General features: G+C 70.8%; 56 protein-coding genes and 2 pseudogenes (1 of these 58 only partly in view). 26 read left to right on the top strand and 32 right to left on the bottom strand.

Annotated elements, in window-relative coordinates:
- Positions 1-321 (bottom strand): hypothetical protein (locus FM051_RS29495; RefSeq protein ID WP_158849029.1); only part of this gene is annotated, 321 nt, incomplete at its 3' end.
- A gap of 346 nt (positions 322-667) precedes the next feature.
- On the opposite strand from FM051_RS29495, the gene FM051_RS29500 reads away from it, so the two are divergent.
- The 4 genes from FM051_RS29500 (at position 668) to FM051_RS29515 (ending at position 6,257) form a co-directional block, all read left to right on the top strand.
- Complete coding sequence (locus FM051_RS29500) at positions 668-1,906, top strand: DUF885 domain-containing protein (protein WP_158849031.1); 1,239 nt, start codon at positions 668-670, stop codon at positions 1,904-1,906.
- Positions 1,907-2,373: 467 nt separating this feature from the next.
- On the top strand, positions 2,374-3,663 hold the full coding sequence (locus tag FM051_RS29505) for a PhoH family protein (RefSeq protein ID WP_158849403.1): 1,290 nt from the start codon (positions 2,374-2,376) through the stop codon (positions 3,661-3,663).
- Positions 3,664-3,840: 177 nt separating this feature from the next.
- Positions 3,841-4,506: a TRADD-N-associated membrane domain-containing protein gene (locus FM051_RS29510; protein ID WP_338019507.1), complete on the top strand. Its 666-nt coding sequence runs from the start codon at positions 3,841-3,843 to the stop codon at positions 4,504-4,506.
- A gap of 5 nt (positions 4,507-4,511) precedes the next feature.
- Positions 4,512-6,257: a substrate-binding domain-containing protein gene (locus FM051_RS29515; protein WP_158849035.1), complete on the top strand. Its 1,746-nt coding sequence runs from the start codon at positions 4,512-4,514 to the stop codon at positions 6,255-6,257.
- A 16-nt stretch (positions 6,258-6,273) separates the two neighbouring features.
- Here FM051_RS29515 and FM051_RS29520 read toward each other — a convergent pair whose 3' ends face one another.
- From FM051_RS29520 to pdxR, 5 genes are all read right to left on the bottom strand, one after another.
- The gene (locus tag FM051_RS29520; RefSeq protein WP_158849037.1) at positions 6,274-7,041 is read right to left on the bottom strand and encodes an ABC transporter permease; all 768 of its coding nucleotides are present in this window, start codon (positions 7,039-7,041) and stop codon (positions 6,274-6,276) included.
- Positions 7,038-7,991, bottom strand: a complete 954-nt coding sequence (locus FM051_RS29525; protein ID WP_158849039.1) for an ABC transporter ATP-binding protein — start codon at positions 7,989-7,991, stop codon at positions 7,038-7,040. Before FM051_RS29525 ends, FM051_RS29520 begins: the two co-directional genes overlap by 4 nt.
- A gap of 51 nt (positions 7,992-8,042) precedes the next feature.
- Positions 8,043-9,482 (bottom strand): GuaB1 family IMP dehydrogenase-related protein, encoded by a 1,440-nt coding sequence (locus FM051_RS29530; protein WP_158849041.1) that lies wholly within the window; start codon positions 9,480-9,482, stop codon positions 8,043-8,045.
- A 104-nt stretch (positions 9,483-9,586) separates the two neighbouring features.
- Positions 9,587-11,128, bottom strand: a complete 1,542-nt coding sequence (locus FM051_RS29535) for an ATP-dependent DNA ligase (protein WP_158849043.1) — start codon at positions 11,126-11,128, stop codon at positions 9,587-9,589.
- Between the two features lie 54 nt (positions 11,129-11,182).
- Positions 11,183-12,553, bottom strand: a complete 1,371-nt coding sequence (pdxR, locus tag FM051_RS29540) for a MocR-like pyridoxine biosynthesis transcription factor PdxR (RefSeq protein ID WP_158849045.1) — start codon at positions 12,551-12,553, stop codon at positions 11,183-11,185.
- Positions 12,554-12,600: 47 nt separating this feature from the next.
- Here pdxR and FM051_RS29545 point away from each other — a divergent pair, with 47 nt between their 5' ends.
- Positions 12,601-13,515, top strand: a complete 915-nt coding sequence (locus FM051_RS29545; protein WP_158849047.1) for a DMT family transporter — start codon at positions 12,601-12,603, stop codon at positions 13,513-13,515.
- A 231-nt stretch (positions 13,516-13,746) separates the two neighbouring features.
- On the opposite strand, the gene FM051_RS29550 is transcribed toward FM051_RS29545, so the two are convergent.
- Positions 13,747-15,141, bottom strand: a complete 1,395-nt coding sequence (locus FM051_RS29550; RefSeq protein ID WP_158849049.1) for a class II fumarate hydratase — start codon at positions 15,139-15,141, stop codon at positions 13,747-13,749.
- 80 nt (positions 15,142-15,221) lie between these two features.
- Here FM051_RS29550 and FM051_RS29555 point away from each other — a divergent pair, with 80 nt between their 5' ends.
- Positions 15,222-16,193, top strand: a complete 972-nt coding sequence (locus FM051_RS29555) for an NAD(P)/FAD-dependent oxidoreductase (protein WP_158849051.1) — start codon at positions 15,222-15,224, stop codon at positions 16,191-16,193.
- A gap of 6 nt (positions 16,194-16,199) precedes the next feature.
- On the opposite strand, the gene FM051_RS29560 is transcribed toward FM051_RS29555, so the two are convergent.
- From FM051_RS29560 to FM051_RS29595, 8 genes are all read right to left on the bottom strand, one after another.
- Positions 16,200-16,628, bottom strand: a complete 429-nt coding sequence (locus tag FM051_RS29560; protein WP_158849053.1) for a L,D-transpeptidase — start codon at positions 16,626-16,628, stop codon at positions 16,200-16,202.
- A 58-nt stretch (positions 16,629-16,686) separates the two neighbouring features.
- A complete protein-coding gene (locus FM051_RS29565) occupies positions 16,687-17,220 on the bottom strand; it encodes a L,D-transpeptidase (RefSeq protein WP_158849055.1) in 534 nt (177 codons plus the stop codon).
- A gap of 162 nt (positions 17,221-17,382) precedes the next feature.
- On the bottom strand, positions 17,383-18,150 hold the full coding sequence (locus FM051_RS29570; RefSeq protein WP_158849056.1) for a S1 family peptidase: 768 nt from the start codon (positions 18,148-18,150) through the stop codon (positions 17,383-17,385).
- 157 nt (positions 18,151-18,307) lie between these two features.
- A complete protein-coding gene (gene glpX, locus FM051_RS29575; protein WP_158849058.1) occupies positions 18,308-19,360 on the bottom strand; it encodes a class II fructose-bisphosphatase in 1,053 nt (350 codons plus the stop codon).
- A gap of 48 nt (positions 19,361-19,408) precedes the next feature.
- The gene (locus FM051_RS29580; protein ID WP_106617365.1) at positions 19,409-19,618 is read right to left on the bottom strand and encodes an exodeoxyribonuclease VII small subunit; all 210 of its coding nucleotides are present in this window, start codon (positions 19,616-19,618) and stop codon (positions 19,409-19,411) included.
- Positions 19,615-20,022, bottom strand: coding sequence for a sugar ABC transporter substrate-binding protein (locus tag FM051_RS29585; RefSeq protein WP_202919077.1), 408 nt, complete (start codon positions 20,020-20,022; stop codon positions 19,615-19,617). The genes FM051_RS29580 and FM051_RS29585 overlap by 4 nt, the downstream gene beginning before the upstream one ends.
- Positions 20,003-21,331, bottom strand: a complete 1,329-nt coding sequence (xseA, locus tag FM051_RS29590; protein ID WP_158849060.1) for an exodeoxyribonuclease VII large subunit — start codon at positions 21,329-21,331, stop codon at positions 20,003-20,005. The genes FM051_RS29585 and xseA overlap by 20 nt, the downstream gene beginning before the upstream one ends.
- Entirely contained in the window at positions 21,328-21,813 is a 486-nt protein-coding gene (locus tag FM051_RS29595; protein WP_158849062.1) for a lipid droplet-associated protein, read from the bottom strand. Before FM051_RS29595 ends, xseA begins: the two co-directional genes overlap by 4 nt.
- A 63-nt stretch (positions 21,814-21,876) precedes the next feature.
- Between FM051_RS29595 and FM051_RS29600 the strand changes: the two genes are divergently transcribed.
- A complete protein-coding gene (locus tag FM051_RS29600; RefSeq protein ID WP_158849064.1) occupies positions 21,877-22,821 on the top strand; it encodes a 4-hydroxy-3-methylbut-2-enyl diphosphate reductase in 945 nt (314 codons plus the stop codon).
- A 73-nt stretch (positions 22,822-22,894) separates the two neighbouring features.
- On the opposite strand, the gene FM051_RS29605 is transcribed toward FM051_RS29600, so the two are convergent.
- Both FM051_RS29605 and FM051_RS29610 read right to left on the bottom strand, forming a co-directional pair.
- A complete protein-coding gene (locus FM051_RS29605; RefSeq protein WP_158849066.1) occupies positions 22,895-23,101 on the bottom strand; it encodes a DUF397 domain-containing protein in 207 nt (68 codons plus the stop codon).
- The gene (locus FM051_RS29610) at positions 23,098-23,961 is read right to left on the bottom strand and encodes a helix-turn-helix domain-containing protein (RefSeq protein WP_158849068.1); all 864 of its coding nucleotides are present in this window, start codon (positions 23,959-23,961) and stop codon (positions 23,098-23,100) included. Before FM051_RS29610 ends, FM051_RS29605 begins: the two co-directional genes overlap by 4 nt.
- Before the next feature lie 145 nt (positions 23,962-24,106).
- On the opposite strand from FM051_RS29610, the gene FM051_RS29615 reads away from it, so the two are divergent.
- The 4 genes from FM051_RS29615 (at position 24,107) to FM051_RS29630 (ending at position 28,503) form a co-directional block, all read left to right on the top strand.
- Positions 24,107-24,604: a hypothetical protein gene (locus FM051_RS29615; RefSeq protein WP_158849070.1), complete on the top strand. Its 498-nt coding sequence runs from the start codon at positions 24,107-24,109 to the stop codon at positions 24,602-24,604.
- 205 nt (positions 24,605-24,809) lie between these two features.
- Positions 24,810-26,693 (top strand): ABC transporter ATP-binding protein, encoded by a 1,884-nt coding sequence (locus FM051_RS29620; protein WP_158849072.1) that lies wholly within the window; start codon positions 24,810-24,812, stop codon positions 26,691-26,693.
- A 192-nt stretch (positions 26,694-26,885) separates the two neighbouring features.
- Positions 26,886-27,398 (top strand): ImmA/IrrE family metallo-endopeptidase, encoded by a 513-nt coding sequence (locus FM051_RS29625; protein WP_158849074.1) that lies wholly within the window; start codon positions 26,886-26,888, stop codon positions 27,396-27,398.
- Complete coding sequence (locus tag FM051_RS29630; RefSeq protein ID WP_158849076.1) at positions 27,391-28,503, top strand: MAB_1171c family putative transporter; 1,113 nt, start codon at positions 27,391-27,393, stop codon at positions 28,501-28,503. Before FM051_RS29625 ends, FM051_RS29630 begins: the two co-directional genes overlap by 8 nt.
- Here the strand turns inward: FM051_RS29630 and FM051_RS29635 are convergent.
- Positions 28,454-28,888, bottom strand: a complete 435-nt coding sequence (locus FM051_RS29635; RefSeq protein ID WP_158849078.1) for an XRE family transcriptional regulator — start codon at positions 28,886-28,888, stop codon at positions 28,454-28,456. The two genes, FM051_RS29630 and FM051_RS29635, sit on opposite strands and share 50 nt — an antisense overlap.
- Positions 28,889-29,039: 151 nt before the next feature.
- Here FM051_RS29635 and FM051_RS29640 point away from each other — a divergent pair, with 151 nt between their 5' ends.
- Positions 29,040-29,846, top strand: a complete 807-nt coding sequence (locus tag FM051_RS29640) for a chymotrypsin family serine protease (protein WP_158849080.1) — start codon at positions 29,040-29,042, stop codon at positions 29,844-29,846.
- 29 nt (positions 29,847-29,875) lie between these two features.
- Here FM051_RS29640 and FM051_RS29645 read toward each other — a convergent pair whose 3' ends face one another.
- A complete protein-coding gene (locus tag FM051_RS29645; RefSeq protein WP_158849083.1) occupies positions 29,876-32,755 on the bottom strand; it encodes an AAA family ATPase in 2,880 nt (959 codons plus the stop codon).
- 31 nt (positions 32,756-32,786) lie between these two features.
- A complete protein-coding gene (locus tag FM051_RS29650; RefSeq protein ID WP_158849085.1) occupies positions 32,787-33,929 on the bottom strand; it encodes a metallophosphoesterase family protein in 1,143 nt (380 codons plus the stop codon).
- A gap of 118 nt (positions 33,930-34,047) precedes the next feature.
- Between FM051_RS29650 and FM051_RS29655 the strand changes: the two genes are divergently transcribed.
- Both FM051_RS29655 and FM051_RS29660 read left to right on the top strand, forming a co-directional pair.
- Positions 34,048-34,986: a DNA recombination protein RmuC gene (locus tag FM051_RS29655; protein ID WP_158849087.1), complete on the top strand. Its 939-nt coding sequence runs from the start codon at positions 34,048-34,050 to the stop codon at positions 34,984-34,986.
- 36 nt (positions 34,987-35,022) lie between these two features.
- Positions 35,023-35,814 carry a DUF6542 domain-containing protein gene (locus FM051_RS29660; protein ID WP_238412738.1) on the top strand — a complete coding sequence of 264 codons (792 nt, stop codon included), beginning with the start codon at positions 35,023-35,025 and terminating at the stop codon, positions 35,812-35,814.
- Between the two features lie 93 nt (positions 35,815-35,907).
- Here the strand turns inward: FM051_RS29660 and FM051_RS29665 are convergent, their stop codons facing one another.
- A complete protein-coding gene (locus FM051_RS29665) occupies positions 35,908-36,405 on the bottom strand; it encodes a methylated-DNA--[protein]-cysteine S-methyltransferase (RefSeq protein WP_158849089.1) in 498 nt (165 codons plus the stop codon).
- Positions 36,402-37,670: an AlkA N-terminal domain-containing protein gene (locus FM051_RS29670; protein ID WP_158849091.1), complete on the bottom strand. Its 1,269-nt coding sequence runs from the start codon at positions 37,668-37,670 to the stop codon at positions 36,402-36,404. The genes FM051_RS29665 and FM051_RS29670 overlap by 4 nt, the downstream gene beginning before the upstream one ends.
- A gap of 80 nt (positions 37,671-37,750) precedes the next feature.
- On the opposite strand from FM051_RS29670, the gene ychF reads away from it, so the two are divergent.
- A complete protein-coding gene (gene ychF, locus FM051_RS29675; RefSeq protein ID WP_158849093.1) occupies positions 37,751-38,830 on the top strand; it encodes a redox-regulated ATPase YchF in 1,080 nt (359 codons plus the stop codon).
- Here the strand turns inward: ychF and FM051_RS29680 are convergent.
- Positions 38,820-39,980 (bottom strand): Shedu immune nuclease family protein, encoded by a 1,161-nt coding sequence (locus FM051_RS29680; RefSeq protein WP_238412755.1) that lies wholly within the window; start codon positions 39,978-39,980, stop codon positions 38,820-38,822. The genes ychF and FM051_RS29680 overlap by 11 nt on opposite strands.
- A 126-nt stretch (positions 39,981-40,106) precedes the next feature.
- Between FM051_RS29680 and FM051_RS29685 the strand changes: the two genes are divergently transcribed.
- Both FM051_RS29685 and FM051_RS29690 read left to right on the top strand, forming a co-directional pair.
- Positions 40,107-40,310, top strand: a complete 204-nt coding sequence (locus FM051_RS29685; RefSeq protein ID WP_158849097.1) for a CopG family transcriptional regulator — start codon at positions 40,107-40,109, stop codon at positions 40,308-40,310.
- Complete coding sequence (locus FM051_RS29690; RefSeq protein WP_158849099.1) at positions 40,307-40,723, top strand: type II toxin-antitoxin system death-on-curing family toxin; 417 nt, start codon at positions 40,307-40,309, stop codon at positions 40,721-40,723. The genes FM051_RS29685 and FM051_RS29690 overlap by 4 nt, the downstream gene beginning before the upstream one ends.
- Before the next feature lie 9 nt (positions 40,724-40,732).
- On the opposite strand, the gene FM051_RS50770 is transcribed toward FM051_RS29690, so the two are convergent.
- Positions 40,733-41,002, bottom strand: coding sequence for a hypothetical protein (locus FM051_RS50770; RefSeq protein WP_202919078.1), 270 nt, complete (start codon positions 41,000-41,002; stop codon positions 40,733-40,735).
- Positions 41,003-41,350: 348 nt separating this feature from the next.
- Here FM051_RS50770 and FM051_RS29700 point away from each other — a divergent pair.
- Positions 41,351-42,424, top strand: a pseudogene (locus FM051_RS29700) (mannosyltransferase); the annotation flags it as partial.
- On the opposite strand, the pseudogene FM051_RS54050 reads toward FM051_RS29700, so the two are convergent.
- Positions 42,382-42,504 (bottom strand): annotated as a pseudogene (locus FM051_RS54050) (hypothetical protein); the annotation flags it as partial. The pseudogenes FM051_RS29700 and FM051_RS54050 sit on opposite strands and share 43 nt — an antisense overlap.
- 13 nt (positions 42,505-42,517) lie before the next feature.
- Positions 42,518-42,811, bottom strand: a complete 294-nt coding sequence (locus FM051_RS29705; protein WP_158849103.1) for a 4a-hydroxytetrahydrobiopterin dehydratase — start codon at positions 42,809-42,811, stop codon at positions 42,518-42,520.
- 137 nt (positions 42,812-42,948) lie between these two features.
- On the opposite strand from FM051_RS29705, the gene FM051_RS29710 reads away from it, so the two are divergent.
- Genes FM051_RS29710 through FM051_RS29720 form a run of 3 tightly spaced genes read left to right on the top strand, consistent with a single transcriptional unit; the run spans position 42,949 to position 46,549 of the window.
- Positions 42,949-43,983: a thiamine ABC transporter substrate-binding protein gene (locus FM051_RS29710; protein ID WP_158849409.1), complete on the top strand. Its 1,035-nt coding sequence runs from the start codon at positions 42,949-42,951 to the stop codon at positions 43,981-43,983.
- Positions 43,959-45,578: an ABC transporter permease gene (locus tag FM051_RS29715; RefSeq protein ID WP_420803633.1), complete on the top strand. Its 1,620-nt coding sequence runs from the start codon at positions 43,959-43,961 to the stop codon at positions 45,576-45,578. The genes FM051_RS29710 and FM051_RS29715 overlap by 25 nt, the downstream gene beginning before the upstream one ends.
- Positions 45,578-46,549 (top strand): ABC transporter ATP-binding protein, encoded by a 972-nt coding sequence (locus FM051_RS29720; protein WP_158849105.1) that lies wholly within the window; start codon positions 45,578-45,580, stop codon positions 46,547-46,549. The genes FM051_RS29715 and FM051_RS29720 overlap by 1 nt, the downstream gene beginning before the upstream one ends.
- On the opposite strand, the gene FM051_RS29725 is transcribed toward FM051_RS29720, so the two are convergent.
- From FM051_RS29725 to FM051_RS29740, 4 genes are read right to left on the bottom strand one after another with little or no spacing between them, the layout of a single operon-like run.
- Positions 46,539-46,757 carry a GNAT family N-acetyltransferase gene (locus FM051_RS29725; protein ID WP_158849107.1) on the bottom strand — a complete coding sequence of 73 codons (219 nt, stop codon included), beginning with the start codon at positions 46,755-46,757 and terminating at the stop codon, positions 46,539-46,541. The two genes, FM051_RS29720 and FM051_RS29725, sit on opposite strands and share 11 nt — an antisense overlap.
- Before the next feature lie 31 nt (positions 46,758-46,788).
- Positions 46,789-47,622: an ABC transporter permease gene (locus tag FM051_RS29730; RefSeq protein ID WP_158849109.1), complete on the bottom strand. Its 834-nt coding sequence runs from the start codon at positions 47,620-47,622 to the stop codon at positions 46,789-46,791.
- On the bottom strand, positions 47,619-48,638 hold the full coding sequence (locus FM051_RS29735; RefSeq protein ID WP_158849111.1) for an ABC transporter ATP-binding protein: 1,020 nt from the start codon (positions 48,636-48,638) through the stop codon (positions 47,619-47,621). Before FM051_RS29735 ends, FM051_RS29730 begins: the two co-directional genes overlap by 4 nt.
- Positions 48,635-49,771 carry a LolA family protein gene (locus FM051_RS29740; protein WP_158849113.1) on the bottom strand — a complete coding sequence of 379 codons (1,137 nt, stop codon included), beginning with the start codon at positions 49,769-49,771 and terminating at the stop codon, positions 48,635-48,637. Before FM051_RS29740 ends, FM051_RS29735 begins: the two co-directional genes overlap by 4 nt.
- Positions 49,772-49,910: 139 nt before the next feature.
- Between FM051_RS29740 and FM051_RS29745 the strand changes: the two genes are divergently transcribed.
- The 3 genes from FM051_RS29745 to FM051_RS52110 are packed head-to-tail and all read left to right on the top strand — an operon-like array spanning position 49,911 to position 52,761.
- On the top strand, positions 49,911-50,633 hold the full coding sequence (locus tag FM051_RS29745) for a response regulator transcription factor (RefSeq protein ID WP_158849115.1): 723 nt from the start codon (positions 49,911-49,913) through the stop codon (positions 50,631-50,633).
- Entirely contained in the window at positions 50,630-51,898 is a 1,269-nt protein-coding gene (locus tag FM051_RS29750; protein WP_158849116.1) for a sensor histidine kinase, read from the top strand. Before FM051_RS29745 ends, FM051_RS29750 begins: the two co-directional genes overlap by 4 nt.
- A gap of 50 nt (positions 51,899-51,948) precedes the next feature.
- Positions 51,949-52,761, top strand: a complete 813-nt coding sequence (locus tag FM051_RS52110) for a (deoxy)nucleoside triphosphate pyrophosphohydrolase (protein WP_238412739.1) — start codon at positions 51,949-51,951, stop codon at positions 52,759-52,761.
- Positions 52,762-52,941: 180 nt separating this feature from the next.
- On the opposite strand, the gene trpS is transcribed toward FM051_RS52110, so the two are convergent.
- The gene (gene trpS / locus FM051_RS29760; protein WP_158849118.1) at positions 52,942-53,907 is read right to left on the bottom strand and encodes a tryptophan--tRNA ligase; all 966 of its coding nucleotides are present in this window, start codon (positions 53,905-53,907) and stop codon (positions 52,942-52,944) included.
- A gap of 192 nt (positions 53,908-54,099) precedes the next feature.
- Between trpS and FM051_RS29765 the strand changes: the two genes are divergently transcribed.
- Positions 54,100-54,399, top strand: coding sequence for a YciI family protein (locus tag FM051_RS29765; RefSeq protein WP_158849120.1), 300 nt, complete (start codon positions 54,100-54,102; stop codon positions 54,397-54,399).
- Between the two features lie 48 nt (positions 54,400-54,447).
- Here FM051_RS29765 and FM051_RS29770 read toward each other — a convergent pair whose 3' ends face one another.
- On the bottom strand, positions 54,448-54,672 hold the full coding sequence (locus FM051_RS29770; protein WP_162470752.1) for a hypothetical protein: 225 nt from the start codon (positions 54,670-54,672) through the stop codon (positions 54,448-54,450).
- A 165-nt stretch (positions 54,673-54,837) separates the two neighbouring features.
- Between FM051_RS29770 and typA the strand changes: the two genes are divergently transcribed.
- Positions 54,838-56,400, top strand: partial view of a translational GTPase TypA gene (gene typA, locus FM051_RS29775; protein ID WP_158849124.1) — the 5' portion only. Its footprint extends 339 nt past the window's final position; 1,563 of the gene's 1,902 nt are visible here — the first part of the coding sequence; it begins with the start codon at positions 54,838-54,840; its stop codon lies off the right edge, out of view.

Below are 56,400 nucleotides of genomic sequence, written 5' to 3' on the forward strand. Positions count from 1 at the left end.
CGGCTTGTGGCCGTCGTGGCCGTGGCCGTGCGGCTTGTGGCCGTGGTGGCCGTGGCCGTGCTCGTCATCGTCCCCGTCCACGATGACGTTCACGTCCTCCCAGACCACGCAGTCGCCGCCCCCGGTGTTCTCGGCCTCGGGGGCGCCCAAGAGCGGGATAGTGATGGCGGCGACGGAGGCGACGATGTCGTTGTGGCAGAGGTTGACGTTGCTGTCCTCGATGTCAATCGGGAGAATGTTGATGTCTTGGGCGTAGGCGGGCGACGCGGACAGCAGCATCGCCACGGTGATGGCGGAAGCTGCGCCAATCTTCTTCAACATGAAACTGACTCCTTAGTGTGTTCGATGAAGCAAGGGCTGGCTGCGTCGTCGGCGTTCCCCCGGCCGCACTGGCCGGCGACGTCGATATCGTCGGTGAACGCGGGCGAGGCCACCATCACGAGGCTCGTGGCGATGGGAGTCGTCGCTGCGCCTGCATCGGCACGAGCTTCTCTCCTTAGAATGCGCTTCGTCGCACCGAACGGGATCCTCCCGTTCGGCGCGAAACATACCCAACCCGCGCTCCGACCAATAAGCGATGACCTACGATCGTGTGATCTTTTCTTTTTCCGGTTTGGTCGCGGCGTGCGACCGGTAGCCCGGACGGGTGACGTAGGCTTTCCGTCCTGTGGACGCCGGCGGGGTGGTGCGCGAGTACCTGGTGCTCGGGCTGCGGCTCGACCGCCTGCACCCCGGTCTGGTCGACTCGTTCACCGGCGACCGGGCGCTGCGCCGCGCGGTGGACAACGAGCCGAGGCAGCACCCGGCGGCGCTGGCCGAACGGGCCGCGCTGCTACGTCGAGAGCTGCGCGGAGTCGACCTGGAGCCGGAGCGCAAACGGTTCCTGGACGCCCACCTGGTCGCCGCCGAGACCACCGCGCGCAAGCTCGCCGGGGTGCGGATCGGATTCGTGGACGAGGTCCGGTCGTACTTCCAGGTCGACATCCGCCCCGGCCACCCCGACACCTACCGCCGGGCGCACGCCCTGGTGGACGAGTTGCTGCCGGGACCAGGCACGCTGGCGCAACGGCTGGCCGACCACCGCGCCCGGGACGAGGTGCCGCCGCGTCGGCTCAAGGCCACCGTGCACGCCCTGTCCAGCGCGCTGCGCGACCGCGTCCGGCAGCGGTTCGAGCTGCCCGCGCACGAACTCGTGGAGTACGAGATCGTCACCGACAAGCCGTGGAGCGGGTTCAACTACTACCTGGGCGACTTCCGGTCGCGGGTGGCGGTCAACGCCGACCTGGGCCACCGGATGTCGAACCTGCCGCACCTGGTCGCGCACGAGTCCTACCCCGGCCACCACACCGAGCACTGCCGCAAGGAGGTGGGCCTGGTCGGCAAGCGCGGGCACGCCGAGCAGTCGCTGTTCCTGATCAACTCGCCGCAGTGCCTGATGGCGGAGGGCATGGCCGAACTCGGGCTGCACGCCGTGGTCGGTCCGGGGTGGGGCCGGTGGGCCCAGGACATCGTGGCCGACCTGGGCCTGCGGATGGACGGCGAGCTGGCCGAACGGGTCGAGAGCGCGCTGTCCGGGCTGCTCACGGTGCGCCAGGACGCGGCCCTGATGCTGCACGACCGGCGTGCCCACCCGGACGACGTGGTCGACTTCCTGTGCCGTTGGCTGCTCGTTCCCGAGCGCCGCGCCCGCCACATGCTGCGCTTCCTCGGTGACCCTCTGTGGCGGGCGTACACGACGACGTACGTGGAGGGCGTGCGGCTGGTCCGCGCCTGGCTCGACCTGCGTGAGCCCACGGACACCTTGAGTGACCGTTATGTACGACTTCTCGACGAGCCGTTGACGCCGGCGGCGTTGGCGGAGGAGGTCGAGGCGGGGGTGCCCTGGTTGCCCCGCGACGCTCTGTGACCGGCCTGGTCCACGCCCGGCGGCACCGGCTCTGATCTGCGTGGACGAGGGCTTGTTGCGCCGATGGGACGGCTCGTGGTCGCCCGTGGGCACCCGATGTGGCCATCTTTCCGACGTTTTGCGACGAAGTGACGAGTTGACGAATCACCTGTGTGGCTGCCTGCACAAGAGGGACCTGCGGAGGTAACTTCCGGTTGGCGGGACGCGTCCACTGCGGACCGCGCAGGGAGGCCCTGATCGTGGCTGTGATGAGCGCGAGGGGACCGGCACCCGGCCCTCGTGGTCGGTACGCCTGAGCTAGTGGGGCGTACCGGTCGATCGGGGTGGTGCCTGGCCCAGCGAGGAGCGGACGCGGGTGCCGCGTTCGTGAGGGAGTTGCCGTGAACGCACGACGACCCGCGAGCCGTTCCTCAGGCTCATCGCGCAGCACGTCCCGGCGCCGTGGCGCGCCGACGACCAACACGTACGTGGTGGACACGTCCGTGCTGCTCTCCGACCCCCTGGCCACCACGCGGTTCGCGGAGCACGAGGTCGTGCTGCCGCTCGTGGTGATCAGCGAGCTGGAGGGCAAGCGGCACCACCCGGAACTGGGTTGGTTCGCCAGGGAGGCGTTGCGCCTGCTCGACGACTTGCGGCTCCAGCACGGTCGGCTGGACAACCCGGTGCCGATCGGCGACCACGGTGGCACGCTGCGCGTCGAGCTCAACCACTCCGATCCGGAGGTGCTGCCCGCGGGTTTCCGCACGGACTCCAACGACGCCCGGATACTGGCCTGCGCGCTCAACCTCGCGGCCGAGGGCAACGTCGTCACGCTGGTCACCAAGGACATGCCGCTGCGCGTCAAGGCGGGCGCGGTCGGTCTCGCCGCCGAGGAGTACCGGGCCCACGACGTCACGTTGTCGGGGTATTCCGGGATGTCCGACGTGGACGTGGACCAGTCCGTGGTGGACGCGCTGTACCGCGAGAGCGTGATCGACCCGACGCTGTTCGACCTCGGTCACATCGCCGAGCTGCCGTGCCACAGCGGGTTGCGCCTGCTGGCGGGCACGTCGAGCGCGTTGGGCCGGGTGACGCCGGACAAGCAGATCCGGCTGGTGCGGGGCGACCGCGAGGCGTTCGGGCTGCACGGCCGGTCGGCCGAGCAGCGCGTGGCGCTGGACCTGCTGCTCGACACCGAGGTCGGCATCGTCTCGCTGGGCGGACGGGCCGGCACCGGCAAGTCGGCGCTCGCGCTGTGCGCGGGCCTGGAGGCGGTCATGGAACGCCGCCAGCACCGCAAGGTCGTGGTTTTTCGTCCACTGTATGCAGTAGGCGGGCAGGAGTTGGGATACCTGCCCGGTTCCGAGAGCGAGAAGATGCAGCCGTGGGCGCAGGCGGTGTTCGACACCCTCGGCGCGCTGGTCAGCCAGGACGTGGTCGAGGAGATCATGGACCGCGGCATGCTGGAGGTCATGCCGCTGACCCACATCCGGGGCCGGTCGCTGCACGACTCGTTCGTGATCGTGGACGAGGCGCAGTCGTTGGAGCGGAACGTGCTGCTCACCGTGCTGTCGCGGCTGGGCTCCAACTCGCGGGTGGTGCTGACCCACGACGTGGCGCAGCGCGACAACCTGCGCGTCGGCCGGCACGACGGGGTGGCGGCCGTCATCGAGAAGCTGAAGGGGCACCCGCTGTTCGCGCACATGACGTTGACGCGGTCGGAGCGTTCTCCGATCGCCGCACTGGTGACCGAGATGCTGGAGGACTACGCCTCCTGACGGTGAGGTCGCGACTTCCCGGGTGACCTCGCCCGCCGTCTGCGGAGCAGCGGCCGTCCAACACAGTCGAAAGGGGGGCTTTCCCGGGCGGAAAGCTCCCCTTTCCCTGGTGTTAAGCCTTTTCCATTCGTGCCGGTCGGGAGGTTCGGCGTCGGTACGCTCGCCCTTGTGTTGACGATGCCGCAGGCCGCCGTCGGGGGATTTTCGGCGCAGTACGCACTGGGTTACGGCGCCCTCGGCATCGGTATCGCCGCCGCCGTGGTCGCCGCCGGGCTCGCGGTCCGCGCGCAGGCCAGCCGGTCGAAGGACCGCCAGCAGTTGGCCGCCGAGGACGTGCAGGCCACCAAGCAGCTCCTCGACGCCGCGCCGGGCAGCACCGCGCCGCCGCAGCTCGCCAAGTGGGAGCAGCACGCCACCGAGACCGCGCGCACCCAACTCGACCTGTACCTGCGCAACTCCGAAGCCGCGTTGCGGCAGAGCGCCACCAGCTTCCGGGTCGGCATGGCCGCCGCCGCGGTCGGGTTCCTGGTCGTCATCGGGTCGTTGGTGTGGCTGCTCGCGGTGGACCGGGACGTGGCGCTCGCGGGCGTGATCAGCGGCGTGGTGTGCGAGGCGATGGCGGCGCTGTTCTTCGCCGAGACCAGGGCGACCCGCGCCCGCACCGCCGCCATGCTCGACCGGGCGCAGTCCGAGGCCGACCGGGTGGTGCGCGCCCGAGCCGCGCTCGCCGTCGCCGCCGACATCGCGGACGTGGCGACGCGGGAAGCGTTCCTGGCCGACATCGGCCGCTGGCTGCTCGGCGGCGAAGTGCCGGCGCCCACGACGACGGAGGCAGTGCAGTGAACCGGATGCCGATCGTGCTCGGCGCGGTGGCCGTGGTGTCGATCCTGCTGGGCGTCATCTTCCTGAGCGGGCCGTCCGAGAGCCCGGCCGACGACGGCTGCCTGAAGCTGGGCATGTGGTCGTCGGACGAGAAGGCGCCGGTGCTCCAGGAGATCTCCCGCCGCTACAAGGAGTCCGACCGCAAGACCGACGGCAAGTGCGTCGACGTCGCCGTGTCCGTGTACTCCTCGCAGGGCTCGGTGGACGTGCTGTCCGACGCACCCGGCGCCGACCCGAACGCGAAGCCGGACATCTGGAGCCCGTCGTCGCGGTACTGGGTCGACAGCGTGCGCACGGCGATCGCGACCAGGCCGGGCCGGGTGCGGTCGGTGCCGGAGAACCCGCCGACGCTGGCCACGTCGCCGATCGTGATCGCCATGCCGGAGCCGATGGCCCGCGAACTGGGCTGGCCGGAGGGTGCCATCGGGTGGCGGGACATGCTGGCGTTGGCGCAGGACCCGAACGGCTGGGGCTCGCGCGGCGAGCCGTGGGGCGCGTTCAAGATCGGCAAGACGAACCCGACGTTCTCCACCACCGGCCTGCTCGCCACCATCGCCACCGCGACCGCGCTGTCCGGCTCGAACGAGGCGCTGACGCTGCCCGCGCTGGACGCCCCGGAGGTCGCGAGCGGGCTGCGGGCGTTGGAGAGCAGCGCCGTGCACTACGGCAAGCACTCCTCGGTGTTCGTCCGCAACCTGTACGCCGCGGACCAGGAGGGGCGGGCGCTGGAGTACGTCAGCGCGGTGGCGTTGGAGGAGAAGGTCGTCCTCGACTACAACCAGGGCATCCTGGTCGGCGACCCGCCCGTCAAGACCACGCCGCCCAAGGTGAAGCTGGCCGCGGTGTTCCCGACCGACGGCACGACCGTGTCGGACAACCCCGCGATCGTCGTCGACGCCGAGTGGGTCACCGACGAGAAGAAGCGGGCCGCCGAGGACTTCCTGAAGTACGTGCAGGAACAGAAGGACCTGTTCACCGAGGAAGGTTTCCGGGACGGCGAGGGCAATCCCGGAAAGCGGCACGCGGTCGAGAACGGCACGCCCGCCAGCCCGTCGTTCCGGCTGGTCCGCACGCCCGCCTTCGAAGTGGCGCAGGGCGTGCGGAACCTGTGGCAGCGCAACCGCAAGCGGGCCAACGTGCTGCTCGTCGTGGACGTGTCCCGGTCGATGGAGGAGAACGTCGATGGCGTCGGCCGGTCCCGGCTGGCGCTCGCCAAGGACGCCGCCATGCTCGTGCCCGAGCAGCTCACCGAGGACGACACGCTGGCGTTGTGGGAGTTCAGCAGTCCGTTGGGCACCGATCCGCGGCCCTGGCGGGAACGGGTCGCCGCCGGGCCGGTTGGCGTGGTGCGCGACGAGTTCGGACGTGAGGTGGAAGGGCTCCAGCCGACCGGGGCGACCGAGCTGTACGAGTCGACGCGGGCCGCCGTGGCGGACGTGCGCGACCGCTACGACCCGACCCGCATCAACGCGGTGGTGCTGCTGTCGGACGGGCGACAGGAACCGCGCTCGGACGGCCTGCCGTCGCTGGAGGACAGCCTGCGTTCGGGCGACCGGGACCGTCCGGTGCGGGTGTTCTCCATCGCGTACGGCGACGAGGCCGACCGCGACGCGCTGGAGAAGATCTCCACGGCCGCGCGCGGCGGCTACTACGACTCCACCGACGCGGCCAGGATCCAACAGGTCATGGCCGACGTGCTGTCGAATTTCTAGGGCGCGGGCGCGGGTTCTAGTCCAGCGCTCGTCTCATGAAGCCGCGCATGCCCAGCGCGCCGAAGCCCAGGATCGAGGCGATCAGCACCAGGAAACACACCCACAGCGGGATGTGCTCGACGTTCGGCACGAGCACCGCCCGCATCCCCTCGCTGACGTAGGTGAGCGGGTTGAGCGCGCACAGCACCTGGAACCAGCGCAGGCTGTCCAGCGCGGGCCACGGGAACTGCGCCGAACCGGTGAACAGCAGCGGCGTCAGGATCACCGCGAACATCACGGTGATGTGCCGCGGCGAGACCGACGTGCCGATGACCATGCCCACCGCCGCACCCGCCAGCGAGCCCAGGACGACCACGAGCAACGCGACCGGCAGCCCCGACGCGGGCCAGGTGATGTCCAGCATGACGAACCCGATCGGGACCATCAGCACCGCGGCGAGCAGGCCGCGCAACGCGCCGAACACCATCTTCTCCACCGCGACCAGCGGGATCGGGATGGGCGCCAGCAGCCGGTCCTCGATCTCGCGCGTCCACGAGAAGTCCAGCACCAGCGGCAACGTGGTGTTCTGCAGCGCGCCGAGGAACCCGTTCATCGCCACGATGCCGGGCAGCAGCACGGCGGCGAAATCGTCCTGCACGAACCCGATGTCGCCGAGCACCTTGGCGAAGATGAACAGGATGAAGAACGGCTGGATGATCACCTGCGCGAGGAAGCTCGGCAGCTCCCGACCGGTGACGAAGATGTCCCGCCACAGGATGGCGTTGAACGTGCGCACCGAGGTCATCGCAGCTCCCGGCCGGTCAGGTGGATGAAGACGTCTTCCAGGCTCGGCGTGCCGATGGACAGGTCGGTGACCGGTGTGCCGAGCCGTTCGAGGGTCCGCAGCACCTCGGGCAGCGCCACGGCGGGCGCGACGTCGGTGTAGAGGCGGAACATGTCCTGCACGTTCTCCACCCGCTGCACGCCCTCGACCTCGGTCAGCACCTCGTTGACCGGTTCGGGGCCTTCGCCGTCGAGGGTGACGGTGACGCTGAGCGTGGTGCTGCCCGGCAGGGTCTTGGTCAGCTCGGCGGGGGAGTCGAGGGCGAGCAGCTTGCCGTGGTCGACGATGCCGACCCGGTCGCACAGCTTGTGCGCCTCGTCCATGTCGTGCGTGGTGAGCACGACCGTGACGCCGTCCGCGTGCAGCGCGGCCACCCGGTCGTGCACGAACAGCCGGGCCTGCGGGTCGAGACCGGTCGACGGCTCGTCCAGGAACAGCACCTTCGGCCGGTGCATCAGGGCGCGCGCGATCATGAGCCGCTGCGCCTGGCCGCCGGAGAGCGTGTCCACGAGGCTCGTCGCGTGGTCCTTGAGCCCCATCCGCTCCAGGACCTCGTCGGCCATCCGGACCCGTTCCGCGCGGCCGATGCCGTGGTAGGCGGCGTGGAACAGCAGGTTGTGCCGGACGTTCAGCGCCCGGTCGAGGTTGTTGCGCTGCGGGACGACGGCGAGCAGCTGCCGTGCCCGCTGCGAGTCCGCGACCACGTCGACGCCCTCCACCAGGGCCGTGCCGGACGTCGGCCGGACCCTGGTGGTCAGCACCCCCACGGTGGTCGTCTTGCCCGCCCCGTTCGGGCCGAGCAGGCCGAACACCTCACCTCGACGGACCGTGAAGCCCAGCCCGTCCACGGCCGGTTTCCGGCCGCTCTTGTAGACCTTCACCAAGTCCGTGACCACTACGGCTTCGTCCACCTTGGCCAGCCTAATCACGTGTGGTGGCGGTGGCTCGGCGGTCGGGCCGCTTCACCAGCCCGAGGGAAGCGGACGGCCCTCGGCGAACCCGGCGGCGCTCTGGATGCCGAGGGTGGCCTTGGCGTGGAACTCCTCCAGCGTCTGGGCGCCGGCGTAGGTGCAGGCGCTCCGGACGCCCGCGGTGATGGAGTCGAGCAGGTCCTCGACGCCGGGGCGGATCGGGTCCAGCCGCATGCGCGAGGTGGAGATGCCCTCCTCGAACAGGCCCTTCTTGGCGCGGTCGAACGCGTTGTCCGTGCGGGTGCGCGCGGAGACGGCCCGCTTGGACGCCATGCCGAAGGACTCCTTGAAGAGCCGGCCCTGCTCGTCGCGCTGGAGGTCGCCGGGCGACTCGTAGGTGCCCGCGAACCAGGAGCCGACCATGACGCTCGCGGCGCCCGCGGCCAGGGCGAGGGCCACGTCGCGCGGGTGTCGGACGCCGCCGTCGGCCCAGACGTGCTTGCCGAGCCTGCGGGCCTCCTCGGCGCACTCGGCGACGGCGGAGAACTGCGGGCGGCCGACGCCGGTCATCATCCGGGTGGTGCACATCGCGCCGGGGCCGACGCCGACCTTGACGATGTCCGCGCCGGCTTCGACCAGGTCGCGGACGCCTTCGGCGGTGACGACGTTGCCGGCGACGACCGGGACCGTCGGGCCGGCCTCGCGGACGGCCTTGAGCGCGGAGAGCATCTTCTCCTGGTGGCCGTGGGCGGTGTCCACGACGAGGGCGTCGACGCCTGCCTGGAGGAGTTCCTCGGCCTTGGCGGTGACGTCGCCGTTCACGCCGATCGCGGCGGCTACGCGGAGCTTGCCCGCGTTGTCGAGGGCGGGCTGGTACACCCCGGCCCGCAGCGCGCCCAGGCTGGTCATCACGCCCTTGAGGCGGCCTTCGGCGTCGACGCCGAGCGCGACCCGCTGGGTGCCGCCGTGCAGCCGTTCGAAGACTTCACGCGGAGCGGTGTCCAGCGGCAGTGTGACGATGCGCTCGTCGGCTACGTCGTGCAACCGGGTGAACCGGTCGACGCCCGCGCACGCCGCCTCGTCCACGACGCCGGTCGGCCGGCCGTCGTCGTCGATCACGACCACCGCGCCGTGCGCCCGCTTGTGCAGCAGGTTGACGGCGTCGGCGACCGAATCGCCGGAGTGGAGCGTCAGCGGGGTGTCCCACACGGGGTGCCGGGTCTTGACCCACTGGACGATCTCCGCAACCGCTTGCGGCGCCACGTCCTGGGGGAGCACCACCAGTCCACCGCGGCGCGCCACGGTTTCCGCCATCCGTCGTCCCGCCACCGCGGTCATGTTCGCGACCACGATCGGGATCGTCGCCCCCGTGCCGTCGGAGGTCGACAGGTCGACGCCGAACCTCGACTCGACGGCCGATCGGCCGGGCACGAGGAAGACGTCGTCGTAGGTCAGGTCGTAGCTGGGCCTATGCCCTTCGATGAACCGCACGAGACCTTGACGATACCCGCGTCAGGGCGAATTCGCCCTGGTTGTGCGCACCATAGGGGGTGGTCGCTACGGGGTCTGGGGTTGTGGGTTCCTCCAAGGCCGCACTACTGCGGCTTCGGCAGGAGCGCGCGCACGGCGTCGATCGTGTCCGCCTCGCCCGCGTCCTTGTCCGGCCGGTACCGGAGCACGCGGGCGAACCGCAGCGCCACCCCGCCGGGGTACCGGGGGCTGATCTGCACGCCGTCCAGCTCGATCTCGATCACCATTTCGGGTCTGACCACCACCGCCCAGTCGGTCTTCTCCGTCGCGATCGCCATCAGCTCCCGCGTCTGCCACGCCAGCAACTCGTCGGTCAGGCCCTTGAACGTCTTGCCGACCATGATCGGCGGCCCGCCGTCCGGATCGCGTGCGCCGAGGTGGAGGTTCGACAGCAGCCCCTTGCGCCGACCGCTGCCCCACTCGACGCCCAGCACCACCAGGTCGAGCGTGTGCACCGGCTTCACCTTCTGCCACGCCCGCCCACGCCGGCCCGCCGCGTACACCGACTCCAGCGACTTCACCATCACGCCTTCGTGACCGGCCGCCAGCGCCTCGTCCAGGACCTGGGCCGCCTGGTCCTCCGTCGGTGAGACCGCTCCTGGGATGACGTGCCGGCCCGCCACGCCGCGCAACGCGTCCAGCCGCGCCCGCAGCGGCTCGTCCAGCAGGTCCACCCCGTCCAGGTGCAGGCAGTCGAAGAAGAACGGGCTGAGGAGCAGCTCTCGGACGTCTCCCGCCGACGTGCGTTTCCCAGCGGAGGCGGCATCGAGCAGAGCGCCGAACCTGCTCATCGTTTCCTGGAACGGTCTGGGCTTGCCGTCGTCGTTCAACGCCAGCGTCTCGCCGTCCAGCACCACCGACTGGCACGGCAGGCCGCGCACCAGCTCCACCAGTTCGGGCACCGTTCCGGTGATCTCGCGCAACGTCCGGGTGAAGATCCGGACCTCGTCACCGGAGCGGTGCACCTGGATGCGCGCGCCGTCCAGCTTGTGCTCCACCACGCACGACCCCAGCTCGGCCAGCGCCTCGGGCAGCGACTCCGCCGGCGAGGCGAGCATCGGCCGCACCGGGCGGCCGACTTCGAGCCGGAACCGCGCCAGGGCCTCCTCGCCGGTCATCGCGGCCATCGCGGTCTCGGGCAGCTTCCCCGACAGCATGAACGCCCGCCGCACCACCTCACCGGGCACGTCGGCCGCACGCGCTATCGCGTCCAACATCACCCCTTCGAGAGCGCCTTGGCGCAGTTCCCCGGTCAGCAGCCGACGCAGGAAGTCCTGTTCGGCCGCCGTTGCTCTGCCGAACAGGTCGGTCAGCAACGCCGCACGCCGCGCGTTCGAACCCTTGCCGTTGATCGAGGCGAACTCGCCCAACGCCTCGTCCACGTCCGACACCGTGAGCGAAGGCGACGAGGCCGGCGGAACCGCCAGGTCGAACACGGTGCGCCAGCCCGCGCCGATCCGACCCTGGCTGGGCGCGCCGACCAGGAACGACACCACCGCGGGCGTGTTCATCCGGCGCACCAGCTCGGCCAGGGCGGCGACCTTGGCCAGGCGGGAGCGCGTCGCCGTCACCGCGGCGGACGTCTCGACGACTTCGGTGAACAACACGTCGACCATGGTGCACCCGACCACCGACAAAAATCGGCTCAGGCAAAAACTGGTTCAGACGGCCGCGCGCAGCTCCCGGACGGCCTCCCGGAGCCGGTCCGGCGTCAGCGCCGCGTACCCGATGACCAGTCCGGGGAACGTCGGCGTCCGGGCGTAGCCGGCCAGCGCCAGGGCGTTGACGCCACGCCGGGCCAGCCGGTCCTGCAACGCCACGTCGTCGGTGCCCTCGGGCAGCCGCAGGACGACGTGCAGACCCGCCGCGACCCCGATCGGCTCCCAGTCCGGCAGGACGTTGCGCAGCTCGTCCAGCAACGCGTCCCGTCGGGCCCGGTACAGCTGACGGGTGCGGCGCAGGTGCCGGTCGTACCCGCCGGTGCTGAGCAGTCGGGCGAACGCGGCCTGGTGCAACGTCCCGGTGCCGAGGTCGTCCAGACGTTTGCGGTCCACGACGACATCGCGCAACGCGGGCGGCAGCACCAGCCAACCCAGCCGCAACGCGGGCGCCAGGACCTTGCTCGTACTGCCCTGGTACGCCACGTGCGTCGGGTCGAGCGCCTGCATCGCCCCCAGAGCCGGCCGGTCGTAGCGGTGCTCGGCGTCGTAGTCGTCTTCCACGATCAACCCGTCGCACGCGCGTGCCCAGTCCAACAGGGCGCGGCGACGCGTCGGGTGCAGCACGACGCCCAACGGGAACTGGTGCGCCGCCGTGACGACGACCGCGCGACAGTCTGTTGTGGACAGTACGTCGACGCGAAGTCCTCGGTCGTCAACGGGAATCGGGCAGATGGTGAGACCGTGTGAAGTCAGCATCTCCGCACCGCCGAAGTGGCTCGGCTCCTCGACCGCCACACTCCGGTGCCCGGCCGCGTGCAACACCCGGCCCAGCAACGAAATCCCTTCCGCCGCACCGTTCGTGATGACCACTTCGGACGGTCGGGCGGCGACGGCGCGCACCCGGCCGAGGTAGTCCGCCAGCTCACGGCGCAACGGGCCGAAACCGGCCGGGTCGGGGTAGCCGAGGTCGTCGGTGGACAGGTCCGCCAACGCGGATTTCTGCGCCTGCAACCACTCCTCGCGTGGGAAGGCGCTCAACGCGGGCACGCCCGGCCGCAGGTCGTACCGGAACCTCGGGGCGGGTTCGGGGCCGGCGGTGGACGTGGCGGGCCAGGTGACGGCGGCCGTCACGGTGGTGCCCGAGCCGTGCCGTGCGGTCAGGTAGCCCTCGCCGATGAGCTGCGCGTACGCGGACGTGACGGTGCCGCGGGCGACGCCGAGCTGGGCCGCCAGGTCGCGGCTGGACGGCAGGCGGGTGCCCGGCGCGAGCCGTCCGTCCCGCACCGCGCGGCGCAGCTCGGACTCCACCGCGCGCCGGCCGTTCGGGGCGGGGAGGAGGAGTTCGCGGTAAGTGGTCCAGTTGGTGGGCATCGAAGTGGAGCTTAAACCTGGACCACTGGTCGGTGATAGTCCTCGTCATGAGATCCACCAGAACCGCGATCGCGTCGGGCGCCCTGGCCTCGGCGATCGTGGGCGCGTCCGTACCGGTGACCGGTATGCTCCAGGCGTATCCGCTGCTCACGGGGCAGGCGATGCGGTACGCGTTGGGTGGGATCGCGCTGCTCGGGTGGATCTGCCTGCGTGGCGGGCGGCTGCCGGTGCCGGGGCGGCGGGACTGGCCGGCGCTGCTCGGGCTGGTGACGACCGGGATGCTCGGGTTCAACGCGTGCGTGCTGTACGCGCAGCGGTACGCCGAGCCGGGGTTCGTCGCGGCCGTGCTCGGGGCGAGCCCGTTGGTGTTGGCGCTGGTCGCGCCGTTGGTGGCGGGGCGGAAGCCGGCCGTGTTCGCGGTGGTGGGCGCGGTGGTCGTGGTCGGCGGGGTGGTGGTGCTGTCCGGCGGCGGGTCGTGGCACGGGCCGGGGCTGCTGCTGGCGCTGTTGACGATGGCGGGCGAGGTGTCGTTCACGCTGTTCGCGGTGGGTGTGGTGCGGCGGCTGGGTGGTGCGGCGGTGGCGACGTGGTGCTGCTTCACCGCGGCCGTGGCCGGTGGGGTGCTGGGGACGGTGTTCGGCGGGTGGCAGGTGCCTTCGGTGCGTGAGGGCACGGCGCTGGTGGTGCTCGGGTTCGTGCTGACGGCGGTGGCGTTCGGGCTCTGGTACTTCGCGGTGGCGCAGTTGGGTGCGGACCGGGCCGGGGTGCTGATCGGGCTGATGCCGGTGGCGGGGTTGGTGGCTTCCGTCGCTCTGGGTGCGCAGGAGCTGACGGCGGTGGCGGTGGTGGGCGCGGTGGCGGTGGCCTTGGGGTGCGTGATCGGGTTGCGGGGCCGGACGGCCGTCACCGACCGTCCGCCCCAGGCCGACCCGAATGCCCAGCTCGCGCGTTCCGAACGTTGAATTCGGGGGTCCTGGACACACGCATCCTGAACGTAGGACTCTCGCGCTCTGAACGTAGGACACACCCGCCGCGAACGTAGGACACACGCGAGAGTCGAACGTTCGGGTGCCGAGAGTCGAACACTCAGGTAGGGCGAGTTCAACGCTCAGGTCGGGGCACGCGTGTTCTGAGCGTTGAACTCATGGGGTCTGAGTGTTCGACTCTCGGGGTCTGAGGGTTCGACTCTCGGGTCAGCGGCCGCCGTTGGCCATGCGGAGGACGTCCAGGGCCTCGTCCAGTTGGGACTCGGTCAGCTTGGTGGGGACGTGGCCGCGCTCCAGGACCACCTCGCGGATGGTTTTGCGTTCCTTCAGGGACTGCTTCGCGATCGAGGCCGCCTCTTCGTAGCCCAGGTAGCGGTTCAGGGGGGTGACGATCGACGGCGACGACTCGGCGTACTCGCGCATCCGGTCCACCTGCGGTGCGGTGCCGATCAGGACCTTGTCGGCGAGCAGGCGCGCGACGGCGGCCAGGAGCCGGGAGGATTCGAGGACGTTGCGGGCGATTACGGGCAGCATCACGTTGAGCTGGAAGTTGCCCTGGGAGCCGGCGAACGCCACCGCCGCGTCGTTGCCGATCACCTGCGCGACCACCATCATCGTGGCCTCGGAGATGACCGGGTTGACCTTGCCGGGCATGATCGACGAGCCTGGTTGGAGGTCGGGCAAGGCCAGCTCGCCCAGGCCGGTGCGGGGGCCGGAACCCAGCCAGCGCAGGTCGTTCGCGATCTTGTAGAGGCCGACGGCGGTGGCGCGGAGCTGGCCGGAGATCTCGACCACGCCGTCTTGGGTGGCCTGCGCCTCGAAGTGGTCGCGGGCTTCGGTCAGGGGTAGGCCGGTGACGGCGGCCAGCTCGGCGGAGACGGCCGCGCCGAAGCCGGCCGGCGCGTTCAGGCCGCTGCCGACGGCGGTGCCGCCGATCGGCAGCTCGGCCAGGCGCGGCAGCGACGACGTCAGGCGCTCGATGCCGTACCGGACCTGGGTGGCCCACGCGCCCACCTCCTGGCCCAGGGTGATCGGCACGGCGTCCATCAGGTGCGTGCGACCCGACTTCACCAGCGACGTCCAGTCGGCGGCACGGGCGTCCAACACCGAGACCAGGTGCTCGAGGGCCGGGATCACGTCACGCGCCACCGCCTCCGTCGCCGCGACCCGCAGCGTGGTCGGGAACGTGTCGTTGGACGACTGCGAGGCGTTGACGTGGTCGTTCGGGTGGACTTCGCGGCCCAGCGCGCGGGTGGCCAGGGTGGCGATGACCTCGTTCGCGTTCATGTTCGACGACGTGCCGGACCCGGTCTGGAACACGTCGACCGGGAAGTGCGCGTCGTGCTCGCCCGCCGCCACCGAGTCGGCGGCTTCGGCGATGGCCGACGCGACTTCGGGTTCCAGCACCCCCAGCCGCTCGTTCACCCGCGCCGCCGCGGCCTTCAGCAGGCCGAGCGCGCGGATCTGGGCACGCTCCAGACCCCGTCCGGACACCGGGAAGTTCTCCACCGCGCGCTGCGTCTGCGCACGCCACAGCGCGTCGACCGGCACCTTGACCTCGCCCATGGTGTCGTGTTCGACGCGGTACTCCTGTTCAGCCATGTACCCGAGTTTGGACCGACTTGCCCTGCTCGGCCCGAGAAGGGTGGGACAGAGTGGGCTGGAACACCTAAGGTCGAGGCATGGAGCTTGAGGTCGACCTGCTCATCGTCGGTGCGGGCCCGACGGGGCTCTTCGCGGCGTACTACGCGGGGTTCCGGGACCTGTCGGTCGCGCTGGTCGACGCGCTGCCCGAGGCGGGCGGCCAGATCACCGCGATGTACCCGGAGAAGATGATCTTCGACGTGGCCGGGTTCCCGGCGGTGCGCGGGCGCGAGCTGGTGACCGCGCTCGTGCAGCAGGCCGACCAGTGGAAGCCGACCTACCTGCTGGGCCGCCAGGCCCGCACGTTGTCCGATGTGGACGGTCGGCTGGAGGTGGGGCTGGCCGACGGCGGCGTGGTGCGCGCGGGCGCGGTGCTGATCACGGCCGGTATCGGCGAGTTCCGGCCGCGTCCGCTGCCCGCGGGCGACGGCTGGCTGGACCGCGGCATGGTGCACTTCGTGCCCAAGCTCAACGTGCACACCGGCCAGGACGTGGTGGTCGTCGGCGGCGGCGACTCGGCGTTCGACTGGGCGCTCGCGCTGCACCCGATCGCGTCCAGCGTCACCCTGGTGCACCGCCGTGCGACGTTCCGCGCACACCCGCCGACCGTGCGGCAGGTGCGCGAGCTGGGCGTCGAGATCATCACGGATGCCGAGGTGCTGGAACTGCGCGGCGACCCGGACCTGGCCGAGGTGGAACTGGGCCTCAAGGGCGGCGACCGCAAGGTGCTGCCCGCGCAGGCCGTGGTCGCGGCCCTCGGCTTCACCGCCGACCTGGGGCCGATCGAGTCGTGGGGCCTGGAACTCGACCACCGGGCGGTGCTGGTGGACACCACCATGCGCACCGCCCGGGATCGCGTCTACGCGGCGGGCGACGTCGCCCAGTACCCCGGCAAGGTGAAGTTGATCGCCACCGGGTTCGGCGAGGCCGCCACCGCGGTCAACAACATCGCCGTGCTGCTCAACCCGGAGGCCCACCTGTTCCCCGGACACTCCAGCAACGCGGGCTGAAGCAACTCAAGGCACGACCTGGACCTGCTCGCCCACGAACAGGTTGTCGAAGAACGTCACCGCGGCGTCGTGCGACAGGCGCACGCAGCCGTGTGACAACGTGTCGAGGCTGCCCTCGTGGAACGCGATGCCGCTGCTGGTGAAGTACACCGAGTACGGCATGGGCGCGTTGTACGGCACGCTCCAGTCGTCGCGGACCTTGCGCAGGACGGAGAACGTGCCCACCGGCGTCTCGTAGCCGGGCCGGCCGTGCGTCACCGGGACGGGGCCGTAACTGGCGTTGCCCTGGTAGATCAGCCACGCCTGGTTGGTGGACAACTGCAAGCACGCCCCGTCCCGGATGGAACAGGGCGTGCCCGTGGAAGCGTTGGCGGGTGCCGCTAGGCCGAACAGCAAGGCCGAAGCGGCCAGTGCGGTGCCGAGCGTCTTCATCATCGAATCACTCCCTCGACACCTGGGTTACCCCGTCGAGGGAGTGATCCAACACGCTCGGTTACGCCACCACCTGAACCTGGTCGCCCACCTGGAGGGTTTCGAAGTAACGCGCCGCCGCATCGGGTGACAGGTGGATGCAGCCGTGCGAGTTGACGGTGAGGCTGCCCTCGTGGAACGCGATGCCGCCGCTGGTGAAGTACGTCGAGAACGGCATCTCACCGCCGAAGTCCCGGCTCCAGTCGTCCCGGACCTTCCACAGCACGGGGAAGTAGCCGACGGGCGTCTCGTAGCCGGGCCGGCCGTGCGTGATCGGCACCGGGCCGTAGCTCACCTCGCCGCCGCTGATCAGCCACGTTTCCTTGGTGGACAGCCGAACGCACGCGCCTTCGGTGAGGTCGCACGGCGTGCCGGGCACCGTCATCGGCGGGGGCGGCGGCGCGGGCTGCGGGTCCGGGGTCGTGGTTTCCACGGGCGGCGCGGACGCCGAAGAAGAAGCTGGTTCGGACGACGGCGACGAAGCCGGGCCGGACGCCTCGGACGTCCCGCACGCCGTCGCCAGGAAAGCGATTACCACCAAGGCTGTTCTGCGCATCGCGCATCCCCCCCAGAGATCAAGCTGTGTACTGATCCTGGAGACGCCGTGTCGAAGACCCCGGTTGTCACCCCACGGGTAACGAATTGGGCAGGCCGGAAAACCGGAAGGGCCGCCCCACCCGAAGGCAGGACGGCCCTTCCGCCACGGGAACCGAGCGGTCTAGACCGCGCCCGCGTACTGGCCGATCCACGAGCGGAACGCCGGCACGTCCATGTAGATCGACGGGCCGGTCGCGCAGGTGGAGTTGTTGTTGCCCGCGCGGCTGGTGGCGCCGATCAGCTGCCACACACCGTTCACGGACTTGATCTGCGGGCCGCCCGAGTCGCCGTAGCAGGCGCCCGCGTTACCACCGGGGTTGCTGGTGCAGATCTCGTACGTGCCGTAGATCCCGGTGCAGCTGCCGTCCGACACGATGGACGTGTTCAGCTCCTGCAACGTGACCGGCGCGCCACCGCAGCCGCGCGGCGCGCAGGTCTGGCCCCAGCCGATGATGCGGGTGGCGGTGCCGACCGCGCCGGACGTCGACGCCACCGCGATCGGCGTCTGGCTCACCGAGGTGGCCAGGCGCACCAGCGCGATGTCGTAGGACGAGTTGGTCACGATCTGCGCGCCGGACGCGACCGTGCCGCCACTGGTGCGGCTGGTCGAGCCGATGCGGGCCCGGATGGACGACGCCGACCGGCCCTGCACGCAGTGCTTGGCCGTGACGACCCAGTTGGCCTTGATCAGCGAGCCGCCGCAGAAGTGGCTACCCGAGGTGCTCTGCAGGGACACCATGAACGAGTAGGTCTGCGTGGCGTTGCCGCCGCCCACGACGAACGGGATGACCTCGCCATCGGTCGCCGGGGCCGCCGCCGCCCCGGCCGCCGTGGCGAAAGCCGCTCCTACCGCCACCGCGAAGGCGGTGAACAGGGTACGAACCTTCATCACTGTCCTCTCCGTCCCCGGCGCAGGGTGCTCGGGGACGAATCGGAAACTAGGGATGAACGCCGAGTGATCACCACAGCCGATCGGCCGGTAACGCTGTGTTGACCGTTGACGGCGGCCCGTGGCATCCGGGCGGAGACCTGCTCCTCGGGCAGGCCTACGGCAGCGGCGGCAGCGGGTCGCCGTCGGTGGGCGGGATGTCGAAGTCGACCGAGGCGTACTCGCGGAGCTTGTTCAGCCGGTGGAAGCCGTCGATCATCCGCACCGTGCCGGACTTCGACCGCATCACGATCGACTGGGTCGTGCAGCCGCCCGCCCGGTAGTGCACGCCGCGCACCAGGTCGCCGTCCGTGACGCCGGTCGCGCAGAAGAACACGTTGTCGCCCTGCACCAGGTCGTCGGTCAGCAGCACGCGGTCCAGGTCGTGGCCCGCGTCCAGCGCCCGGCCGCGCTCCTCGTCGTCCTTCGGCCACAGCTTGGCCTGGATCGAGCCGCCCATGCACTTCAACGCCGCCGCCGCGATGATGCCCTCGGGCGTGCCGCCGATGCCGACCAGCAGGTCGATGCCGGTGTTCGGCCGGGCCGCCGAGATCGCGCCCGCCACGTCGCCGTCGGAGATGAAGTGGATCCGGGCGCCCGCCGCGCGCACGTCCTTCACGATCGACCCGTGCCGCGGCCGGTCCAGGATGCAGACCGTCACGTCCGACACGTCGAGGTGCTTGGCCTTCGCCACCCGGCGGATGTTCTCCGCGATCGGCGCGGTGATGTCCAGGACGTCGGCCGCCTCCGGCCCGGTCGCGAGCTTCTCCATGTAGAACACGGCGGACGGGTCGAACATCGCGCCGCGCTCGGCCACCGCGAGCACCGCCAGCGCGTTCGGCATGCCCTTGGCCATCAGCGTGGTGCCGTCGATCGGGTCGACCGCGACATCGCAGTCGGGGCCGTCGCCGTTGCCGACCTCCTCGCCGTTGTACAGCATGGGCGCCTCGTCCTTCTCGCCCTCGCCGATCACCACGACACCGCGCATGGAGACGGTGCCGATCAGCTTGCGCATGGCGTCCACCGCCGCGCCGTCGCCGCCGTTCTTGTCGCCGCGACCGACCCAGCGCCCGGCCGCCATCGCGGCGGCCTCGGTCACCCGGACCAGTTCCAGCGCGAGGTTCCGGTCCGGCGCCTCACGCCGACGCTCGTGGTTACTGTTTGTGACCATGACGTTCCTCCCACGATGACCGGTCGGTAGACCAATCCTCGCACGTCCTCACGCCTCGGCCACGTCCTCCTCGGTCACACTGAGTGCTTGATCGATCCGTTCCCGGGCGCCCGCGAGCTGTCGTTCGCAGGTCTTCGCCAGGGCCTCGCCGCGTTCCCACAGCGCCAGCGACTCCTCCAGCGACAGGCCGCCCGCCTCCAGCTTGCGGACCACCTCCACCAACTCGTCCCTGGCCTGCTCGTAGCCCGGCTCGCTCACGTGGACAACTTCCCCAATCGGTTCTGGACGTGCACCACGACGGTCGCGACCGCCTGGTCGTAGCCGATGAACGCCTCGGCGAACTCCGCGCCGTCACCCTCGCGCACCGCGTCGTCGATGCGGTGCTCGGCGGCCACGACACGCCTGCGGTGCACCGTGCCGTGCCCCAGCCACCACCGCATCCCGGCGTAACCGGAGGTGGCCTCGGACAGGTCGTGCAGCCGGTTGATCAACGTCTGCCGGCCCGACGTGCAGCCGGCGACCAGTGACAGCCAGCAATCGGCGGCGGCCCGGTCGGCCGACTCGGCGCGGCTGCGCACCACGCGGGCGCCCTCGTCGTCCGCTTCACCCGCGGCGGCCATCGTCAAGGGCAGGAACGTGGGCTCATTGGCCGGGTTCGGCACCACCGCCTCCTTCCACTGCCTGATCGACGCCTCCGGCGGCGGCCGTCTGATTGCCGGCTCCGCCGGCAGTGACGACCGCGTGCACGGCTCCGTCGGCCACGCGCACCCTCAACTGGGTGCCCGCGGGAGCTTGGGAGGTCGACCGGAGCACCCCGTCGACCCCGTCGGGGGTGACGAGTTGCACCACCGCATACCCCCGCGCCAGCGTGGCGGCCGGTCCGAGGGTCGTCAAGCGTGCGGTGGTCGCGATGAGCCCGGCGTTCTCTGAATCGAGACGGTTCCGCACCGCCCTCCGGGCCCGTTCACGCAGCCGGTCGACGTCCTCCGCACGCCGGTCCAGCGGACCGTGCGGGTCGGAAAGCGCAGGTCGTGTGCGCAGCGCCGCGAGCAGCTTGCGCTCACGGTCCACCCAGCCGTGCAACGCACGGCGGCTGCGGTCGCGCAGTTGGCGGATCCGCTCGCCTTCCTCCGCCACATCCGGAACCACCCGTTTGCCGGCATCGGTGGGCGTGGAGCAGCGCATGTCCGCCACGTGGTCCACCAGCGGGGTGTCCGGCTCGTGGCCGATCGCGGACAGCACCGGCGTCCGGCACTGCGCCACCGCCCGGCACAACGCCTCGTCGGAGAACGGCAGCAGGTCCTCCACGCTGCCGCCGCCGCGGGCCAGCACGATGACGTCCACTTCGGCGTCGCGGTCCAGAGTCGACAGTGCGGTGAGGATCTGCGGCACCGCCAAAGCCCCTTGCACCGCAACGTTCACGACCCGGAACCGGGCGCCGGGCCAGCGGGCGTGCGCGTTGGTCAGCACGTCCCGCTCGGCGGCCGACGCGCGACCCGTGATCAGCCCGATCTTGTTCGGCAGGAACGGCGGCCTGCGCTTGCGGCGCGGGTCGAACAGGCCTTCGGCGTTGAGCAGCTTCCGGAGGCGTTCGATCCGGGCCAGCAGCTCGCCGATGCCGACCTGGCGGATCTCGTCCACGCGCAGGCTCAGCGTGCCGCGGTTGGGGAAGAAGTTCGGCTTGCCGTGCACCACCACCCGGCTGCCCTCGGACAGCTGCAGCTCGCGGACCATGGTGACGGGTGCGGTCAGCTGCATCGACATGTCCACCGACGGGTCACGCAGGGTGAGGAACGCCGTCGCCGTGCCCGGCCGCGCGCTCAGCTGCGTGACCTGGCCCTCCACCCACACGTCACCGAGCCGGTTGATCCAGTCGAAGATCTTGCGCGCGACGGTCCGCACCGGCCACGGGTTCTCCGGGCTGGACTTCTCCTGCTGAGAACGCTCGGGGCCGGCCTTTTCGGGGCTCACGTGCTCTTGAGGTTCGCGATGCGGCGGGTGAGCATGCCGGTGAACTCGGGACGGGCCGCGTGCGTGCGCTCGTGCGCCAGCAGCTGCTCCAGGTCCTCCGCGGTGAGCGTGCGCAACCGGGCCCGGAGCTGCGCCAACGACAGCTCGTCGTAGTTCGGCAGCACCGCGGGCGGCTCGGCGGCCAACGCCCGCTCCTCCTCCGCCCACGGGTCCTCGGCGCGCACGGGCGCCGTGTCGGGCTCGTCCTCGTCGAACGTCGCCCACTCGGGTTCCTGCTCCACCGGGCGCAGCACGGACAGCACGTCGTCGCCCTTGATTGCGAGTTCCGTCACCCGCTGCTGGACCCGCATGGACAGCTGCAAGGCCTCACTGACCACGGTGACCGGGAGGCCCGCGAGTTGCTGCGGAAGCTTCCGGGCCTGCTCGACGGCGGTGACCGCCAGTCCCGCGGCGAGCCGGACGGTCAGCGGCAGTGGCTTCATGCCTACAGCCTGCCGCAGTCGGCCGTCCGATGCCTATACCCGGCACGCCGTACCCTGGTGGCCATGGACAAGCGAGTGCTCCTGGCCAAGCCGCGTGGCTACTGCGCCGGCGTGGACCGTGCCGTCGTGACCGTGGAGAAGGCGCTGGAGCAGTACGGCGCCCCGGTCTACGTGCGCAAGGAGATCGTCCACAACAAGCACGTCGTGGAGACGTTGTCACGTCGCGGCGCGATCTTCGTGGACGAGACCGACGAGGTGCCCGAGGGCGCGCTGGTGGTGTTCTCGGCGCACGGCGTGTCGCCCGCGGTGCACGAGGAGGCGGCAGATCGGGGGCTGCGCACGATCGACGCCACCTGCCCGTTGGTGACCAAGGTCCACAAGGAGGCCGTGCGGTTCGCCCGCGAGGACTACGACATCCTGCTGATCGGCCACGAAGGACACGAAGAGGTCGAGGGCACGTACGGCGAGGCGCCGTCGCACATCCAGCTCGTGGACACCGCGGAGGACGTCGACAAGGTCGTCGTGCGCGATCCGTCCAAGGTGGTGTGGCTGTCCCAGACCACGCTGTCGGTGGACGAGACGATGGTGCGGGTGCGCCAGCTGCAGGATCGGTTCCCGGATCTGCAGGAGCCGCCGTCGGACGACATCTGCTACGCGACGTCCAACCGGCAGACCGCGGTGAAGACCATGGCGCCGGAGTGCGACCTGGTGCTCGTGGTGGGGTCGAAGAACTCGTCCAACTCGGTGCGGCTGGTCGAGGTGGCGCTGCAGGCCGGCGCCCGTGCCTCCTACTTGATCGACTACGCGCGTGAGGTCGACGAGGCGTGGCTGGAGGGCGTGACGACGGTCGGTGTGACGTCGGGCGCGTCCGTGCCGGACATCCTGGTGATGGAGCTGCTCGAGTTCCTGGCCGAACGCGGCTACGGGAGCGTCGAGGAGATCACCACGGCGAACGAGAAGATCGCCTTCGCCCTGCCGCGCGAACTGCGCAAGGACATGGTCCGCTAGAACGGTTGGTAAACCGAAGCGCCCCACGCCGGTGGTCTACGGCGGGGGCGCTTCGCGGTTCTGTGGAATTCGATCACGCCGAGCCGTCGAACCCGCCGTCCTTGGCGGCGCTGACGAACGTGGCCATCACGCCGGGTGTGAACGTCAGGATCGGGCTGTCCTCGCCCAGCTTGCTGTCCCGAACACCGACCTGAATGGAGTCGGTGCTGGTGCCAATCTCGACGCACTGGCCGCTCGTTGCCGAACGGGATGACTTTCGCCACGACCAAGTAGTGGTCAACTCAACTCCTCGCGAATCTTGTGGATCACCGACGCCGAGTCGGGCTCTGGGAGCGCGAGTTCCAGCAGCCGGTCTGCAACTGCGGCGTACTCATCGATGTCCTCAGTATCGTCCCTGTATCGACCGCCGATGCGATCTTCGACGTACACGACGCCGGGATCTCGGTCGATCGGGAATTCGAGGATGGTGAACGGCCCGTGCAGAGCCGGATGCACCCCCGCGCTGTAGGGCAGCACTCTGATCGTGATGTTCGGCCGCTCGGCGGCTGTCAGCAGGTACTCCAGTTGTTGGCCGAGCACTTCCGCGCCGCCGATCTGCCTGTGCAAGACGGCTTCGTCGATCACGGCAACCAGCTCCACCGGCGACTCATCCCGGTCGAGTGCACCCTGTCGCCGCATCCGCAGATCGATCTGACGCTGGACCTCGATGTCGGGCAGGCCCTTGTCGTGGCCGCGTAGCAGCGCCTCGGCGTACGGCTCGCACTGGAGGATGCCCATGACCGTCATGGCGTCGTAGGACACGATGCGGCTCGCGCCCTGCTCCAGACCGAGGTAGAGGTCGAAGCCGGGCGGGAGGGTCATCGACTCGTCCCACTCGAAGACGGCGGCGGCGTTCCGGGTCTGCACGATCAGCTCGCGGAACCCGTCGACCAGCTCGTCCGCGCCGTAGAACGGCAACAGCAGCTCGACGTCGGTCAGCTTCGGCAGGTTACGGCCCGACTCGAAGTGCGCGATGCGCGCTTTCGACGTGTCCAGTCGCTTCGCGGCGTCGAGTTGGCTCTTGCTCGCAGTCTCGCGGAGGCGCCGCAGCTCGAACGCGATGTAGCGGCGCAGCACCGTGGGCGTGGTCGAGAGCGCCACGAATCTTCCCTTCACCCGATCGGATCTCTATCTAAGTAACCGATTACGTCGTAACCTAACCCAAGCGGAGAGGGTTACATCACGCTGGGTTGAACAAGATTCCCACAGAGGAGTTGGCGACGTGAGTTGGGGACAGGGTGGGGTCGTGACGAGTCTCGGCCTGCGGCTGGAGGCCGGGGTTCCGGTGCGCCTGCGGGGAAGTCTGAACAAGACGGCGTTCCTGACGTTGGGGGACGCGGTCGAGATCGTCCTCGGGCGGGAGCACCTGGAGGCGTTGCGGGACCAGGCCACGACCGCGTTGGGGGACATGGCGGCGGTCGAAGCGGCCGAAGAGTTGGTGTTCGACACCTTCGACGCCGGCGTGCAGGCGCGCACGGCGGCCGAGCGGGCGTTGGCGCAGGTCGAGGCAGCAGAGCGGGCGGGGGCCGCCGAGCAGGCCGAATGGGCGCGCAGGGCGGCGCGGGTCGCGATCGAGGCGGCGGAACACGCCAAGCTGGCCGCGCGAGCCGCGTCCACGGCGATGGACTCGGCCGAAGAAGCCGCAGAGGAGGCCACGCGGGCGGCCGGTGCGGCGAAGGCTGCCGGGGAGTCCGCCGACGACAGGACGCGGCCCGTGGCTCTGTTCGAGGGGGCGGCGTCCTAGAGGGCTGAGCCGAGCAGTCCGGGTTCGAAGGGCCGGGTTCGAGCGGCCGGCGGCGAGCCGGAACGGCTTCGCGAGGGTCCTCGCCAAGGGGACCCCTGCTTTTACTTTACCGGCGGGGTACGACAATTCCATGGGTTCCGGGCACTGAGCTGCGCTGACGGTGAAAGCGGTTGGCGGGGTGGGGGAGTTCGCGTTTGCTGGAACGATGAGCACCGTGCTGATCGGGGTGGAGAACGTGGCCACCCCCAAGTGGGCCCGTCGCCGCGCCGGGACGTCCGTGAGCCTGGGCAAGGCCTTGCGGAGTCTGCCGTCGGCGGTGTCGATGGTGGTCCGGCTCGCCTGGCGCACGTCGCCACGGCTCACCGTGCTGGCCGGTGTGGTGCACGTGTTGTCCGGGTGCGTGACGGCGTTCGGGCTCCTCGCCACGGCCGACGTGTTCGCGGCGCTGCTGCGGGACGGGCCGACGCCGCAGCGGATCGTCGAGGCGTTGCCCGCGTTGGCGGTGGTGGTCGCGTCGTTCGTGGTCCGGGCGTTGCTCGACACGGCGGTCGCGGCGGTGGAGAGTTCGCTCCGGCCCCGGGTCACCCGGGAGGCCAACGACGAGGTCACCGCCGTGCTGGTGCGGGCCTCGCTGCTCGCGTTCGAGGACGCGGACTTCCGCGAACTGGCACGTCAGGGCGGTCGGCGCGGGGTCCGCTCGCTGGAGAGCAGCCTGCGGTACCTGGCGGACCTGGTGTCCGGTGGCATCTCGCTGATCGCGGCGGTGGTGACGGTCGGGCTGCTCAACCCGTGGCTGGCGCCTGCTCTGCTGCTGGCCGCGTTCGCGAACGCCTGGGCGTCGGCGCGGGCGTCCAAGCTGCGGTACGAGCACTTCCTCGACTCGGTGACCCGCAACACCCGGAAGGGTGTGGTGGAGGAGGTCGCCACCGACCGCGACTTCGCCCTGGAACGGCACGCGCTGACGTTGCAGGAACGCCTGCTCGCCGAGCACCGGCGCATCGCGGACAGCCTGGTGGCCGACGAGATCCGGATGGCACACCGGACGAACCTGGTCCGGCTGACCGGGCGCGCGTTGGCCGGCGTCGGCACCGCGATCGCGTACGTCGTGCTGGGCCTCCTGCTGCACACCGGCGGCATGGAGTTGGCGCTGGCGGGCACGGCGGTGCTGGCCATGCGCACCGGGTTCTCGTCGCTGGCGACCACGACCCGCGCGGTCAACTCGCTCTACGAGGACTCGTTCTACATCGACTTCTACCGGAAACTGCTGGTCGAAGGCACGGAACGGGCGCAGGGCAGTTCACCGGTCAAGGCGCCGGCCGACCCGTCCCACATCACGCTGACGGATGTTTCTTTCACCTACCCGGGTGCTCCTAAGCCTGCGTTGCACGACGTGAACCTGACCGTGGCGAGAGGCGAGGTCATCGCGCTGGTCGGGGAGAACGGGTCGGGCAAGACGACCCTCGGCAAGGTGCTGACCGGCCTGTACCCGGCGTCGTCGGGGACCGTCGCGTGGGATGCCGTGGACCTGGCGACGGCCGACCCGACCTCGGTGCACTCGTCCATCGCGGTGATCGCGCAGGACCCGGCGCAGTGGCCGATGACCGCGCGGCACAACGTGACGGTCGGCCGGCTGGAGCGCGAGGACGAGGAGGCGTGGCAGGCGGCGGTGGCGAAGTCCGGCGCGGACGAGGTGCTGGCGTCGTTGCCCGCCGGGCCGGACACCGTGCTGTCGCGGCAGTTCAACGACGGCCAGGACCTGTCCGGCGGGCAGTGGCAGCGGATGGGCATCGCGCGCGGCATGTACCGGGACGCGGCGGTGCTGGTGGCCGACGAGCCGACGGCCGCGCTGGACGCCAAGGCCGAGGCGCGGGTGTTCGAGGGCCTGCGGGAGGCGACCGCGCGGCGCACCACGATCCTGGTGACGCACCGGCTGGCGAACATCCGCAACGCCGACCGGATCGTCGTGCTCGACCAGGGGCGGATCATCGAGCAGGGCACGCACGAGGAGCTGATGGCGTTGCGCGGGCACTACTTCGAGCTGTTCGAGCTCCAGGCCGCCGCGTACCGGGGCGGGCTGCTCGCGTCCTGAGCGGTCCTCGTCCGAGCGCTCCACACGCCGCGAGGCACCCGCCGACCTGTGTGAAGGCCGCCTGCCTGCCGGTCCGCCCGCATGGGCGGGAGCCGCTGTCGACCACCGCTACGATCGGGCCGGGGAGACGCCGGCGCGCGATCGCGTGACGGCGTCGGGAGTGTCCGTGCGGCCGTTCGGTGTGGGGGAAGCGTGGACCTGGCTCGTGTGCGGAAGCGCTGCGAGGAACAGATCGGCCGGCTGCGCATCCGGGTGCCCTTGGACGTCGCGGCGTTGTGCCAGGAACTGGCGGGGCAGCGCGGACGGCCCATCCACCTGCTCGCACTGTCCTCGCGGACGTCCAGCCCGTCGGGGCTCTGGGTGGCGGCCAAGAAGGCGGACTACATCTTCTACGACGAGTCCGCCGGGGAGACACACCGCGCGCACATCATCCTCCACGAACTCGGCCACCTGGTGTTCGCGCATTCCGGGGTCCAAGAACTGGACGACCTCACCGCGCGCCTGCTGGCGCCCAACCTGGACCCCCGCGTGGTGCGGCAGTTGCTGTGCAGGGACAGCTACGACAACGTGGTCGAGCAGGAGGCCGAGCTGTTCGCCACGCTCGTCTTCATGCGGGCCGGCTTCCAGGTCGTGGGCGCCGTCGCGTCCGATGTCGTCGACGAGTCAGGCGTGTTGGCCCGTTTGAAGGCAGTGCTGAGTGCTTAGGGCCTTTCACATCGTCGTGGTCGTGCTGGCGTGGGCCGGCGCCGGGTACAAGGCCGCCGATCTCGTCCGACGACCGCCCGGGGACTTCGGCCGCGTGGCTGTCTGCTTGGCGCTGCTCTTCTTCGCGCTCGCTTTCACGGTCGGACTCCCACCGCTCTACCAGCGGATTCCGTGGCTTGCCGAGGGCGCGAGCACCGTTCGGCTGATCCAGCACGGCCTCGCCGTGTTGAGTCTGTTCTGGATCCAGATGTTCGTCGCGCACGTCACCCCGCGCACCGGGCACCCGGTGGGCGGGATCGTGCTGCGGACCGCGACGGTATCCGTGATCCTCGCCTCGATGGTCGTGCTGTTCGGGCTGGCCGCACCCGGCGCCGCCGCGGAGGACTTCGTCGGGACCTACGCCAAGGCGCCGTTCGTGACCGAGTACCTGCTCGCGTTCCTCGGCTACACCGCCCTCGTCCTGGCGGACATCTCCAGGCTCACGCTGCGGTATGCCGGCGGAGCCACCGAGCGTCCCATGAGGATCGGCCTTCGCCTGTGGTCGATCGCGAGCCTGGTGGGGTTCGCGTACGCCTCGCACAAGGCTTCCTACGCGGTTGCCGCACGCCTGGACCGACAACCGCCCTGGTACGAGGGACCGGTGTCCACCGTGCTGTCCGGACTCGTCCTGGTTCTGTTCGTCGTGGGCCTGACCGCGTACACGTGGGGACCGCGGATCGCCCGCGCGGGTCGGCGGTGGCGCCAGTACCGCACTTATCGTGCTCTTCTCCCGTTGTGGCGCGCCTGCTACGACGTCATGCCGGGCATCGCGCTCGTGCCACCGGACGCCCGGCGAGTGCCGATCGACCTCCGCCTGTACCGGTGCGTCATCGAGATCCTCGACGGCCGACTGGCATTGCGGGCCTACTGGGACACCCGGATCGCCGAACAACGGGGTGAGGCGGCGGCGCTGGCCGCCGCACTGGCGGCGAAGGCGCGGAACGAGCCGACCGACCGCGCGCCGACCGGTCTGCCCGCTCTTGACGTCGCCGAGCTGACCTCGGTGGCACGCGACTTCAGGAGTCTTCCTGCGGCGGCAACCCCTCCAGTTCGCGTACGCGGTTGATGACCTCGGCGATCGTATCCAGGCTCTTCCCCGAAAGCCCGGACGCCCGCATCGCGACATCCCGGACGCCGGTGTCCTTCAGGGCGGTGACCAGCGCGATCTCGGCTTCCACCTCCTCGCGGACCTGGTCGTCGAGGAAGTAGGCGGCGGGCACGCCGAAGAACGTCGCCAACGCGGTGAGGTGCTTGAGAGTCGGGTTGTCCCGCTGGCCGGTGCGCAGGTACCAGATGTAGGACGCGGAAATGGTCACACCCTGGTCACGGGTGATCGCCGCGGCGACCTCCTCGTTGCTGTGCTCGCGGCGGCCGGGCTCCCTGATCGTGTGGAACAGGTACTCCAGCTTCTCGGCCAGGGTGTGCCGCTGCGGCTTGTCGCGGTCGGTCACCGCCCCACCTCGCTCTTGACTCCTGTGAATCAGCTCGGAAGAAAATTCATACCTGTTGACGACCTGGTTGGGCTGCGCGTAACTTACACCGCTTCAACTGTGGTGAATCTCCTCTTGCTTCTCTTCACATCAGTCAATGGGGGAACTGTCGATGAGGTTGCTCAACAGAGCCGTCGAGCTCGTCACGGCCATGGCGTGCGTGGTCGCGGCGGTGGTCGTCACGTCACCGGCGGCCGACGCGGCCGTCACGTACTGGTACATGCCTTCGCACCCGATGAACCGCTCCCCGAAGTCGCTGCCCAACAGCGACTGCACCGGCGGGTGGGGAGTCCGCTCCAACCTCAACAACGTCCCGTACTTCCTCACCGCTGGGCACTGCTTCACGGCCGGTCAGGACGTCTACGGCACCCACGGCCGGTTCGGCATCACCGCCAACAGCCACCACGCTTCGGGTGGTGTCGACACCGCGATCGTCGCCCCGCTGTCCGGCGTCGACGGCCTGCAGGAGATCCCCGGTCTCGGTCGCGCCGTCGGCAAGATGAGCAACGGGTGGTCGACCACGGGCGGGAACGGCATCGCGATGCAGTCCCCGCGCACAGGCCGGGTGTACGGGACCATCGCGGGCGGTTGGCGCGCGTGGTTCAACGGCCGGCGGGTCGCCTGCGGCACCTACCCGAGCCAGGACGGTGACAGCGGTGCCCCGATGTTCGTCCACAACGCCGGCGGCGTTTTCGCCGCCGGCGTCCATGTCGGTCTGCTGACCGAAAACGGCGTCACCATGGCGTGCTTCGTGACGATCGACGACCTGCTCGCCGACTGGAACGCGTGGCTGCCGGTGTTCAGTTCGGCAGTGGCCCGGACCGGGGCGGCGTCCGCAGACGTCAGGCTCCAGGCCGATCTGAGCGGCCCCGCCGAAACGCTGCCGATCCGGTATGTCGGGGAGCCGATTCCGGAGTGAGAGCCGATTCGGTGCGAGGACTCGCGGGGTCAGGCGGTCAGTTCCAAGGTGGAGCCTTCTCGTGCTTTGCGCACGCGGAGCCTGGTCGGGATGCGTTGGCGCAGTTCTTCCACGTGCGAGACGAGGCCGACGACCCGGCCGCCGGCGCGGAGTTCGTCGAGCGTGGTCATGACCAGTTCCAGGGTCTCGGCGTCCAGCGTGCCGAAGCCCTCGTCGATGAACAGCGTGTCGAGCACGGCGCCCGCGGCGACCACGTCGGCCAGGCCCAGGGCCAGGGACAGCGACGCCAGGAACGACTCGCCGCCGGACAGGGTCTTCGCCGGTCGCTGCTGACCCGAGTAGTCGTCCATGACGTCCAGACCCAGACCGCCCCTCGTTCCCCGCGGACCGGCCTCGATCGAGTGCACGAACCGGTAGCGGCCCTGGCTCATGCGCTCCAGGCGGGCGCTGGCGGCCACCGCGACCTCTTCCAGGCGGGCGGCCAGGACGTAGGTGCGCAGGGTCATGCTCTTGGCGTTCTGGCCCATGCCGTTGATCACGTCGGTCAGCGCGTCCAGCTCGGCGTACTCCGCCTCCACCGGTTCCAGGCGCAGCCACGCGGCCCGGAGCTGCTCGGCCAGGTCGGCGGCGCGGGCGGCTCTGGTGCGGGCGTTCGTCTGCGCCGTGGTGACCTCGGTCGCCCGGTCGCTCGCCTGGCGGAACCGCTCCTCGGTGCCGGTCACGTCGACCTCGACGTCCGGGTCGATTTCGGGCAGCTCGGCCAGCGTGCTCTCGGCCGCCGTCCTGGTCTTCTCGACATCGCGGATGCGGGTCTCCAACTCGGCGACCGCGGCGGCCGGGCGTGCGGCGGCCAGCGCGTCCGCCACGTCGGCGAACCCGGCGATCGACGCCAGCCGCGACACTTCGAGGCGTTGGTCGGCCAGGCGTTCCTCGTGCTCGGACACGGCGGCACGGCGCGGCGCCAGCTCCGTCAACGCGTCGGCCAGGTCGCTGAGGTGGGCTCGGCGCGTCACCACGTCCGGGAAGTCGCCGCGCGCCTCCTCCAGCCGCGCGCCCCGCTCCTCGACCGCCTCCACCAGCTGCGCCCGCTGCGCGCCCGCCTCGGCCAGCTCGCGTTCCAGCGCGTTGCGCTGTTCGACCGCCCGCTGCACCTTGGCTTCCAACTCCGCCAGCGCGGCCTGCCTGCTCTCGACCTGCTCGGCCAGGGCCGACACGGACCGGTGCTCGCGCTCCAGCTCGGCCGGGGGCCGGTCGCCCAGCTGCTCGCGCAGCAACCCCAGCCGCGCTTCGAGCTTCTGCGCCTCCTGCTCGGCCTTCTGACGCCGGTCGAGCGCGCGCTGGTCGGCCTCGGCCGCCCGCTCCTCGTCGGCCGCCGTCACCGAACCCAGCACCGGCTGCGCGGGCGACGGGTGCTCGACCGAACCGCACACCGGGCACTCGTGGCCGGTGTGCAGCTGCCCGGCCAGCTCGACGGCCATGCCCTCCAGCCGCTCCTGACGGATCCGCAGCAGCTTCTCGTAGGTCTTGAGGTGCGCGTCCACCGCGACCCGCCGTGCCTCGTCCGCCTCGTGGAACGCCCGCTCGACGCGCGGCAGCTCGGCCGCGGCGGCGGCCAGACCGGACACCTGCGCCAGCCGTGCGGCGGCCTCCAACGACTCCTCGACGGCCTTCTTCGCGGCGTCCAGTCGGGGCGGCACCTCGTCCAGCTGCGTGACGAGCGTGGCCAGCCGTTGGGACGTGGTGGCGACATCGCGGTCCAGCTGCCCGATCCGCCGTTGGTCGACGCGCTGCCGCTCGGCGTCGGCCGCGAGGCTGGTCAGGCCGCCCGCCTCCTCGCGCAGGCGTTCACCGTCGCCGCGCAGGTCGGTGCCCTGGTAGCCGAGGGCCGACACCGCGTCGGCGGCGGCCTGCTCGTGGGCGACGGCGGCGTCGAGCTCGCGCGCCAGCTTCACCGCCCGTCCGTGCGCGGGCACCACGACCGCCGCCTGCCGGGCCGCGTCGCGTTCGGCCACCCACGCCCGCAGGCTCGGTTCCACCTCGGCGTACCGGTCGAGGTTCCGGCGCGCCTCCCGCACGCGGCGCACCTGCTCGTGCCGCGCCCGCGCCTCCTGCCACGCCTTCTCGGCCTCCGCGCGCCGGGCCATCGCCGCAGCCGCGATCTGGTCGGCCTCGCGTTCGGCCTCGTCCAGCCGTTTGAGCAGGGAGCTGAGCCACTCCTGGTCGCCACCGCCCTCCGGCGGCTCCTCCAACGCCACCTCGGCCACCCGCTGCACCAGGTCGCGGTGCACGAGACCGAGCTGCTCGACCTCGCGCTTGCGCTCCTTGCGGCGCTCGCGGAACCACTTCTCGACGTCGAGGAAGCGCTCCGTGCCGAACAGCTTCTCCAGCAGCTTCTCCCGCTCGGCGGTCTCCGCGCGCAGGAACCTGGCGAACTCGCCCTGCGGCAGCAGCACCACCTGGAAGAACTGCTCGGCCGTCATCCCGAGCAGGCCCTCGACCTCGCGGGCCACGTCGTCGATGCGGCTGTGGCCCTCGCCCTCCCAGCCGCTGATCCACGTCAACGACACCTGGGCCTGCTGCCGCGTCGCGCCGTCACCGCGCTTCTTCGGCCGCTCGTACTCGGGACTGCGCTTGAGCCGGAACCGGCGACCGCGCACGGTCAGTTCCAGCTCCACGAATGTCTGCGTGTCGCGGTGCGCGTAGTCGCAGCGCAGGCGCTTCACGTCGCCGCGCGCGCCGGGCACCTTGCCGAACAGCGCGAACGCCACCGCGTCGAGCAACGTCGTCTTGCCCGCGCCCGTGTCGCCGTGCAGGAGGAACAGGCCGTCCGCGCCGAGGACGTCGAAATCGACCTCCTCGCGCCCGGTGTACGGGCCGAACCCGCTGACCGCCAACCGGTGCAGCTTCACGACGCGCCCTCCCGGCTCACGATTCCCCGGCTCATGACTCGGTCTCCCGTGCGGCGGCGGCGAACGCCTCGCGCAGCAGGGCCAGTTCACGCGGGCCCGGCTGGTCGCCGCGCACGTCCTCGATGAAGCAGCAGGCGATCTCCTCGTCGCTGCGGCCGCGCACCCGCTCGGCGAACCGCAGCTCGCCCGTCCGCCCGCCCTCCGGCCGCCACTCCACGTGCACCGCGTGCGGGAACCGGGATTGCAGGCGCCGCAACGCATCCAGCGGACGCACCGGGTCGGTCAGCGTGACCGACAGGAAGTGGTCCTCGATCGACTCGTGATCGGGGTCGAGCAGCAGGTCGTCCAGCGCGCCGTTCAACGTGGACAACGCCCGCGGCACCGGCAGCGAACGACGCTCCACCCCGGCCAACCCGCCGGCGTCCAGTTCGACCAGCCACACCGACTTGTGGTGCCGCGCCTCGGAGAACGAGTACGCCACCGGGCTGCCCGAGTAACGCAGGTGCTCGGCCAACGTCTGCTGCCCGTGCAGGTGGCCCAGCGCCACGTAGTCGACCCCGGCGAACACCGCGCCCGACACGTCCTGCACACCGCCCACCGCGATCGTGCGCTCCGACTCGCACGGCTCGCCGCCCGTCACGAACGCGTGCGCCAACACCACCGACCGCGTGCCCGGCCTGGCGGCCAGGTCCTGCTTCACCCGCCGCATCGCCTCGGTCAGCACACCGCCGTGGCCCTTGGCTCCGACGCCGAGCGCGTGCCGCGCCGTTTCCGGCTCCAGGAAAGGGATTCCGTACACCGCCACCGGTCCGTGCGCGTCGGTGAACAGCACCGGCTCGTGCAGCTCGGCGACGCGCGTGCGCAGGTGCAGCCCGCCCGCCTCCGCGAACGCGCCCAGAAAACCCAGCCGTGCCGCCGAATCGTGGTTCCCCGGCGTGATCACGATCTTCGCGCCGGCCGCGCGGATGCGCTTCAACACCCGCGAGCACACCGCCACCGCCTCGGCGTTCGGCACCGCCCGGTCGAACAGGTCGCCCGCCACCACGACCACGTCGACCCGCTCGTCCGACACCGTCTCCGCCAACCCGCCCAGCACCGACTCCTGCTCGACGAGCAGGTCGCGGCCGTGGAACGTGCGTCCCACGTGCCAGTCGGAGGTGTGCAGGATCTTCATGCCGGCCACGCTAGGGGCGATCACCGACAGAAACCGGTACTGCGGCTCGGCGTGTCGCTCGGACGTGTGATCTCACAGTGTTCAACCCCGATCTTGGCGGTACGACATGATCTGACGTGTGACAGCGGTCCTCAGCACGGCGGCGGTGGTCGTGGCGCTCCTGCTCGCGGGTGCGCTGGTGTTCCTGTGGCGGCTCTACCAGGACAGCGTGCGGCGCACGGACGCCGCGCTGGCCGCGGTGCAGGCCGAACGGGAGCGCGGCGACGCGCAGTGGGCGGCGTTGCAGCGGTACGAGGTGGCGTTCTCGTCGGTCAGCGGTCGCGGTGAGCTGGGCGAGAAGGTGCTGGTGGAGACCGCGCGGGTGCTGGGCCTGCGCGAGGGGATCCACTTCAGCCTGCAGGTCGACGTCGCCGGCGGTGGTTCGGTGCGGCCGGACCTGGTGCTCAACGTCGGCGGCGGCCGGCAGGTGCCCGTGGACGCGAAGATGAGCATGGCCACGTGGGCGGAGGCGGTGGAGACCGACAACGCGGCGGAGCGCGTCGACGCGTTGCGCGTGCACGTCAGGAACATCCGTGCGCGCGCTGCGGAGCTGGCGGGCAAGGGCTACCAGCGGTGGGCCGACGCCATCTACGGGACGATCATGTTCGTGCCCAACGACGGCGCCGTGGTCGCGGCCTTGGACACCGACCCCGAGCTGCTGCGATGGCTGCTCGACCGGCGGGTGTTCCTGTGCGGTCCGACCGGGTTCGCGGTGATCGCGTCGGCGGCGATGTTCGCGGTGACCGACCGGGCGTTGGCGGACGACGTGGAGCAGGTCAGGGCGGCGGCTGGGCGTGCTCATAGGGCGGCCGACAGCGCTGTCGACGCGGTGAACCTGTCGAGCACGCACCTCCAGCGGTTCCTCTCGGCACGTCGGCGTGAGCTGGACGCTCTTGAGGGGTTCCGGGCGGCCGTGGAGCCGTTGAGCAACGCGTCGTCCGACGTCACACCCCTGCCTGTGGTGCGGCGGACGGACGAGGCCGGCCTTGGTGCACCCTTGGACGCCCGCGAGGCGTAATAGAGTGTGTCGGACTGGGCCGAACGAGGAGTGTGCGTGACCGCTGCTATGCGTGACGACTCGCGCAGCGAGCCGGAGGACGACGACTCTGTCGACGTCCGCTGGAACGACCGCGCCATGTTCGGCAGTTTTCGGGGTCTGCCCTGGTGGGCGGCGGTGCTCATCGCGTTCGTGGTGGCCATCGTCGGCACGTTCGTGGATGTCGGTTCGGCCGCGCAGACGGTGGAGTGGGTGTTCGCCGTCACGTTCTTCGTGGGGTGCGTCGGCGCGGTGGTGTTCGTCGAGCGGCGCTCGATGTTCGGCCCGATCGTCCAGCCGCCGCTGATCCTGGCGATCGTGGTGCCGATCCTGGTCGTGTTCACGCAGGGCATGCCGGACGGTGGGCTGGCGTCGGCGGGGCTCAAGCTGGGCAAGCCGCTGATCGACGGGTTCCCGGCGATGGCGGTGACGACGGCGTGCACCGTGATCCTGGGCATCGTGCGGGTGATGACGCAGAAGGACCCGAACCGGCTGACGAAGGACGAGATCCGCGAGGCCAAGCGCAAGCCGGAGAAGCCCCGTCGGCCGGAGCGCGGCGAGCGTTCGTCCGACCGCGCCGAGAAGCCGCAGCCGGAGGACCGCCCGAAGCGCCCCCGCGGTGAGGCCGCCGCAGACCGTCGACGTCCCGCTTCGGCTTCGGGCTCGGGCTCGGACGAGGACCGCCCCAAGCGCCCCCGCCCACCGGCCTCGGGCGCCAGTCCCGGCGACCGTCCCCGCCGCGCCGCCGCACCACGTGACGGCGGCAGCCGCCCCGCCCGCCGCCCCCGCCCGCCGCGCGACGAGGACTGACCCGGCCGATCCGTCCGCCCGCGGCCTCGGCCCGCCGCGTGACCTGCGCGACCTGCGTGACCGTGGATGACTCCGAGGTCAGATCAGGGCAGGTCAGGCCTCGTGGGCGAGTAGCCGGCGCTTCACGTCCACGCCCCAGCGGAAGTTGCCGATCGCGCCGCCCGTGCGGATGACGCGGTGGCAGGGGACGAACAGGGTGGCGGCGTTCCTGGCGCACGCGGTGGCGGCGGCTCGGACCGCTGACGGGCGGCCGGCCAGCAGGGCGTAGTCGGCGTAGCTGACGGGCTTGCCCGCCGGGACGGTGCGGAGGGCGTCCCACGCCTGCTCCATGAACTCGCCCGCGCGTTGGCGGACCGGGATGTCGGTGATCGCGTCCAGGTCACCCGCGTGATAGGCGCGGACGGCCCTGGTGACCGCGCCCAGGTCACGGTGGGTGGTGAGGGTGGTCGGGCGCAGTGACGGGGAGATCTGGGGGAGCAGGTCGTCCGCGCTCGCGGTCCAGCCGCTGGCCAGGACGGCGCCGTCCATGGCGACGATGGCGGTGAAAGGGCTGATCTGGGTGTCGATGGTCGACACGTGGCCGGTGCTCACGCGGTCCTCCTGAGGTGCATCGCGGCGTACGAGCGCCAAGGGCGCCACGCGATGTTGTCGCTGGTCAAAGGGATGTCCGGGGCGCCGAGAACGCGCATCACGACGTACGAGGCGACGTCCGGGCCGACGCCGGGGAACGCCGACAGCTCGGCGTGCAGCTCGTCGGCGTCACGGCCCACGTCGACCTTCAACGTGCCGTCGGCCAACGCCTGGGCCACCGGGGAGTCGATCGCCGAAGGGGACGGGTACAGGTGCGTCACCGGGCCGTCGGGCTGCTGCAAGGCCTCACCCGCAGTGTTGTGACCAAGGGCTCTGAGCAGGGTCTCCGCGCCGTCGACACTCCCCGGCAGCCGCACACCCGGCCGGGCCAGGACCGATGGGCGCAACGTCGGGTCGCTGGACAGGAAGTCGTCCACGGCCACCGGGTCGGCGTCCAGGTCCAGCAGCCGCCTCACCCGGCTCACGGCGCTGCCCAGGTCACGCAGGTCGGTCAGCCGCAGCGAGCACGAGACGTACCCCGCCGCCGGCTCCAGCCGCACGGTCGCCTGACCGTGCGGCAGGCGCAGCGAACGCGCGTAACAGCCATCCGTCACGTGCTCCACGCCGGGAATCGCGTGTGCCCGGAAGTACGCCAGCAGACCCGCCGCGTCGAACGGCGGCCGGTACGGCAGGCGGAGCGTGATGCGGCCCGCCGTGGTCGACGCCGCACGGGTCGAGCGCATCGCCGACGGAGTGGTCGCGAACACCGTCCGGATCGTGTCGTTGAACTGCCGCACGCTGGCGAAACCCGCGGCGAACGCGATGTCGCCGAACGACAGGTCCGTCGTTTCGATCAGCAACCTTGCGGAGTGCGCGCGGTGGGCGCGGGCCAACGCCAGCGGCCCGGCGCCCAGTTCGGCGGTCAGGACGCGGGTCAGGTGCCGTTCCGAGTAACCGAGCCGTGACGCGAGCCCCGGCACGCCCTCGCGCTCCACCACGCCGTCCGAGATGAGGCGCATCGCGCGGGCCGCCAGGTCGGCCCGGAGGTTCCACTCCGGCGAGCCCGGCACGGCGTCCGGCAGGCACCGCCGGCACGCCCGGTAGCCGGCGGACTGGGCGGCGGCCGCGGTCGGGTAGAACTCGGCGTTGCGGCGCTTCGGCGTCACGGCGGGGCAGGACGGGCGGCAGTAGATGCGGGTCGTGCGCACCGCGAGGATGAAGCACCCGTCGAACCGGGCGTCGCGGGCGGCGACGGCCCGGTAGGCGCGTTCGTCGTCGAGGAGCATGCCGACCACTCTGCCAGGGGCGGGAGGTGTGGTCTCGCGGGAATCGGACACGGCGTCGGGGGCGCGTAGACTCACTCACCGTGAGTTTGACCCTCGGCATCGTCGGCCTGCCCAACGTCGGCAAGTCCACCCTGTTCAACGCCCTCACGCGCAACGACGTGCTGGCGGCGAACTACCCGTTCGCGACCATCGAGCCGAACGTCGGCGTGGTGCCGCTGCCGGACGCCCGCCTCGGCAAGCTGGCGGCGATCTTCGGCTCCGAGCGCGAGGTGCCGGCGGTGGTGTCGTTCGTCGACATCGCGGGCATCGTGAAAGGCGCGTCCGAAGGCGCGGGCCTGGGGAACAAGTTCCTCGCCAACATCCGCGAGGCCAACGCGATCTGCCAGGTCATCCGGGTGTTCGACGATTCGGACGTGGTGCACGTCGACGGTCGCGTCGACCCGGTCAGCGATATCGAGACGATCAACACCGAGCTGATCCTGGCCGACCTCCAGACGCTCGAGAAGGCCGTGCCGCGGCTGGAGAAGGAAGCCCGGACGCAGAAGGACCGCCGTCCCGCGCTGGAGGCGGCGCAGAAGGCGCGCGACATCCTCGACGGCGGCCGCACGCTGTTCGCCGCGCAGTCCGAAGTGGACGGTTCGCAGCTGCGCGAGCTGAGCCTGCTCACCGCCAAGCCGTTCCTGTACGTGTTCAACGCCGACGAGGCCGTGCTCACCGACGAGGCGAAGCTCAAGGAGCTGCGCGAGCTGGTGGCGCCCGGCGACGCGGTGTTCCTCGACGCGAAGGTCGAGGCGGAGCTGCTGGAGCTGGACGAGGAGTCCGCCGCCGAGCTGCTGGAGTCGATCGGGCAGCACGAGCCGGGCCTGCACGCGTTGGCGCGCGCCGGTTTCCACACCCTCGGCCTCCAGACCTACCTGACGGCGGGCCCGAAGGAAGCGCGGGCGTGGACCATCCCCAAGGGCGCGACCGCGCCGCAGGCGGCCGGTGTGATCCACACGGACTTCGAGCGCGGCTTCATCAAGGCCGAGGTGGTCTCCTTCGACGACCTCGTGGAAGCCGGCTCCATGGCCGCCGCGAAGGCCGCGGGCAAGGTGCGCATGGAGGGCAAGGACTACGTCATGGTCGACGGCGACGTGGTGGAGTTCCGCTTCAACGTGTGACCGGTTCTAGCGACCGTTCGGCCGCGTCGAGGAGTTCCTTGTAGGTGAGCACCTCGACGCGGCTGGATTCGGCGGTCCGGATGCGGAACACCTCGTTGATCGTCGTTTCTGTCACCTTGGGTTCGAACTCGGGATGCCCGATCAGCACGATTGCGTTGGCCCGGCGGGTGTCGACGGTGTGGTCGGCGAGGATCTGCTGCCGGTTCTCGTCCAGTCCGACGAGGTAGTTGGACGCTTGGCTGATGGCCTTGTCGACTTCGGCGCTCACCACCCATGAATTCCGGTATCGCGTCACCACCGGCACCTTGGCCTTCTTCAACTCGATCACGCACAGCGACCCGTCCGGCCGGACGAGGGGGATGTCCACTTCATCACCCTCGACGAATCGCCGACGGCGGGCTTTGCCGACATAACGCCCGCCGAAGATCCACAGCTGTCCTTCGAGCACCTTGTGGATCTCCGGCTCGGACGAGCGCGGGTCCTCCACGACCGCCCGAAGCTCGGCCAAACCCTCCTGGCGTCGCTTCAGCTCCGCGGCTTGGAGCAGCACTTTGCCGGTTTCATCCGAAGCGAGCACGGCCAGCGCGTCAGGGCTCATGGCGATCCTGCGGCCAGCCGCGTCCACGTCCTCGATGTCGACGCGGTCGGCGAGCACGGCCTTGATCCACTCGGCGGTTTCGGCTCGACCGCGAACGAGCCGGTACCTGCCGGGGCGGTCCTCCGGCGCGTCCATGAAGGGCAGTTCCTGTCGGAACCCCTGCACATGGGCCAAGAGTTCGGCACCGGTCGCGGAAGGGGTCTCGGCGAGGAACTTGCCGCCGACCCCGATCCAGTACTCGATCGATGCCTCCAAGGACCTGACGACGAATTCGAGGTCTATGTCGCTGCGCTTTTTCCGGAAGAGCGGGTACCGGTCCTCCATGTCCTGTTTGAATGCGCGGCCCTCGGCGTAGTCGATGCCGTCCCGGAGCCGTTGCGTCACCTCGTCGCCCTCGACGGGCTCCGCAGTGGTCAATGCCACTTGCAGCAACTTGACGAGCTGGCGGCCACCACGGAAGGGCGACTTGCCGCTGTTGATGTGGCGCAGCACGTCGATGACGGCTTCTCGGCCGGTTTCGGTGGCGCAGAGGTCGCGAGCCTGCTCCACCATGATTTCCAACGTCCAATCGGATCTCACGCTCATGGACAGGAGTCTTCAGTACGACCTCGGGGCCGATGTGCCGAATGAACTGATCCCGCTATTTGATCTTGCTACCAGAGTGGTAGCATTGTTGGTATGGCGATGACGTTGCGGCTGTCCGACGAGCAGGAACGCGCGCTCGCCCTGCTCGCCGAGGCGGACGGGGTGAGCAAGCACGAAGCTGTGGTGCGCGCCATCGCCGACGCCGCCGCCCGCCGGGTCCGCGAGGACCGGGTCCGTGCGCTCTCCCTCGAGGGACGTGAGCGGTACGCGTCGTTGCTCGATCGTCTGGCTCGGTGACGGTGGAGTACCTGACGCTGGAGGACCTGCTGGCGTTGGCGGACGACCTGGGTGTGCCCAAGGTCCGTGACGTGGGCCTGCTCGACTCGGCCGCCCACCGGCCCCGGTCGTCGCTGATGGGGCAGGACGCCTACGCGGGCGTGCACGAGAAGGCCGCCGTGCTGCTGGAGTCGATCCTGCGCAACCACCCGCTGATCGACGGCAACAAGCGGTTGGGGTGGATGGCGGCGTTCGTGTTCTGCGGGCTGAACGGGATCGACCTGGACGCGCCGGAGGACGACGCGTACGACCTGGTCATCGCGCTGGCGACGAGTGAGATCGGCTACCCGGAGGCCGCGGTCCGACTGTCCGCGTGGACCAGGCCGGACACCACCCCGCCGCGCGGCCCCGCCGAGTTCCGCTTCGACGCCTGACGGTCGGCGTCACAGGTTCGACTGGATCTTCGCCAGGTCGATGTCGATGTCGAACGGCACCGAGAGGTCGAGCGAGTCGCGGAAGATGCCGGTGGGGGCGTAGGACTTGGTCGGCTTGTCCAGTTCGTAGACGTGCGTCGTCCGCGAACCAGCCTTCCTCGCGTGGCGGCCACATCCATTCGGGCACGGGGGCTCAGCCCGGACAAGATTTCCATCGCCCGTGAACGCTAGGCGGCGGGCGGGTGCCGAGGTAAGTGCGCGTTGGCGTGGCCTGGGCACGGCTGCGGACCGTGGGTCCGCGACGGCGTTGGACGTGAACAAGATTCGGGGCGGTGCGCTCAGCGCACCGCCCCGAGGTACTGTGCTGTGTCGTCAGCGCACGTGGTTGCGGCTGTGGCGGGCCAGGGCGAAGACGCCCCCCGCGGTGGCCAGCATGGCCAGTGCGGCGAAGATGAACACGACGATGTCGGCGGTCATGCGATTTTTCCCCTTGCGTTGATCTCCCACTCGTCTTGACGCCTGGGTACCCGGTTTCGTGGCCCGACAGTCGTGCAATTCACACGATCGTGGAGGTAGAGGGTGGGACTGCGTGCACTTGAGGGGCGGGTGCTCGCCTTCGCGCCGTGGGTGTTCGGCCTCTCCCTGCTCGGACACCTGGCGATGGTCGCCTTCCAGACGAAGATGACCATGGTGGACCTGATGGTCTACCGGAACGCCTCACCCGAGCTGTTCACCGGTCTGCTCTACGAGTGGCGGCTCAAGGAGTTCTCCGACCAGTTCGCCCTCCCCTTCACCTACCCGCCGTTCTCCGCGCTCGTCTTCGTCCCGCTGTCGTGGGTCCCGTGGGGCGCGGCGCGGTGGTTCTGGCAGCTGGTCAGCCTCGCCTGCCTGTGGTTCATCACCCGCAAGTCGTTGCAGCTGGTCGGCAGCAACGACCCGCGCCGCGCGCTGCTGTGGGCCGGCCTGTTCATCTGGGTCGAACCGGTCCGCACCACGCTGAACTACGGCCAGATCAACCTGGTGCTGGCGGCCCTCCTGCTCGGCACGATGGTCAGCGCGCAGAGCTGGAAGCAGGGCGCGGGCGTCGGGATCGCGGCCGGGTTGAAGCTCACGCCCGCGATCTCCGGGCTCTACTTCCTGGTCACCCGCCGGTACAAGGCGGCGGTGTGGTCGGCGGCGGCGTTCTTCGGCACGGTCGGGCTCGGCTACCTGATCTCGCCGAGCCAGTCGAACGAGTACTGGTTCCACCTGCTCGGCGACGCGACGAGGGTCGGCCCGGTCGGCAGCGCGATCAACCAGTCGCTGCGCGGCGCGCTGTCCCGCACGGTCGGCTACGACGTGGAGACCGGGCCGGTCTTCCTGGCCGGGGTGGCGGCGGCCGTCGTGCTCGCCGGGTTCGCCCTGCACGCGGCGGTGAAGGCGAAGGACACGCTGGCGATGATCGTCACCGTGCAGTTCCTCGGCCTGCTCGTCTCGCCGATCTCGTGGAGCCACCACTGGGTGTGGGCGGTGCCCGCGCTGATGTGGTTGATCTACCGGGCCGGGCACCGGCTCGCGACCGTCACGGCGATCGCGTGGCTCCTGGCCATCGGCAGCTACCTGATCTCGTTCCTGCTCAGGGTCCAGCCGTCGATCTGGATCATCCCGCGCCCCTGGTACTACTCCGCGCTCGGCTGGGTGTACCCGGCGGTGGGCGTGCTCACGCTCGTCACCATCGCCGTGGTGCTGAGGCAGCCCGCCCAGGAGAAGTCGGCCCAGGAGAAGTCGGCACCGGACAAGTCGGCGAGGGGGAAGTCACAGGAAGACGTCGAGCACCCCGTCGATCTCCTCCGCGAGTGACACGTCCAGCGTGGTGATCCCGCCGCTGGCGTGCGTGCTGCACCGGAACGTCAGCGTGCGCCAGCGGATGTCGATGTCGGGGTGGTGGTTGTCGTTCTCGGCGATCTCAGCGACCCGGTTCACCACCTGGAGGGCCTGCGCGAAGCTCTCCAGCTCCACCGTGCGCACCAGCGCGGCGTCCTGGGCCTTCCACGAGGGCAGTGAGGTCAGTGCGGCGGTCACCTGGTCGTCGGTCAGCAGCTCGGCCATGGCCCCGATCGTCCCACCACGCGGGGTAAGCTGCCCGTTCACCACGGGAGTCCGGTGCTGCGCCGGGCTGAGAGGAAGGCGCGCGAGCCTTCGACCGTCCACACCTGATCCGGGTCATGCCGGTGTAGGGAGAGATGATGTTCCGACGTGTGCTGCCCGCCGTGACCGCGTTCGCGCTGCTCACGGCCTGTTCGGTGACCACTTCCGACGCGCCGCCGCAGGGCGAGCGGGTCGTCACGCTGGTGACGCACGACTCGTTCGCGCTGACCCCCGCGCTGCTGGAGCGGTTCAAGACCGGCACGGGCATCACGATCAAGCCCTTGGCCAGCGGCGACGCGGGTGAGATGACCAACAAGCTGGTGCTCACCAAGGACGCCCCGATCGGGGACGTCGCCTTCGGCGTGGACTCCACGTTCGCCTCCCGCGCCCTCAAGGAGGGGGTGTTCGCCGAGTACGCGAGCCCCGAGGCGCAGAAGGGCGCGCAGCGCTACCAGCTCGACCCGCCGAACCGGCTGCACGCGGTGGACGTCGGTGACGTGTGCCTGAACATCGACGTGGCCGCGTTCAAGGACATCGGCGAGCCGAAGCAGTACGCCGACCTGGCCGACCCCAAGTACAAGGACATGCTGGTGGTCGAGGACCCGGCCACGTCCTCGCCGGGCCTGGCGTTCCTGCTCGGCACCATCGCCGCGTTCGGCGAGGACGGCTGGGCGGACTACTGGGGCAAGCTCAAGGCGAACGGCGTGAAGGTCGTCAGCGGCTGGGAGGAGGCCTACACCCAGGACTTCTCCGGTTCCAGCGGCAAGGGGCCGCGCCCGATCGTGGTGTCCTACGCGTCGTCGCCGTCGGCGGAGATCGGTGACGACGGCACGCCGCGCACCAAGGCGCTGCTGGACACCTGCTACCGCCAGGTCGAGTACGCGGGCGTGCTGAACGGCGCGAAGAACCCCGACGACGCCGAGAAGGTCGTCGACTTCCTGCTGGGCGAGGAGGTCCAGGCCGACGTGCCGGGCCAGATGTACGTCTACCCGTCACGCGAGGGTGTCGCGCTGCCCGAGGCGTGGACGAAGGCCGCGCCGCTGCCGGCCACCGCGCGGTCGCTGCCCGCCGCCGAGGTCGACGCGAACCGCGAGCGGTGGGTGCAGCAGTGGCGCACGTTGGTCCAGGGCTGAGGTCGCGTGCGGCACTGGGCCCGGGGCTGACCTGGTCGCTCGCGGCGCTGCTGCCGCTGGCGTTCCTGGGGGTGTTCTTCGCCTGGCCGGTGCTGGCGATCGTCGCGCTCGGCCTGGGCGAGGACGGTGCGCTGCCCGTCCTGGCCCGCGCCGACACCTGGGACCTGGTCGGGTTCACCCTCGGCCAGGCCGCCGCGGCGACGCTGTTGGCGCTGGTCACGGGCATGCCGGTGGCGTTCCTGCTGGCCCGTTGCCGGGTGCGCGGCGCGGGGGTGGTGCGGGCGGCGGTGATGGTGCCGTTCGTGCTGCCGACGGTCGTGGTGGGGCTGGCGTTCCGGGCGTTGTGGCCGGACGGCGGGGTGCTGCCGATCGTGCTGGCCAACGCGTTCTTCAACGTCGCCGTGGTCGCCCGCACGGTCGGCGGCCTGTGGGCGCGTGTCGACCGGCGTGCGGAGGACGCGGCGCGCGCTCTGGGCGCGTCACGCGTCCGCGCCTTCACGTCCGTCGTGCTGCCCTCGTTGGCCCCGGCGATCGGGTCGGCGGCGTCGGTGGTGTTCCTGTTCTGCGCCACCAGTTTCGGTGTGGTGCTGGTGCTCGGCGGCGCACGCCACCGCACCCTGGAGACCGAGATCTACCTGCGCACGGTGCAGCTGTTCGACCTGTCGGGCGCCGCCGCGCTGTCGCTGGTGCAGTTCGCCGCCGTGATCGCGGTGCTGGTCATCGGCGGTCTGGCCCGGCGCAAGCGGGAGAAGGCGTTGCCGCTGCGGATCGAGCCGCCGCGTCGTCCGGCGGGCGGCGAGCGGGGCGTGGTCGTGGCGGCCTGGCTGGTGGTGTCGGCGCTGCTCACGCCGGTGGTCGGGCTGCTGGTGCGGTCCTTGGCCACCGAGGACGGCTGGAGCTTCGCCGGGTACGCGGCCCTGGCCGGCACGGGGGAGCGCGGCACGCTGGCGGTGTCCGGGCTCGACGCGGCCCTCAACTCCGTGCGCACGGCGACGGACGCCACCGTGGTCGCGCTGCTGGTCGGCGTGACGTCGGCGGTGGTGCTGGTGGGCCTGCGACGGCACCGCTCGTGGTTCGCGGAAACCCTCGACACCGCGCTGATGCTGCCGTTGGGTGTGTCCGCGGTGACGCTCGGCTTCGGGTACCTGATCACCATGGACGCCCTGCCCGGCGATTTCCGCACGTCACCGCTGCTGGTGCCGTTGGCCCAGGCGCTGGTGGTGACGCCGCTGATCGTGCGGATCGTGCTGCCGGTGCTGCGGGCCGTGGACGAACGGCTGCGGCAGGCGGCGGCGACGTTGGGCGCGAGCCCGTGGCGGGTGTGGCGGGAGGTCGACTTCCCGTTGGCGTCGCGGTCGCTGCTGGCGGCGGCCGGGTTCGGGTTCGTGGTGGCGCTGGGGGAGTTCGGCGCGACGAGTTTCCTGGCCCGGCCGGACGCGCCGACGTTGCCGGTGGTGATCGCCCGGCTGATGTCGCGGCCGGGGGAGTTGAACAGCCAGATGGCTTACGCGGCGTGCGCGTTGCTGATGGTGGTGACCACGGTGGCCGTGCTGGTGATCGAGCGGTTGCGGGTGCCGAGCGGCGGGGAGTTCTGATGTCGTTGCGCGTCAACGGGTTGAGCGTCCGGTACGGCGACGTGACGGCGGTGTCCGATGTGGACTTGGGCATCGCGGACGGCGAGGTGGTCGCGCTGCTCGGGCCGTCCGGGTGCGGCAAGTCGACGTTGCTGCGCGCGGTGGCCGGGTTGGAGCCCGTCGGTTCCGGGGTGGTGTCGTGGGACGGGGTGGACCTGGCCGGGACGCCCGTGCACCGGCGGGGTTTCGGGTTGGTGTTCCAGGACGGTCAGCTGTTCCCGCACCGGGACGTGGCGGGGAACGTGGCGTTCGGCCTGCGGATGCACCGGGTGGAGCGGGAGGCGCGCGAGAAGCGGGTGGCCGAGCTGCTGGAGCTGGTCGGTCTCGCGGGGTACCGGAAGCGGCGCGTCACCGAGCTGTCCGGCGGCGAGCAGCAGCGGGTCGCGCTGGCCCGTGCCCTCGCGCCCAGGCCCAAGTTGTTGTTGCTGGACGAACCGCTGTCCGCGCTGGACCGGGCGTTGCGGGAGCAGTTGGCGGTGGACCTGGCCCGGCTGCTGCGCGAGACGGGTGCGACGGCGTTGGTGGTGACGCACGATCACGACGAGGCGTTCACGCTGGCGGACCGGGTGGCGGTGATGCGCGCGGGACGGATCGTGCAGGTCGGCGTGCCGACGGAGGTGTGGCAGCGCCCGGCGGACGTGGAGACCGCGCGGTTCCTGGGGTGCGGCAAGGTGCTGCCGGCCTCGGTGGCGCGGGCGTTGGTGGGCGTGGACGCGCGGGTCGGCCTGCGGTCCACCGCGTTGCGCGTCGACCCGGACGGCACGATCGAGGCCGAGGTGCTGGAACGCGTGCACCGCCGTGACCACGTGCGGTTGTTGGTGCGTCTGGACGGTGAGGAGTTCGAGGCGGTGGCGCCGGTCGCCGAGCCACCGTCGCCCGGCGACCGGGTCACGCTGTCCGTGGACCACGACGGGGTCGCGGTCATCGGCTGAGGTCGCGGTCCAGGGCGTACTCGACGTCACCGTGTTCCGCGCCCTCGATGTAGTCCGGCCACTCCACGTCGGCCCGTGACACCGGCTTGCCGTCCTCGATGTACCGCATCACCCGAGGCTCGCCCAGCAGCCACGCCAACGAGTCCACATCGGACTCGACGAACTCGCGCAGCGCCAACCGCTCGGTCTCCGGGAACACAGACCTCATTGCCCCGGGACGGGCAAGCCGATTGCCCCGGCTAGTTGTCCTTGGTGGCCAACCGCATCGCCGCCAGCGACAGCCCGATCACGATGTAGCACCCCGCCAACGCCGTGCTGCGCCACAACTCCTCGGTCGGCAACGGGTCGCGCATCACGTCGACCAGGCCGTTCCAAGCCGACGTGATGAGGTACGGGTGCAGCCAGTCCAGCGCGCTGAACACGCCCAGCACCGCGAACACGATCACGCCCGCCATCGTCGCGGCCATCACCACCAACGGGTGCTCGGTGCACGCCGAGATCGCCATCGCGACCGCCGCCACACCCCACACCTGCACGGTGACCAGCAGGATCGTCAACACGATCCGCCCCAGCGCCGCACCGAACGACAGCGTGGAGCCGGACAGCGTGAGCATCCCCTCGCCACCGAACAGCACCGCGCCGGTGATCGCGCCCACGACCGCGATCAACGTGACCGCGACCAACGACATGGTGGCCACGCCGAACGCCTTGATCCCCAGCAGCCGGATCCGGCCGACCGGCGACAGCATCAACCCGCGCAACGTGCCGTGCTGCGCCTCACCGGCCAGCCCGTCGGCCGCCCAGATCGCACCCACCAGCGGCAGGAGCAGCGGCAGCGCCAGGAACAGCGTGAACACCGGCAGCACCAAGCCGTTGCCCGCGATGATCCCGGCCAGACCCGGACCCGCCGGCCCGTCGCCGTCCACCGCGAACCACAGCCCGATCCCGGCCAGGATCGGCACCAGGCACAGCGACGCGAGCCCGATCACGGTCCGCGGCCGACGCAGGATCCAGCGCAGCTCCGAGCGCAGTTGCCTGCCCAGCGGCGCGCGCGTGGCGACCAGCGCGCTCATCGGGTCCCCTCCTCGATCGTGTCCACCGCGGACATGTTGTGCTCGGACTCCTCGGCCTCGGTGAGCCGCGCGAACAGGTCCTCCAGGCCGGTGCGGTGCCGGCGCGCCTCGTGCACCGCGACCCCCGCGTGCACCAACGTCTCCAGCACCACGGGCGCCGTCGTGCCGATCAGCTCGACCCGGACGCCCTCCTCGATCGGACGTGCCGAGATCCGCCCGGCGCGCAACGCGTTCAACGCGTCGTCCACGTCCGGCGTGACGATCAGCAGCGAACTGCTGTCCGCGTGCAGCAACTCGGCCAGTTCCCCTTGCGCGACAACGGTTCCCCGGTGCAGCACGGCCACGTGCGTGCACGTCGCCTCGATCTCGCTGAGCAGGTGCGACGACACGACGACCGTGCTGCCCGACGCGTGCAGGTCCGCGATCACCTTGCGCACCTCGCGGGTGCCCGCCGGGTCCAGGCCGTTGGTCGGCTCGTCCAGCACGATCAGCTTCCGCCGCACCAGCAGCGCCGAGGCCAGCCCCAGCCGCTGCTTCATGCCCAGCGAGTACCCGCGGTAGCGGCGGTGCGCGGCGGCGCCGAGGCCGACCCGCTCCAGCGCGTCCTCCACGGCCTGCCTGATGTCACCGGTGGCCAGCAGCGGTTCGAACGCCGCCGCCCGCCGCAGGTTCTCCCGGCCGGACAGGAACGGGTGGAACCCCGGACCCTCGACCAGCGCGCCCACGTGCGGCAACGCCTCCGCGACGCCGTCGGGCAGCGCCTTGCCCAGCAGCTCGACCTCCCCCTCGGTCGGCCGCACGAGCCCGAGCAGCATGCGGATCGTGGTGGTCTTGCCCGACCCGTTCGGGCCGAGCATCCCGAGCACCGCACCGTGCGGCACGTCGAGGTCCACCCGGTCCACCGCGACCGTGCGCCCGTACACCTTGCGCAGTCCCCGCGTCCGGGCCGCGAAGACCGGGGTGGAGCCGGCCGCCGAAGCGGCCGACTCCACCCGTGCGCTGGTCGAGGTGGTCACTTGACCTGGCCGATCGCGTCGACCAGCACCTGCTCCGGCACCGCGCCCACGGCCACCCGGCCGTCGTCGGCGATCAGCACGCCGCCGACCCGCGTGGTGATGAGCGTGCCCGAGCCCCAGGTGCCGCTGAGCGGCTTGCCCAGCTGCTTGAGCAGGCCCTGGACGTCCACGTCCTGACCTTCGCGCTCCTCCCACCGGCGGTTCTCACCCTGCTGCTCCTGCTGCTGGGCGAGGCCCGTCAACGCGTCCTGCGACACGCGCGCGGCCAGCACGGTGTCCCAGCCCTCGCCGATGACCTGCGTGTTCGCCTCGGTGATCGCCTTCTCGGCGGCGGCCTTCTCCTCCGCCGACGGCTCCTCGACCTCGGGCTCGGTCACCTTCGCCCCGGCGGGCGGGGTGAACGCGAACAGCGACGCGTCCTGCGGGCCGACGTTCAGGTCGGAGAACCCGACCTGCACGGCGGGCGCGTCCGTGCCGTTGGTCAGCACGGCCACCCGCAGCGGTACCCGCAGCTCCGAGTCGACCGCGACGCGCACCTCGCGCAGCACCGTCTTCTCGGTCGGCTTCGGGGTCAGCACCAGCTCGTACACCGGCCGGTTCGCGACCCGCGCGGTGCCGTCGACGGTGACGTCGCTGTACTCCTGGACCGCCGCCACCACCTGGCGCGACAGCGTCACCGGGTCCGTCGGCGCGGCCTGCTGCTCACCGGGCTTCAGCTCCGGCTTCCGCTCCTCGAACGAGCCGTGCGGCAGCTTGGTCACGGTCTGCTCGGCCGAGTCCCACAGCCACGCGGTCTCGCCGTCGTCGACGAACGTGCGCTCCGAGTCGCCGTTGGGCAGCTGCACCCGCAGCTTGCCCGTGCCGTCGGTCCACATCCGCACCGTGCTGGCGCCGTCGGACAGCTGCGGAACGCCCGCGACGGACGGGATGCCCAGGTCGTTGTTCACCGCGACCGTGCCGCCGAACGCGGCCGGCTTGGCGCCCAGCACCGACTCGACGAGCGCCTCGGCGCTGACGTCCGGCAGCACCGGTGCGGGCCCCGCGCCGGCGGGCATCGCGAGCACCCCCAGCCCGGTGGCCCCGGCGACCACACCGACCGCCGCCGCCACAACGGTCACCCTTCTCCGGTTCATGACCCCTCCTCCTACCGGGCAGCCCCTTGCGACCCGACAACCCAGACACTCCTCCGGCGGCCCTGAGATGGCGCTGAGAGCCTGAGAGCGCACTGAGACTCCCGCGCCGATTGTCCCTCCGACCGGGCATGCTGTGGGCGTGAGACCACGGGTGTTGGTTGTGGACGACGAAATCGGCGTACGACGCGCGCTGGAACGCGGCCTGACCGCGGAGGGCATGGAAGTGGTCACCGCCGCCGACGGCCCCAACGCGCTGCGGGTGGCGTTGACCGGCGCGTTCGACGTGGTGCTGCTGGACATCATGCTGCCCGGCCTGTCCGGCTACCGGGTGTTGCAGCGGATGCGGGCGGAGGGCGTGCGCACGCCCGTGCTGATGGTGTCGGCCAAGGACGGCGAGGTCGACCAGGCCGACGGCCTCGACCTCGGCGCCGACGGCTACCTGGTGAAACCGTTCTCGTTCGTGGTGCTGGTGGCGCAGGTGCGCGCGTTGTTGCGGCGCAACTCGGCGGACCTGGCGCGCCGCAGGCTCAAGCTGGGCGACCTGGTGGTGGACCGGGCGATGCGCGAGGTGAGCTGGGCCGGTGAGCAGGTCGCGCTGTCGCCGCGCGAGTACGCGGTGCTCGACGTGCTGGCCAGCCGGGCGGGATCCGTGGTGACCAAGGACGAGCTGCTGCGCACGGTGTGGGGCGACGAGCAGGCGGCGACCCGCAACGCGGTCGAGGTGTACGTCGGCTACCTGCGGCGCAAGCTCGACGCGATGGGCGCGGGCGAGGTCGTGCGGACCGTGCGCGGCCACGGCTACCTGGCGTCCACGCCCGACCTCGACGCGGCGCTGGGTTCGGCGGGGACCAGGCGCAGGTGAACCCGCGCCGGTGGTGGCTGCGGCGGACGCTGCGGTTCCGGATCACCGTCGTGGCGACCGGCGTGGCCCTGCTGTGCCTGCTGGCGTTGACCCTGCTCGCCCCCCGTCTGATCGGGTTCGTGCAGGTCAGCGCGGTGGACTCGGAGCTGGCCAGATCGGGGAACATGCGCGTGCTGGACACCGCCGGCAACCCGTTGGACGGCGGTCCTCGGCCGGACCTGACGACGGCGGACATCCGGCGGCTCAAGGCCGGTGAACCCGTGCTGCGGATCGACGGGTCGAGCGCGCACCGGTGGATCGGGCGGGTGGAGTTCACGGCCGACGGCACGCCGCAGCTGCACGTCGCCGGTGACACGCTCGTCGGCTACCAGGAGGCCAACAGCCTCGGCACGCGGTGGCTCGCGGTGGCCGCGGTGCTGGTCGCGGGCCTGGTGGGCATCGCGACGTGGCTGGCCGTGCGGTCGTCGTTGCGGCCGGTGGAGCGGATGCGGGTGGCCGCGGCGGAGCTGCCGCGCGGTCAGCGCCTGCCCGTGCCGGCCGCGCGGGACGAGCTGCAAGCGCTTGCGGAGGCGTTGAACGCCCTGCTCGCCCGGCGCGACGAGGCCACCGAACGGCTGCGCCGGTTCACCGGTGACGCCGCGCACGAGCTGCGGTCACCGGTGACGTCCGTGCGGGCGCAGGCCGAGGTGGCGGTGGCGCACCCCGATCCGGACTTCTCCACAGAGGTGCTGGAATCGGTGGTGGAGGAGTCGGTGCGGATGTCCGCGCTGGTCGACGCGTTGCTGATCCTGGCGCGTGCGGACACCGGCGAACTGCCCCGCGCCGAGCCCGTCGACCTGGTGTTGCAGGCGCAGGCCGCGGTGGACCGGTTGGGGGAGACGGACCTGCTGGTGCAGATCGCCGCGCCGATCAGCGCGTGCCTGATCTCGGCCGCCGGGACCGAGGTCGAGCTGGTGCTGGACAACCTGCTGCGCAACGCGGCCCGTTACGCCCGCACGTTCATCCGGATCTCGGTGCTGCCGGCCGCGCGTGAAGTGCGGCTGCTGGTGGACGACGACGGCCACGGCATCCCCGAGGAGCACCGGGACAAGGTGTTCGACCGGTTCTACCGGGTCGAATCGGACCGCGGACGTGCCACCGGCGGGTTCGGCCTGGGGTTGGCGCTGGTCGCGCACCTGGTGCGGCGGCGTCGCGGCACGATCCGGGCCGGCGAGTCGCCCGAGGGCGGTGCCCGGCTGGAAGTGCGCTGGCCGCTCTACCGGTGAGGGCCGCGTCCCGGCGGTGGCAGGCTGTGCTGGTGACAGGATGGGCGACCGTGCCCGAGCTCAGAACCACCACGCTGGTCGACGCCCCGCTGCGGACGGTCGCCGCCGCGTTGCTGGACGCCCGACTGCTGACCCGCGCGGTCCGGGGCCTGGGCGTGCGGATCTCGGGTGGGCCGGTGCTGTACGCCGGGGCGAGGCTGGCCGGGTCGGTGGGGCCGGTCAACGGGACGCTGGTCGTGACGCGGGCCGACACCACGGGCGTGTCGGCCGAGCTGGTCGGTGGGCCGTTGCCCCGGTTGACGCTGGTCACGGACCTGCTGCACACCGGCGGCGGCACGATGGTGGTCGACTCGGTGGAGTGGTCCAGCCCCGGCGGGCCGTTCGGACGCCTGGCCGACGTCCTCGTCGGGCGCGGGTTGGCGTTGAAGGTCCTGGAAGCGCGCGCTTCAGCGGTGTCGCAGCGCAGCGTCGAGCTGCTGAGCGCGCGCGTAGTAGTAGGTGCCGCGATCATCCGCGACGGCCTCCTGCTCGCCCAACAACGCTCGTACCCCGCCGAAGCCGCGGGCAAGTGGGAGCTGCCCGGCGGACGCGTGGAACCCGACGAGACCGATCACGCCGCCGTGATCCGCGAGTGCTCCGAAGAGCTGGGCGTGACCGTCGCCCCGGCCGACCAGATCGGCCCCGACGTCCCCCTGCGCACCGACCTGCTGCTCCGGGTGTACGCCGCCCACCTCACGACCGGCGAACCCGAACCCGTGGAACACCGCGCCCTCCGCTGGCTCACCGCAGCCGACCTCGACACCGTCGACTGGCTCCCCGCCGACCGCGTCCTACTCCCCGCCCTGCACCCCCTCCTCCCCTGACCCGAGAGTCGAACACTCAGACCCCGAGAGTCGAACCTCCAGGCAGGGCGAGTCGAACGCTCAGACCCCGAGAGTCGAACACTCAGGTGGGGTGAGTTCTACGTTCGTGTCGACGCGAATGCAGAACTCGGGGTACCTGAACGTTCGACTCTCGGGACCTGGAGGTTCGACTCTCGGGGGTCAGGCCAGGCCGGACATGCGGAGGGCGGCGTCCAGGCGGTGGCGGCAGCGTTCGCGGGAGCGGTCGGCGCCGTGCGCGCGGGCGCGGTCGAGTTCGGCCGGGTCGTCCAGGAGGCGCTGTGTCCCTTCGCGCACGGGCCGCAGTTCCTCGACCACCGCCTCGGCGGTGACCTCCTTCAACTGCGAGTAGTCCTTGATCGTGCCCGCCAACTCCTCCGGGTCCTTGCGCGTGCACGCGGCCAGGATCTCCAGCAGGTTAGCCACGCCCGGCTGCTCGTCCGGCGCGTAGCGCACCTCGCCCCGGTCGTCCGTCACCGCACGCTGGATCTTGCGGCGCACCAGGTCCGGCGGGTCGAGGACGAACACCGTGCCGGCGGCGTCCTTCGCGCTCTTCGCCATCTTCCGCGACGGATCGGCCAGGTCACGGACCCGCGCCGCGGTCGGCGGCACGACGGAGCGCGGCATCACGAACACCTCGCCGTACGTGCCGTTGAACCGCCGCGCCAGCACCCGGGCCAGCTCGACGTGCTGCCGCTGGTCGTCACCGACCGGCACCTCGTGCGCGCCCTGCAGCAGGATGTCGGCCGCCATCAGCACCGGGTAGGTGAGCAGGCTCAACCGGACCGACGACCGCCCCGCCGACTTCTCCTTGAACTGGATCATCCGGGCGGCCTCGCCGTACGTGCAGGTGCACTCCAACACCCACGTCAGCGCCCCCAGTTCGCGCACCAGGTCGGACTGCACCGCCACCGACCTCGGATCGACGCCGGCGGCGATGAGCACCGCCAACTGCTCCCGGGTCAGTGATCGCAGCCTCGACGGGTTGTGCGACGTCGTCATCGCGTGCAGGTCGCTGATGAAGTAGACGTCCTCTTCGGTGCCCTCGGCGGCCCACCGCCTGACGGCGCCGAGGTAGTTGCCCAGCTGGACGTGCCCGGACGGGGTGATCGCGGACAGCCTGATCATGGTGATCCTCTCGGGTGTGCCCGCTCGACGTGGCCCCCGAAAGCACGAAGGCCGCCCCAGCGGGCGGCCTGCGTTCGTCTGGACGCGCAGTTCTCAGGGCCGCCGGAAGGCGGACCACCAGAACGTGTAAAGACTGCGCATAGCCGGGATCTTAGCGTGTTACGGCGGTGTGTCGCGGTCTACATTTCTTCTATGTACGTCGTGCTGCTGGAGTACACCGCACCGCTGGACGAGGTCGACTACGCCCTCCCGGACCACGTGGAGTGGCTGAAGAAGCAGTACGAGGCCGGGTACTTCCTGGCCTCGGGCCGTCAGGTGCCCCGCGTGGGCAGCGTGATCATCGCGCGGCCGATGCTGCGCGGGAAGCTGGACGCGCTGCTCGCCACGGACCCGTTCGCGGTCCGCAAACTGGCGAAGTACCAGGTGGTGGAGTTCCAGGCCACCCGGACGGCGCCGGAACTCGCCAGGGTCAACGAGGCGGTGCTGGGCTAGTCGCGGCAACGGCCCGCGTGCCACCCGGCGCAGGTCGGGCGGTGGGTCTCACGCGGCCGTCTTGCGGTCGTCCTTGAGGTCCTTGCGGTCCTTCTTCTGGTCCTTCTTCTGGGGCTTGGCGTCCTTGCGCTCCTGCTTGGCGGCCTTCTTCTCCGCCTTCTTCTCCGCCTTCTTCAGGGCCTTCTTCCTGGCCTTGAGCAGCACCACGACCGGGCAGCTCTTGCAGCGCGGCGTCGACCGGCAGCACTTCTTCTTCACCTTGACCTTGCCCACGCGGCGTGCTCCACTCATCCAGGTGCCCACAGACTAGGTGAGGCTGACCTCACCTGCCGTAGGTGTGTGGTAAGGGCGATCCGCCCGGTAAGCTGTCGTAAGGCTGCGCGCGATCTAACGTCCGGCGCCTGGCTTCCCTCGCACAGACAGCTCTAGGAGTTCCGCGTGCCCACGGCCACCGCGTCGATCAAGGAAACGCTGGTCCGCAACGACCTGCGCAACGTCGCGATCGTCGCGCACGTTGACCACGGCAAGACCACACTCGTCGACGCCATGCTCCGCCAGTCCGGCGCCTTCTCCGCACGAGCCGAGCTCGTCGACCGGGTCATGGACTCGGGCGAGCTGGAGCGCGAGAAGGGGATCACGATCCTCGCCAAGAACACCGCGGTCCGCCGCCACACGCCCGACGGCCCGGTCACCATCAACGTGGTGGACACCCCGGGTCACGCCGACTTCGGTGGTGAGGTCGAACGCGGCCTGTCCATGGTCGACGGCGTCGTGCTGCTGGTGGACGCGTCCGAAGGCCCGCTGCCGCAGACCCGGTTCGTGCTGCGCAAGACGTTGGCCGCCGGTCTGCCGGTGATCCTGGTGGTGAACAAGGTCGACCGCCCCGACGCCCGGATCTCCGAGGTCGTCGACGAGGCCCACGACCTGCTGCTCGACCTGGCCAGCGAGGTCGGCGCCGACGACTCGGTGCTGGACCTCCCGGTCGTCTACGCCTCGGCGCGCGCCGGCCGGGCGTCGCTCAACCAGCCCGAGGACGGCGGCCTGCCGGACGAGGAGAACCTCGACGTCCTGTTCGAGGTCCTGTTCAAGCACATCCCGGCCCCGATGGGTGACGCGGACGCGCCGCTGCGCGCGTTGGTGACGAACCTCGACGCGTCGTCGTTCCTCGGCCGTATCGCGCTGTGCCGCATCGAGGCCGGTCGCATCCGCAAGGGCGAGACCGTGTCGTGGTGCCGCGAGGACGGGTCGATCCAGAAGGTCCGGATCACCGAACTGCTGATCACCGAGGCGCTGGACCGCGTGCCCGCCGAGGAGGCGCGCGCGGGTGACCTGGTCGCCATCGCCGGCATCCCGGAGATCACCATCGGCGACACGCTCGCCGACGTGGACAACCCCGAGCCGCTGCCGCGGATCACCGTGGACGAGCCCGCGATCTCGATGACGATCGGCGTCAACACCTCGCCGCTGGCCGGTCGCGGTGGCGGCACCAAGCTGACCGCGCGCGTGCTCAAGGCCCGGTTGGACTCCGAGCTGGTCGGCAACGTGTCGGTGCGCGTGCTGCCCACCGAGCGCCCGGACACCTGGGAGGTGCAGGGCCGCGGTGAGCTGGCGCTGGCCATCCTGGTCGAGCAGATGAAGCGGGAAGGCTTCGAGCTGACCGTCGGCAAGCCGCAGGTGGTCACCAAGACGATCGACGGCAAGCTGCACGAGCCGTTCGAGCGGCTGACCATCGACGCGCCGGAGGAGCACCTGGGCGCCATCACCCAGCTGCTGGCCAACCGCAAGGGGCGGATGGAGAACATGTCCGGCCACGGGTCCGGGCGGATCAAGCTGGACTACGTCGTGCCGTCGCGCGGCCTGATCGGCTTCCGCACCGAGTTCCTGACCGAGACCCGCGGCACCGGTATCGCGAACGCGGTGTCCGAGGGCTACGGCCCGTGGGCCGGCGAGATCCGGACCAGGCACAACGGTTCGCTGGTCGCCGACCGGTCCGGGTCGATC

The organism is Saccharothrix deserti, assembly GCF_009769385.1.
In the GTDB taxonomy this organism is placed as follows: domain Bacteria; phylum Actinomycetota; class Actinomycetes; order Mycobacteriales; family Pseudonocardiaceae; genus Actinosynnema; species Actinosynnema deserti.

What these genes read in the sequence shown, in the direction of transcription:
- FM051_RS29725 (WP_158849107.1), bottom strand. Translation starts at nt 46,757, where the DNA reads ATGAGGTCTGTGTTCCCGGAGACCGAGCGGTTGGCGCTGCGCGAGTTC.
- FM051_RS29545 (WP_158849047.1), top strand. Translation starts at nt 12,601, where the DNA reads ATGAGATCCACCAGAACCGCGATCGCGTCGGGCGCCCTGGCCTCGGCG.
- FM051_RS29680 (WP_238412755.1), bottom strand. Translation starts at nt 39,980, where the DNA reads ATGGTGGAGCAGGCTCGCGACCTCTGCGCCACCGAAACCGGCCGAGAA.
- FM051_RS29510 (WP_338019507.1), top strand. Translation starts at nt 3,841, where the DNA reads ATGCCGCAGGCCGCCGTCGGGGGATTTTCGGCGCAGTACGCACTGGGT.
- FM051_RS29710 (WP_158849409.1), top strand. Translation starts at nt 42,949, where the DNA reads ATGTTCCGACGTGTGCTGCCCGCCGTGACCGCGTTCGCGCTGCTCACG.
- FM051_RS29555 (WP_158849051.1), top strand. Translation starts at nt 15,222, where the DNA reads ATGGAGCTTGAGGTCGACCTGCTCATCGTCGGTGCGGGCCCGACGGGG.
- FM051_RS29595 (WP_158849062.1), bottom strand. Translation starts at nt 21,813, where the DNA reads ATGAAGCCACTGCCGCTGACCGTCCGGCTCGCCGCGGGACTGGCGGTC.
- FM051_RS29705 (WP_158849103.1), bottom strand. Translation starts at nt 42,811, where the DNA reads ATGGCCGAGCTGCTGACCGACGACCAGGTGACCGCCGCACTGACCTCA.
- FM051_RS29570 (WP_158849056.1), bottom strand. Translation starts at nt 18,150, where the DNA reads ATGAAGGTTCGTACCCTGTTCACCGCCTTCGCGGTGGCGGTAGGAGCG.
- FM051_RS29620 (WP_158849072.1), top strand. Translation starts at nt 24,810, where the DNA reads ATGAGCACCGTGCTGATCGGGGTGGAGAACGTGGCCACCCCCAAGTGG.
- FM051_RS29740 (WP_158849113.1), bottom strand. Translation starts at nt 49,771, where the DNA reads ATGAACCGGAGAAGGGTGACCGTTGTGGCGGCGGCGGTCGGTGTGGTC.
- FM051_RS29600 (WP_158849064.1), top strand. Translation starts at nt 21,877, where the DNA reads ATGGACAAGCGAGTGCTCCTGGCCAAGCCGCGTGGCTACTGCGCCGGC.
- FM051_RS29565 (WP_158849055.1), bottom strand. Translation starts at nt 17,220, where the DNA reads ATGCGCAGAACAGCCTTGGTGGTAATCGCTTTCCTGGCGACGGCGTGC.
- trpS (WP_158849118.1), bottom strand. Translation starts at nt 53,907, where the DNA reads ATGATCAGGCTGTCCGCGATCACCCCGTCCGGGCACGTCCAGCTGGGC.
- FM051_RS29685 (WP_158849097.1), top strand. Translation starts at nt 40,107, where the DNA reads ATGGCGATGACGTTGCGGCTGTCCGACGAGCAGGAACGCGCGCTCGCC.
- FM051_RS29650 (WP_158849085.1), bottom strand. Translation starts at nt 33,929, where the DNA reads ATGAAGATCCTGCACACCTCCGACTGGCACGTGGGACGCACGTTCCAC.
- pdxR (WP_158849045.1), bottom strand. Translation starts at nt 12,553, where the DNA reads ATGCCCACCAACTGGACCACTTACCGCGAACTCCTCCTCCCCGCCCCG.
- FM051_RS29640 (WP_158849080.1), top strand. Translation starts at nt 29,040, where the DNA reads ATGAGGTTGCTCAACAGAGCCGTCGAGCTCGTCACGGCCATGGCGTGC.
- FM051_RS29730 (WP_158849109.1), bottom strand. Translation starts at nt 47,622, where the DNA reads ATGAGCGCGCTGGTCGCCACGCGCGCGCCGCTGGGCAGGCAACTGCGC.
- FM051_RS29720 (WP_158849105.1), top strand. Translation starts at nt 45,578, where the DNA reads ATGTCGTTGCGCGTCAACGGGTTGAGCGTCCGGTACGGCGACGTGACG.
- FM051_RS29520 (WP_158849037.1), bottom strand. Translation starts at nt 7,041, where the DNA reads ATGACCTCGGTGCGCACGTTCAACGCCATCCTGTGGCGGGACATCTTC.
- FM051_RS29670 (WP_158849091.1), bottom strand. Translation starts at nt 37,670, where the DNA reads ATGCTCCTCGACGACGAACGCGCCTACCGGGCCGTCGCCGCCCGCGAC.
- FM051_RS29560 (WP_158849053.1), bottom strand. Translation starts at nt 16,628, where the DNA reads ATGATGAAGACGCTCGGCACCGCACTGGCCGCTTCGGCCTTGCTGTTC.
- FM051_RS29515 (WP_158849035.1), top strand. Translation starts at nt 4,512, where the DNA reads ATGCCGATCGTGCTCGGCGCGGTGGCCGTGGTGTCGATCCTGCTGGGC.
- FM051_RS29550 (WP_158849049.1), bottom strand. Translation starts at nt 15,141, where the DNA reads ATGGCTGAACAGGAGTACCGCGTCGAACACGACACCATGGGCGAGGTC.
- FM051_RS29765 (WP_158849120.1), top strand. Translation starts at nt 54,100, where the DNA reads ATGTACGTCGTGCTGCTGGAGTACACCGCACCGCTGGACGAGGTCGAC.
- glpX (WP_158849058.1), bottom strand. Translation starts at nt 19,360, where the DNA reads ATGGTCACAAACAGTAACCACGAGCGTCGGCGTGAGGCGCCGGACCGG.